This is a genomic window from Pseudomonas sp. RW3S2 (assembly GCF_014268955.1).
In the GTDB taxonomy this organism is placed as follows: domain Bacteria; phylum Pseudomonadota; class Gammaproteobacteria; order Pseudomonadales; family Pseudomonadaceae; genus Aquipseudomonas; species Aquipseudomonas wayambapalatensis.
Genome location: NZ_JABWRM010000016.1, coordinates 56,176 through 113,846, shown reverse-complemented (window position 1 = coordinate 113,846; position 57,671 = coordinate 56,176). Strand labels below are relative to the sequence as shown.

The 57,671-nt window shown below is 64.2% G+C and carries 46 protein-coding genes, 1 pseudogene and 1 riboswitch (2 of these 48 only partly in view); of the genes and pseudogenes, 20 read left to right on the top strand and 27 right to left on the bottom strand.

Features of this window, described 5'->3' with window-relative positions:
* Positions 1-828, bottom strand: the 5' portion of a protein-coding gene (locus HU748_RS21130) for a LysR substrate-binding domain-containing protein (protein ID WP_186721813.1). 75 nt of this gene lie to the left of the window's left edge; 828 of the gene's 903 nt are visible here — the first part of the coding sequence; its start codon is at positions 826-828; its stop codon lies off the left edge, out of view.
* Between the two features lie 346 nt (positions 829-1,174).
* On the opposite strand from HU748_RS21130, the gene HU748_RS21125 reads away from it, so the two are divergent.
* Both HU748_RS21125 and HU748_RS21120 read left to right on the top strand, forming a co-directional pair.
* On the top strand, positions 1,175-2,458 hold the full coding sequence (locus HU748_RS21125; protein WP_186721811.1) for a dicarboxylate/amino acid:cation symporter: 1,284 nt from the start codon (positions 1,175-1,177) through the stop codon (positions 2,456-2,458).
* Positions 2,459-2,471: 13 nt separating this feature from the next.
* On the top strand, positions 2,472-3,929 hold the full coding sequence (locus HU748_RS21120) for an amino acid racemase (protein WP_186721809.1): 1,458 nt from the start codon (positions 2,472-2,474) through the stop codon (positions 3,927-3,929).
* 43 nt (positions 3,930-3,972) lie between these two features.
* Here the strand turns inward: HU748_RS21120 and HU748_RS21115 are convergent, their stop codons facing one another.
* From HU748_RS21115 to HU748_RS21095, 5 genes are all read right to left on the bottom strand, one after another.
* On the bottom strand, positions 3,973-4,767 hold the full coding sequence (locus tag HU748_RS21115; protein ID WP_186721807.1) for a class II aldolase/adducin family protein: 795 nt from the start codon (positions 4,765-4,767) through the stop codon (positions 3,973-3,975).
* 145 nt (positions 4,768-4,912) lie between these two features.
* A complete protein-coding gene (locus HU748_RS21110) occupies positions 4,913-5,812 on the bottom strand; it encodes a LysR family transcriptional regulator (RefSeq protein WP_186665387.1) in 900 nt (299 codons plus the stop codon).
* 121 nt (positions 5,813-5,933) lie between these two features.
* Positions 5,934-6,833 (bottom strand): hydroxymethylglutaryl-CoA lyase, encoded by a 900-nt coding sequence (locus HU748_RS21105; protein WP_186665386.1) that lies wholly within the window; start codon positions 6,831-6,833, stop codon positions 5,934-5,936.
* Positions 6,834-6,853: 20 nt separating this feature from the next.
* On the bottom strand, positions 6,854-7,246 hold the full coding sequence (locus HU748_RS21100) for a MerR family DNA-binding transcriptional regulator (RefSeq protein WP_054893249.1): 393 nt from the start codon (positions 7,244-7,246) through the stop codon (positions 6,854-6,856).
* A 53-nt stretch (positions 7,247-7,299) separates the two neighbouring features.
* A complete protein-coding gene (locus HU748_RS21095; protein WP_186710415.1) occupies positions 7,300-8,184 on the bottom strand; it encodes a helix-turn-helix domain-containing protein in 885 nt (294 codons plus the stop codon).
* A gap of 165 nt (positions 8,185-8,349) precedes the next feature.
* Between HU748_RS21095 and pobA the strand changes: the two genes are divergently transcribed.
* The gene (gene pobA, locus HU748_RS21090) at positions 8,350-9,534 is read left to right on the top strand and encodes a 4-hydroxybenzoate 3-monooxygenase (RefSeq protein ID WP_186710417.1); all 1,185 of its coding nucleotides are present in this window, start codon (positions 8,350-8,352) and stop codon (positions 9,532-9,534) included.
* A 140-nt stretch (positions 9,535-9,674) separates the two neighbouring features.
* Here the strand turns inward: pobA and HU748_RS21085 are convergent, their stop codons facing one another.
* Positions 9,675-10,322 (bottom strand): ankyrin repeat domain-containing protein, encoded by a 648-nt coding sequence (locus HU748_RS21085; protein WP_186665380.1) that lies wholly within the window; start codon positions 10,320-10,322, stop codon positions 9,675-9,677.
* Between the two features lie 163 nt (positions 10,323-10,485).
* Here HU748_RS21085 and HU748_RS21080 point away from each other — a divergent pair, with 163 nt between their 5' ends.
* The 5 genes from HU748_RS21080 to HU748_RS21060 all read left to right on the top strand — a co-directional run bounded on the left by HU748_RS21080 (position 10,486) and on the right by HU748_RS21060 (position 18,273).
* On the top strand, positions 10,486-11,367 hold the full coding sequence (locus HU748_RS21080; RefSeq protein ID WP_186710419.1) for a LysR substrate-binding domain-containing protein: 882 nt from the start codon (positions 10,486-10,488) through the stop codon (positions 11,365-11,367).
* Between the two features lie 45 nt (positions 11,368-11,412).
* Positions 11,413-11,611: riboswitch (cobalamin riboswitch) on the top strand.
* A 98-nt stretch (positions 11,612-11,709) separates the two neighbouring features.
* The gene (gene cobW, locus HU748_RS21075) at positions 11,710-12,777 is read left to right on the top strand and encodes a cobalamin biosynthesis protein CobW (protein WP_054893920.1); all 1,068 of its coding nucleotides are present in this window, start codon (positions 11,710-11,712) and stop codon (positions 12,775-12,777) included.
* 3 nt (positions 12,778-12,780) lie between these two features.
* The gene (gene cobN / locus HU748_RS21070; protein WP_186721805.1) at positions 12,781-16,530 is read left to right on the top strand and encodes a cobaltochelatase subunit CobN; all 3,750 of its coding nucleotides are present in this window, start codon (positions 12,781-12,783) and stop codon (positions 16,528-16,530) included.
* A gap of 1 nt (position 16,531) precedes the next feature.
* A complete protein-coding gene (locus HU748_RS21065) occupies positions 16,532-17,530 on the top strand; it encodes an AAA family ATPase (RefSeq protein ID WP_186721803.1) in 999 nt (332 codons plus the stop codon).
* A gap of 53 nt (positions 17,531-17,583) precedes the next feature.
* Entirely contained in the window at positions 17,584-18,273 is a 690-nt protein-coding gene (locus HU748_RS21060) for a VWA domain-containing protein (RefSeq protein ID WP_238343431.1), read from the top strand.
* Between the two features lie 27 nt (positions 18,274-18,300).
* On the opposite strand, the pseudogene HU748_RS21055 reads toward HU748_RS21060, so the two are convergent.
* Positions 18,301-18,644 (bottom strand): annotated as a pseudogene (locus tag HU748_RS21055) (transposase); the annotation flags it as partial.
* Between the two features lie 367 nt (positions 18,645-19,011).
* On the opposite strand from HU748_RS21055, the gene HU748_RS21050 reads away from it, so the two are divergent.
* On the top strand, positions 19,012-20,010 hold the full coding sequence (locus HU748_RS21050; RefSeq protein ID WP_186721801.1) for an alpha/beta hydrolase: 999 nt from the start codon (positions 19,012-19,014) through the stop codon (positions 20,008-20,010).
* Between the two features lie 359 nt (positions 20,011-20,369).
* On the opposite strand, the gene HU748_RS21045 is transcribed toward HU748_RS21050, so the two are convergent.
* Positions 20,370-20,639: a hypothetical protein gene (locus tag HU748_RS21045; protein ID WP_054893924.1), complete on the bottom strand. Its 270-nt coding sequence runs from the start codon at positions 20,637-20,639 to the stop codon at positions 20,370-20,372.
* 333 nt (positions 20,640-20,972) lie between these two features.
* On the opposite strand from HU748_RS21045, the gene HU748_RS21040 reads away from it, so the two are divergent.
* Positions 20,973-22,298 (top strand): sigma-54 dependent transcriptional regulator, encoded by a 1,326-nt coding sequence (locus HU748_RS21040; RefSeq protein ID WP_186721799.1) that lies wholly within the window; start codon positions 20,973-20,975, stop codon positions 22,296-22,298.
* Positions 22,299-22,384: 86 nt separating this feature from the next.
* On the opposite strand, the gene HU748_RS21035 is transcribed toward HU748_RS21040, so the two are convergent.
* From HU748_RS21035 to HU748_RS20990, 10 genes are all read right to left on the bottom strand, one after another.
* Positions 22,385-24,589 carry a sulfatase-like hydrolase/transferase gene (locus HU748_RS21035; RefSeq protein ID WP_186721797.1) on the bottom strand — a complete coding sequence of 735 codons (2,205 nt, stop codon included), beginning with the start codon at positions 24,587-24,589 and terminating at the stop codon, positions 22,385-22,387.
* Positions 24,590-24,725: 136 nt separating this feature from the next.
* The gene (locus tag HU748_RS21030) at positions 24,726-26,003 is read right to left on the bottom strand and encodes an autotransporter domain-containing protein (RefSeq protein WP_186665368.1); all 1,278 of its coding nucleotides are present in this window, start codon (positions 26,001-26,003) and stop codon (positions 24,726-24,728) included.
* 46 nt (positions 26,004-26,049) lie between these two features.
* Positions 26,050-26,796, bottom strand: a complete 747-nt coding sequence (locus HU748_RS21025; protein WP_186665366.1) for a hypothetical protein — start codon at positions 26,794-26,796, stop codon at positions 26,050-26,052.
* Positions 26,797-26,831: 35 nt separating this feature from the next.
* Positions 26,832-27,512 (bottom strand): C39 family peptidase, encoded by a 681-nt coding sequence (locus tag HU748_RS21020; RefSeq protein WP_186721796.1) that lies wholly within the window; start codon positions 27,510-27,512, stop codon positions 26,832-26,834.
* Between the two features lie 60 nt (positions 27,513-27,572).
* On the bottom strand, positions 27,573-28,538 hold the full coding sequence (locus HU748_RS21015) for a heme utilization protein (RefSeq protein WP_186721795.1): 966 nt from the start codon (positions 28,536-28,538) through the stop codon (positions 27,573-27,575).
* A 51-nt stretch (positions 28,539-28,589) separates the two neighbouring features.
* Positions 28,590-29,171 carry an adhesin gene (locus HU748_RS21010; protein WP_186721794.1) on the bottom strand — a complete coding sequence of 194 codons (582 nt, stop codon included), beginning with the start codon at positions 29,169-29,171 and terminating at the stop codon, positions 28,590-28,592.
* A gap of 2 nt (positions 29,172-29,173) precedes the next feature.
* Entirely contained in the window at positions 29,174-29,626 is a 453-nt protein-coding gene (locus HU748_RS21005) for a hypothetical protein (protein ID WP_186721793.1), read from the bottom strand.
* 331 nt (positions 29,627-29,957) lie between these two features.
* A complete protein-coding gene (locus tag HU748_RS21000) occupies positions 29,958-30,479 on the bottom strand; it encodes an AAA family ATPase (RefSeq protein ID WP_186665360.1) in 522 nt (173 codons plus the stop codon).
* Positions 30,476-31,042, bottom strand: coding sequence for a nicotinamide riboside transporter PnuC (gene pnuC / locus HU748_RS20995; RefSeq protein ID WP_186665359.1), 567 nt, complete (start codon positions 31,040-31,042; stop codon positions 30,476-30,478). Before pnuC ends, HU748_RS21000 begins: the two co-directional genes overlap by 4 nt.
* 97 nt (positions 31,043-31,139) lie before the next feature.
* Positions 31,140-32,774, bottom strand: coding sequence for a methyl-accepting chemotaxis protein (locus HU748_RS20990; RefSeq protein WP_186721792.1), 1,635 nt, complete (start codon positions 32,772-32,774; stop codon positions 31,140-31,142).
* Positions 32,775-33,083: 309 nt separating this feature from the next.
* On the opposite strand from HU748_RS20990, the gene HU748_RS20985 reads away from it, so the two are divergent.
* The gene (locus HU748_RS20985) at positions 33,084-33,914 is read left to right on the top strand and encodes an undecaprenyl-diphosphate phosphatase (protein ID WP_186665357.1); all 831 of its coding nucleotides are present in this window, start codon (positions 33,084-33,086) and stop codon (positions 33,912-33,914) included.
* Positions 33,914-34,348: a DUF1294 domain-containing protein gene (locus HU748_RS20980; protein ID WP_186665356.1), complete on the top strand. Its 435-nt coding sequence runs from the start codon at positions 33,914-33,916 to the stop codon at positions 34,346-34,348. Before HU748_RS20985 ends, HU748_RS20980 begins: the two co-directional genes overlap by 1 nt.
* 18 nt (positions 34,349-34,366) lie before the next feature.
* Here the strand turns inward: HU748_RS20980 and HU748_RS20975 are convergent, their stop codons facing one another.
* Both HU748_RS20975 and HU748_RS20970 read right to left on the bottom strand, forming a co-directional pair.
* Positions 34,367-34,729 carry an MmcQ/YjbR family DNA-binding protein gene (locus HU748_RS20975; protein WP_186665354.1) on the bottom strand — a complete coding sequence of 121 codons (363 nt, stop codon included), beginning with the start codon at positions 34,727-34,729 and terminating at the stop codon, positions 34,367-34,369.
* A complete protein-coding gene (locus HU748_RS20970) occupies positions 34,722-35,624 on the bottom strand; it encodes a LysR substrate-binding domain-containing protein (protein WP_186665353.1) in 903 nt (300 codons plus the stop codon). Before HU748_RS20970 ends, HU748_RS20975 begins: the two co-directional genes overlap by 8 nt.
* 133 nt (positions 35,625-35,757) lie before the next feature.
* On the opposite strand from HU748_RS20970, the gene HU748_RS20965 reads away from it, so the two are divergent.
* Positions 35,758-36,369, top strand: coding sequence for an FMN-dependent NADH-azoreductase (locus tag HU748_RS20965; RefSeq protein ID WP_186665352.1), 612 nt, complete (start codon positions 35,758-35,760; stop codon positions 36,367-36,369).
* Positions 36,370-36,499: 130 nt separating this feature from the next.
* Positions 36,500-37,555: a dienelactone hydrolase gene (locus HU748_RS20960; RefSeq protein ID WP_186721790.1), complete on the top strand. Its 1,056-nt coding sequence runs from the start codon at positions 36,500-36,502 to the stop codon at positions 37,553-37,555.
* Here HU748_RS20960 and HU748_RS20955 read toward each other — a convergent pair.
* A complete protein-coding gene (locus HU748_RS20955; protein WP_186721787.1) occupies positions 37,505-38,695 on the bottom strand; it encodes an MFS transporter in 1,191 nt (396 codons plus the stop codon). The two genes, HU748_RS20960 and HU748_RS20955, sit on opposite strands and share 51 nt — an antisense overlap.
* Positions 38,696-38,844: 149 nt before the next feature.
* Between HU748_RS20955 and HU748_RS20950 the strand changes: the two genes are divergently transcribed.
* The 3 genes from HU748_RS20950 to yiaY all read left to right on the top strand — a co-directional run bounded on the left by HU748_RS20950 (position 38,845) and on the right by yiaY (position 42,322).
* Positions 38,845-39,279, top strand: a complete 435-nt coding sequence (locus HU748_RS20950) for a PACE efflux transporter (protein ID WP_054893942.1) — start codon at positions 38,845-38,847, stop codon at positions 39,277-39,279.
* Positions 39,280-39,475: 196 nt separating this feature from the next.
* Complete coding sequence (ilvA, locus tag HU748_RS20945) at positions 39,476-41,038, top strand: threonine ammonia-lyase, biosynthetic (RefSeq protein WP_186721785.1); 1,563 nt, start codon at positions 39,476-39,478, stop codon at positions 41,036-41,038.
* A 135-nt stretch (positions 41,039-41,173) separates the two neighbouring features.
* A complete protein-coding gene (gene yiaY / locus HU748_RS20940; protein WP_186665348.1) occupies positions 41,174-42,322 on the top strand; it encodes an L-threonine dehydrogenase in 1,149 nt (382 codons plus the stop codon).
* Positions 42,323-42,382: 60 nt separating this feature from the next.
* Here yiaY and HU748_RS20935 read toward each other — a convergent pair whose 3' ends face one another.
* From HU748_RS20935 to HU748_RS20915, 5 genes are all read right to left on the bottom strand, one after another.
* Positions 42,383-43,309: an HvnC protein gene (locus HU748_RS20935; protein ID WP_186721783.1), complete on the bottom strand. Its 927-nt coding sequence runs from the start codon at positions 43,307-43,309 to the stop codon at positions 42,383-42,385.
* Positions 43,310-43,592: 283 nt separating this feature from the next.
* The gene (locus HU748_RS20930; protein ID WP_186721781.1) at positions 43,593-44,780 is read right to left on the bottom strand and encodes a hypothetical protein; all 1,188 of its coding nucleotides are present in this window, start codon (positions 44,778-44,780) and stop codon (positions 43,593-43,595) included.
* 91 nt (positions 44,781-44,871) lie between these two features.
* Positions 44,872-45,339: a VOC family protein gene (locus HU748_RS20925; protein ID WP_186665343.1), complete on the bottom strand. Its 468-nt coding sequence runs from the start codon at positions 45,337-45,339 to the stop codon at positions 44,872-44,874.
* A 100-nt stretch (positions 45,340-45,439) separates the two neighbouring features.
* Positions 45,440-47,059 carry an NADP-dependent glyceraldehyde-3-phosphate dehydrogenase gene (locus HU748_RS20920; protein ID WP_186721779.1) on the bottom strand — a complete coding sequence of 540 codons (1,620 nt, stop codon included), beginning with the start codon at positions 47,057-47,059 and terminating at the stop codon, positions 45,440-45,442.
* Between the two features lie 152 nt (positions 47,060-47,211).
* Positions 47,212-51,096, bottom strand: coding sequence for a leucine-rich repeat domain-containing protein (locus HU748_RS20915; RefSeq protein WP_186721777.1), 3,885 nt, complete (start codon positions 51,094-51,096; stop codon positions 47,212-47,214).
* Positions 51,097-51,392: 296 nt separating this feature from the next.
* Between HU748_RS20915 and HU748_RS20910 the strand changes: the two genes are divergently transcribed.
* The 3 genes from HU748_RS20910 to HU748_RS20900 all read left to right on the top strand — a co-directional run.
* Positions 51,393-55,478 (top strand): hypothetical protein, encoded by a 4,086-nt coding sequence (locus HU748_RS20910; protein WP_186721775.1) that lies wholly within the window; start codon positions 51,393-51,395, stop codon positions 55,476-55,478.
* The gene (locus HU748_RS20905; RefSeq protein WP_186665338.1) at positions 55,475-56,368 is read left to right on the top strand and encodes an Ig-like domain-containing protein; all 894 of its coding nucleotides are present in this window, start codon (positions 55,475-55,477) and stop codon (positions 56,366-56,368) included. Before HU748_RS20910 ends, HU748_RS20905 begins: the two co-directional genes overlap by 4 nt.
* Before the next feature lie 155 nt (positions 56,369-56,523).
* A protein-coding gene (locus HU748_RS20900; protein ID WP_186721773.1) for a hypothetical protein crosses the window boundary here: on the top strand, positions 56,524-57,671 show its 5' portion. 160 nt of this gene lie beyond the right edge of the window; the window shows 1,148 of its 1,308 coding nt (coding positions 1-1,148); it begins with the start codon at positions 56,524-56,526; the stop codon falls past the right edge of the window.

The following is a 57,671-nucleotide window of genomic DNA, read 5'->3' as shown; positions in this document are numbered from 1 at the left end:
CCAGATTTCCAGTTCCGCGCTCCACTCATCCCCGCCTGCGCGCACCAGCCGACCGCTGGCCAGTTCCTCCTCGACCGCCGACTCCGGCAGCCAGGCGATGCCATAACCTTCGCGGGCCATGCGCATCAGGTGCATGGCCATGTCGGCTTCGTAGAAGCGCTTGAGGTGAGGCTGCGCGTTGCCCTGCAGCAACACATCCACCACCCGCCCGAGAAACGAGGTGGTGGTGTAGGCGAGGTAGGGGGTGGGTTTGCCCGCCGCCCCCGGCAGGGCGAACAGCGGGCGGCCTTCGGCGTCGGGCGCCGACACCGGAAAGAAGGCATCGCTGCCCAGGCGCAGGCCGACGAACTTGTCAGGGTCGAGGATGATCGGTGCACGCGGGTGGCTGTAGCCGATCATCAGGTCGCAGCTGCCTTCGGCCAGGGCGATGACCGCCTCCTGCACGTTGGCGGCCAGCACCCGCGCGTTGAAGTAGCCGTAGCGGCGCTGGAAACCGGCGAACCAGGTGGGCAGGAAGGTCATCGACAGGGTGTGCCCGGCCACCACCTGAATCGAGCGCCCGGGCATGCGCTCGCCGCGGCGCAGCGCCGAGCGCAAGTCATGGAAGATCGACAGCGCGTCTCGGCCTTCGTCGCAGAAGGTCTTGCCGGCGGCGGTCAGTTGCACCGGATAGGTGCTGCGGTCGACCAGCTCGACGCCGACCCATTCCTCCAGCGAGCGAATGCGTCGCGACAGTGCGGACTGGGTGATGCAGCGGATCTCGGCCGCGCGGGAAAAGCTCTTGGTCTCGGCGATGGCCAGCAGGTCATCGATCCATTTGGTTTGCATGGTGGTGGGCCTGTGGGTGGCGCGCAGATTCTGCAGCCGGTTCCTGTGGGAGCGGCCTTGTGCCGCGATCGGGCGCGCAGCGGCCGCAAGCCAGGCAACCGAGATCTTTCTGATGTATCTCGGTGTCCGGTTTTACGGCCGCTACGCGCCCGATCGCGGGACAAGCCCGCTCCCACAGACACCGCGTTTACCAGTGGAGCAGCTTATCCCCGGTTTCCCTGGATTTCACCGCCATTCGACAACTATGCGAATTACGCATGAACCCATCGCGCATCCTCATCAACTGCCCCGGCCGTGCGTCGTAGCCTGTTGCTGTCCCTCCCGCATTCGACAGACAGAGGTCGAGATGAATAACAAGAAACTACCCCGTTACATCGCCGTGGCGATCCTGCTCGGCATCGTCGTCGGCTGGCTGTGCAACACCTACGCAGGCTCCGCTGACGCCGCCAAGCAGATTGCAGGTTACTTCAGCCTGGTCACCGACATCTTCCTGCGCATGATCAAGATGATCATCGCCCCGCTGGTTTTCGCCACCCTGGTCGCAGGGATCAGCAGCCTGGGCAATTCCGGTTCGGTGGGGCGCATCGGCCTGCGCTCGATGATCTGGTTCGTCAGTGCCTCGGTGTTCTCCCTGGCCCTGGGCATGCTGCTGGTCAATCTGTTCCAGCCTGGCGCCCACCTGAACCTGAGCGTGGAATCAGGCCAGGCGGCAAGCGCGGTGGCGGTCAACGCCGGGGACTTCAGCCTCAAGACCTTCATCAGCCATGTGTTTCCGCGCAGCATCGCCGAAGCCATGGCCAACAACGAGATCCTGCAGATCGTGGTGTTCTCGCTGTTCTTCGGGCTGGCACTGGCGTTCGTCAAGCAACGCGGCAACACCCGCATCGGCGAGCTGGTGGACGAGCTTGCCAAGGTGATGTTCCGCATCACCGACTACGTGATGATGTTCGCTCCGGTCGGTGTCTTCGCCGCGCTGGCCGCCGCCGTCACCACCCAAGGCATTGGCCTGCTGTTCGACTACGGCACGCTGATCGGCCAGTTCTACCTGGGCATCCTGCTGCTCTGGCTGGTGCTGTTCGCGGTGGGCTACGGCTTCCTCGGGCGCCCGGTGTTCACCCTGGGCAATCTGATCCGCGAGCCGGTGCTGCTGGCGTTCTCCACCGCGAGCAGCGAATCGGCCTACCCCAAGACCATCGATGCGCTGGAGAAATTCGGTGCACCCAAGCGCGTGTCGAGCTTCGTCCTGCCGCTGGGCTACTCGTTCAACCTCGACGGCTCGATGATGTACCAGGCCTTCGCCATCCTGTTCATCGCCCAGGCCTACAACATCGAGCTGAGCTTCACCCAGCAAGTGCTGATCCTGTTGACCCTGATGGTCACCAGCAAGGGCATGGCCGGCGTGGCGCGGGCCTCGGTGGTGGTGGTCGCGGCCACGCTGCCGATGTTCCACCTGCCCGAGGCCGGGCTGTTGCTGATCCTGGCCATCGACCAGTTCCTCGACATGGGCCGTACCGCCACCAACGTGGTGGGCAACAGCATCGCCACGGCGGTGATCGCCGACCTCGAGCGGCGTCATGACGAGGCCCCTGCGCCCGTCGAAGCTGCGCTGAACCCTGCCACCCACGCCTGATCCGGACCGCTCCATGAAAAGCCCACGCAAGACCGCCAACGCGCGCACCCTCGGCATCATCGGTGGCCTCGGCTCGCTGGCCGGTGGCGACCTATTCCTCAAGCTGCTAAAGAGCCAGCCGCTGCTGGCCGAGCAGGGGCGCTACCACCTGCTGTTCGAGCAGCACCCGTTCAAGGACCTGGCGCTGCCGCTCAGTGCGGGCGCGAGCATGACCTCGCGCAAGCTCTATGTGTTCCAGGTCTGCCAGGGCTATGCCGACAGCGGTGCCGACGCCGTGCTGGTGCCGTGCTTCGCCAGCCATACCTTCATCGACGAACTGCGCGCCGAGCTGCAGATCGCCATCGTCGACCTGATGGCCGCGCTCAAGGCCCATGTGGCGCAGATCGCCCCGCCGGGTGCGCGCCTGGGCGTGCTGGCCTCGGACTATGTGCGCGCTTCGGGGTTGTTCGAGCGGCACTTTGCCGACGACTACGAGCTGATCCATCCCTCGCCGGTGCAGCAGGCGGCGTTGATGGAGGCGGTGTACGGGCCTGCAGGCATCAAGGCCGGACATCTGGATGGGGTGGCGCTGGAGCTGTTGCACCAGGTTTGCCTGGAACTCGAAGGCCAGGGCGCGACGCTGTTGCTGCCGGGCATGACCGAGCTGTCGTTGCTGGCGCCGGAGCTGATGCGCCGTGGCATTCACTGCGTCGATGCCAACCAGGTGTATGCCGACTTCGCCAGCGCCACCGACTCGGTGCTGAGCCGTGCGCCGTTCAAGCTGGGGATCGTCGGTGGCGTGGGGCCGGCGGCGACCGTGGACTTCATGGGCAAGGTGGTGAAGAACACCCCGGCCGGGCGTGACCAGGACCATATCAGGATGGTGGTCGAGCAGAACCCGCAGATTCCCGATCGCACCGCCAACCTGCTGCGCCAGGAGGCCGACCCGACCGTGGCGATGTACTCGACCTGCCGCCGCCTGGAAGAGGAGGGCGCCGATGCCATCGCGATTCCCTGCAATACCGCGCATGCCTATGTCGAGCGGATCCAGGAGCATCTGGCGGTGCCGATCGTCAACATGCTGAGCGAGACCATCGATTTCATTTTGCACCGCCATGGTCGCGAGGTGCGGGTGGGGCTGCTGGCGACCTCGGGCACGCTGCAAAGTGGTGTCTATCACGCGGCGGCCGAACGCGTCGGCCTGTCGTTGCTGGTGCCGGACGACGCGGCGCAGGCACGGGTGATGCGTGCGATCTATGGTGAGGAGGGCGTCAAGGCGGGGTTTACCGAGGGGCAGTGTCGGGACGACCTGCTGGCGGGCGCCGGGCAACTGGTCGCGCAGGGCGCGCGGGTGTTGATTCTGGGCTGTACCGAATTGCCGCTGATCCTGGCCCAGGCCGATGGCTTCCCCATCGACGGGGTGCAGGTGGCACTGGTCGATCCGACCGATGTGCTGGCGCGCCGCTGCGTGGGGTTGGCGCGGGAGCGCTGAGGGAGCGCAACGTACATACCCGCTCCCTCAGCAGGTGCGGGCTTCAGCCCTGGTAATCGCGCCCCTCGCGATCCAGTTGCCGGATCAACGCATCCCAATGCCGCTGGATCCCCTCGCCAAGCCCGTCGGAAAAGCGCTTCGACTGTTCATGCACCTTGGCAATCGCCGCTGGGGAGGCGTACTGCAATTGGTCATTGCCACCGGCCTGGGCGGCGATCTGGATGTTGCAGGCGCGCTCCAGGCCGTGCAGCTCGCGAAAGGCATGTTCGACACTGATGCCGCCGGTGAGCAAGCCGTGATTGCGCAGGATCAGGATATTGCTTTGCCCCAGGTTGGCCACCAGACGCTGCTGTTCATCCAGGTCCAGCGCGACGCCCTCGTAGTCGTGATACACCACGCGGCTGTAATAGGCCAACGCATGCTGGGAGACCGGCAGCAGGCCGTCACGCTGGGCAGACACCGCCGCACCATCGCGGGTGTGGGTGTGCAGTACGGCCTTGAGGTCGGGACGGGCGCGGTGGATGGCGCTGTGGATGACGTAGCCGGCCTGGTTGATGCCCAGGCCCAGCGGGTCGTCGATGATCGTGCCGTCGACATCCACCTTGACCAGGTTGGACGCGGTGATTTCGTCGAACAGCAGGCCGAAGGCGTTGATCAGGAAGTGCTCGTCCGGGCCGGGAACCCGTGCCGAGAAGTGCGTGTAGATGTGGTCGGTCCAGCGGAACAGGGCTGCCAGGCGATAGGCGGCGGCGAGCTTGACCCGCACCTTCCATTCCTCGGCGCTGACTCGTAGGCGCACGGCCTCCTGGCTGGGAGGTACGACGGACAGTGAACTCATGCGGTGCTCCAGTGCAAGGCAGTACGGTGTGAACAGGACCGTAGGCGTCTGGCGCAACGCTGTAAAAGTCTTTTTGGTTCTATGCTAATTATTCGTTTTAAGAATTATCTTTTTTGTTTTTATGCAAGGTGATCATTTAACCAGGTCAACTCGCTGCGTTGTTCAGCCGGGTGCCCGCCACGGCGCCGAACAGCTCCACCGGCTCCTGCAGGTTGCCCAGGTAGCGTGGATGGAACAGCCACAGGTCGACCTGCGGCTTGAAATCGCTGACGTTGACGATATCCAGCAGGTCTCGATGGCGACTGGCAAGCAACAGCGGTTCGGGCACCAGGCCCAGGCCCTGGCCGTTGGCGACCAGCCCCAGTTGCAACTCGGTGCCGAAGGTTTCGAGGTTGATCGACAGTGACAACCCCTGTTCGCTCAATGCGCGCTGCAGCCCGGCGCGAAAGCCGCAACCATCGGGGTTGAGCACCCAGCCGCGGGTATAGCAGTCGCGCAACTTGTAGCTGCGCTTGCCGGCGCTGCCCTTGGCCGCGACCACGCGCAACGGCATGCGCGTGATGGAATGGCTGGCGATGCCTTCGGGGAAGATCTTGCCCGGTGGGAAGAGCGCCGCAGCGGCATCCAGCTCGCCGTTTTCCATGCGCGCGATCAGGCTGCTGCCCCAGCCGCTGGTGACCTGGGTGCGCAGCTCGGGGTAGGCCTGGCGGATCTGCGCCAGGGCCTCGAGCAGCACGACATCGCCCAGTGTCTGCGGCACGCCCAGGCGCAGAGTGCCGGACGGTGCGCCATCGTTGGCCACCAGTTCGCGCAGGGCGTCGATTTCACGCAGGATGGCCTTGCACTGCTCGTACACGCGCAGGCCCATGGGTGTGGGCTTGAGTGGCTTGGTGTTGCGGTCTAGCAAGGTGGCGCCGAGGTCTTCCTCGAAGTTCTGCACGCGCCGGGTGATGGCCGGTTGGGTCAGTTGCAGCGCTTCGGCGGCAAGGTTGGTCGACTGGCAACGGATGACGGCCACGAAGGCGTCCATGTCATCGATTTTCATATTCGGCGCTCACATATTGCGACTGGAGGACATACCCGCAGAGCATAATCCCGCTGGCCGGAAATGTCACAGTTCGATGAGCGAGGGAAACAGGGCGGCGCTCGCCGCCCCTGGGCGTGCGTCAGCGGGCGCTGCGTGCCCGTGCTACCCGCGAGCCGTTGGCACGCCCCAGCACGTCGCTGATGCGTTGGCCGGCGGCGACCAGCTTGTCCAGGTCGATACCGGTCTCGATACCCAGCCCCTGCAGCAGGTACAGCACATCTTCGGTGGCGATGTTGCCGGTGGCGCCCTTGGCGTAGGGGCAGCCGCCGAGCCCGGCCACCGAGCTGTCGAACACGCTGATGCCTTCGAGCAGGCTGGCATAGACATTGGCCAGGGCCTGGCCGTAGGTGTCGTGGAAGTGGCCGGCAAGCTGCTCGCGCGGCACCTGCGCCGAGACCACCTCGAACAGGCGTCGGGTATCGCCGGCGGTGCCGGTGCCGATGGTGTCGCCCAACGACACCTCGTAGCAGCCCATGTCGTGCAGGGCGCGGGCGACCGGGGCGACCTGCTCGGCGCTGACCTTGCCTTCATAGGGGCAGCCGAGCACGCAGGATACATAGCCGCGCACCTGGATACCGTGCTCGCGGGCGGCGTCCATGATCGGTTCGAAGCGCTGCAGGCTCTCGCTGATCGAGCAGTTGATGTTGCGCTGGGAGAACGCCTCGGACGCCGCGGCGAACACCGCCACCTCCTTGACCCCGGCTGCCAGTGCATCCTCGAAACCGCGCAGGTTCGGCGCCAGGGCCGCGTAGGTCACCCCGGCACGCTGACGGATACCGGCGAACACCTCGGCCGATCCAGCCATTTGCGGCACCCACTTGGGCGAGACGAAACTGCCCACCTCGATATAGGAGAGCCCGGCGTCGGTGAGGTCGTCCACCAGCCGCACCTTGTCGGCGACGCTGATGGGTTGGGCTTCGTTCTGCAGGCCGTCGCGCGGGCCGACTTCGACCAGGCGCACGTGTGCGGGCAATGACATGGCGGGGTTCCTGTGGCGAATCAACGGTTATTGTTCAGGGTGGCGGCCAGGGCCTGCTCGCAGCGCTCCTGGGCGGTGTCCAGCTCCAGGTGCATCTGCTGGATATCGAGCATCTGCTGCTCCAGTTGCGCGCGGCGTTCGGCGATCTTGGCCAGCATGCTGGTGAGCTGCTTGAGGTTGCCGCCGCTAGGGTCGTACAGCTCGATCAGCTCGCGACATTCGGCCAGCGAGAAGCCGATGCGCTTGCCGCGCAGGATCAGCTTGAGGGTCACCTTGTCACGCGCCGAATAGATGCGCTCCAGGCCGCGACGCTCGGGGCTCAGCAGACCCTGCTCCTCGTAGAAGCGGATGGCGCGGGTGGTGATGTCCAGCTCGCGGGACAGGTCGGAGATGCTGTAGGTCTGGCTGCTCATGCTCGGGCTCGGGGGTGGAATGTGAGTAAGCTAAAGGCAGGTTGACGTATACGTCAAGGTGATTGCGCAGTACCGCTGCGTCGATAGGCATTGGGCGTTTGGCCGCTGAGGCGTTTGAAGAAGCGTGCGAAGTAGGTGGGATCGCTGAAACCCAGGCTGTCGGACAACTGGCCGATGCTCATGCGCGTGTAGGTCAGGTTGCGCCGCGCTTCGAGCAGCAGGCGCTGGTGGATCACCTGCAGCGCGGTCTGCCCGCTCAGCGCGCGGCACAGCTGGTTGAGCTGCAGGCTGGTGATGCCCAGGCGAGCAGCAAACTCATCGACCGACAGGTGCTGGCGGTAATGCGCTTCGACCAGGCGCAGGTAGTGCCCGAGCAAGTGGCGGTCGCGCTCGTCGCGGTTGCGCGGTGCCTGGCCCAGTTGTTGGCGGCGGCTGATCCACACCATCAGGGCGGTCACCAGCGCCTGCAGCATGGCGGCGCGAGCGGGTGCGCTGCCCTGGTATTCCTGCTGCAAGGTGTCGATCAGCCCGCGCAGGCGCGTGCGGTCGCGGCCCAGCGGGTAGCATGCCGCCGATGCCAGCACCGCCAGGGGTGCACCCAGGCGCTGCTCGAGGTCGGCCACCAGCGCCGTACCGAAGGTCAGTACATGGCCCTGGATGTCGGCGCTGAAGCGAAAGCCATGCACCGTCAGCGGTGGCACCACCTGGATCGCTGCCTCGTGGATCTCGCTGTGTCGGCCTTCGATTTCCACCAGCGCGTGCCCGCGCTGCACGTAGAGCAACTGGAACAGTTCGGCGTGCTGGTGCGGCTTGATCTCCCAGTGGTGCAGGCGGCTGCGTGCCGGGATCGATTCGCAGTGCAGCAGATCGCTGCCGGGCCAGGCGTGGTTTTCACCATAGAGCTGGAACAGCGGTACGCCGGGAAGGGAGGATTTCATGGTCGGGACACCTGTGCGCTGATCGCACGGAATTTTGAAAAGTGCAGATTTTTCATCGGATATGACACCTTTTCAGCTTTTTGCGCCAGTAAAAATGCAGGGGCTAACCCGAATAACGTATGCCGGCTGCCGCCAGTACGGCATCGACAAGGCGAGACAACAACAATGAAAACCCAGGTTGCAATCATTGGCGCCGGCCCTTCTGGCCTGCTGCTTGGTCAACTGCTGCACAAGGCGGGCATCGACACGCTCATTCTCGAACGCCAGACCCCTGAGTACGTGCTTGGCCGGATCCGCGCCGGCGTGCTGGAGCAGGGCACCGTCGACCTGCTGCGCGAGGCCGGGGTATCGGCGCGCATGGACCGTGAAGGGCTGGTGCACGAAGGCGTCGAACTGCTGGTGGCAGGGCGTCGCCAGCGCCTGGACCTCAAGGCTCTGACCGGTGGCAAGACGGTGATGGTGTACGGCCAGACCGAAGTCACCCGCGACCTCATGCAGGCCCGCGAGCAGAGCGGGGCGCCGATCGTGTATGGCGCGAGCAACGTGCAGCCGCACGGGCTCAAGGATGAACGGCCCTACGTGACCTACGAGAAGGACGGCCAGTTGCACCGCGTCGAGTGCGATTACATCGCTGGCTGCGACGGTTTTCATGGCGTTTCGCGCCAGAGCATTCCGCAGGGTGTGCTCAAGCAGTACGAGCGGGTCTATCCGTTTGGTTGGCTGGGCTTGCTGGCCGATACCCCGCCGGTCAACCACGAGCTGATCTATGCGCATCATGACCGTGGTTTCGTATTGTGCAGCCAGCGCTCCACCACCCGCAGCCGGTACTACCTGCAGGTGCCGCTGGACGAGCGGGTGGAGAACTGGCCCGATGCGCGTTTCTGGGACGAACTCAAGGCTCGTCTGCCCGAGGACGTCGCGGCGCGCCTGGTCACCGGCCCTGCGCTGGAAAAGAGCATCGCGCCGCTGCGCAGCCTGGTGGTCGAGCCGATGCAGTACGGGCACCTGTTCCTGGTGGGGGATGCGGCGCATATCGTGCCACCGACCGGGGCCAAGGGCCTGAACCTGGCAGCCTCGGACGTCAACTACCTGTATCGCATCCTGGTCAAGGTCTACCGCGAAGGTCGCAGCGACCTGCTGGAGCGCTACTCACCGCTGGCGCTGCGGCGGGTGTGGAAGGGCGAGCGTTTCAGTTGGTTCATGACCCAACTGCTGCATGATTTTGGCGAACACAAGGATGCCTGGGACCAGAAGATGCAGGAGGCGGACCGCGAGTACTTCCTGTCGTCCGATGCCGGCCTGGTGAACATTGCCGAGAATTATGTGGGTTTGCCGTACGAGGAAGTGTAGGAACAACTATCTCGCTCAAAATCTAAAGGCCCGCCCAATCCCCTTGTGGGGGCGGCGGTTCGGCGCCCCGACTTGTCCCGCGAACACGGGCGTAGCCCGTGCCATCCACCGCAGCGTACTTGGCACGGGCCAGCGGTTCATCACCGCTCCAGCAACGCCACCATCTCTGCATACCCGCGCGTGCGCGCATGCTCCAGCGCCGTCACGCCATCCTTGTCGGCAATCGCCGGGTCCGCGCCGGCCGCCAGCAGCCGTCGCACAATGTCCACATGGCGCGGACCGCCGTCGCCAAGGATCACCGCCTCGAGCAAGGCGGTCCAGTGCAGCCGGTTGAGGTGGTTCACGTCCACGCCAGCATCGATCAGCATCTGCACCGTTTCCACATGGCCACGCTCCGCCGCCGGAATCAGCGCCGTGCCGCCGTAGCGGTTGGTGCTGGCGAGGTCGGCGCCGTGCGCCAGGGTCAGGCGCAGGATCTCGTTCAGGCCGCGAGCGCCGGCATACAGGTAGGGGCTGTCGTGGATGTTGTCCTTGGCGTTCACATCGGCGCCGGCCTCGATCAGCACCTTGGCCGCGTCGATGTGGTTGCCGTGGGTCGCGGCCAGCAGAGGTGTGCGCCCTTGGCCATCGCGGCTGTCGAGCGCCACCGGTTCCTTGAGCAGGCGACGGATGGCAGGTGCATCGCCGCGCTGGGCGGCATAAAGCAGGCGGGTATCCATGGACGTGGTCTCGGCGTGGGCGGCAAGGCAGGTGAAGGCCAGCAGGCAGGCAGCGAGGGTGTGGCGCATGCGTAGGGCTCCTGAGGCAAAGCCTCATCCTAGGGAAAAAGTTGCAGGCAACTGAAACGAATTATCTGGATGAGCTGTAGTGGATTTCCGAATACATCAACGTTGCCCGCCTCGAAGGGCCATGCTAGAAGTCAGCGTCATCATTTGAAAACCGAATACCCTCATGTCCATCAGCGTAAAACCGAATAGGGCTCTGTTCGATCTCGACCTGTTGCGCGCTATCGTCGTGGTCGCCGATTGCGGCAGCTTCACCACGGCTGCAGCCCGTCTGCATTCGACCCAGTCGACCATCAGCCAGAAGGTACGACGCCTCGAGGAGATGGTCGGCCATCGCCTGCTGGTGCGTGGCAACCGCGACGTGCTGCCCACCGACGCCGGGCAGACGCTGCTCGGCTATGCCAGGCACATGCTGGCGCTGAACGACCAGATGCTCGAGGCCCTGGCCGGGGCCATGGTTGGCGTCACCGTGCGCCTTGGCGTGCCCGAAGATTTCGTCGGCGGGCGAACCACCAATGCGTTGTCGGCGTTCAGCCGCCTGCACCCGCAGGTCAAGCTGGAAGTCACCAGCGGCCTGTGCCGCGACCTGAGCCAGGCCTACGACAATGGTGAACTCGATCTGGTGCTGCTCAAGCAGCGGCGCAACAGCCGCGAGGGGGTGTCCTGCTGGCCCGAGCGCCTGCAATGGATCGACAGCGTGCGCATGCCGGCCTTCGAGCTTGACCCGGTGCCCTTGGTCACCTTTCCACCGCGCGGGCTGTACCGCGAAGACATGATCCATGCCATCGAAGGCATGGGCCGGCGCTGGCGCATCAGCTTCACCAGCTCCAGCCTTTCCGGTATCCAGGCCGCGGTGGCCGATGGCATGGGCGTGAGCTTGCTGCCGCCGCGCGCGGCCACCGCCGAGCACCGAGTACTGGGGGCGGCGCAAGGTTTGCCGGAGGTGGACAGCTACGAGATCGTCATCGTCCACCGGCCAACGGCCGATGTGATGGTCAAGGCCCTGGCGCAGGTGCTGACCGAGCTGCTGGCCGGGGGTGGCATCTGAAGGCTCCGATCAGCGTCAGACGGTTGACCACCTGCGCACCACTGCGTAGCCTTGCCGCTTCGAGGTTCTCCGGCGCTGCCGGAGCTAAGACGGGAACGCGGTACAAGCCGCGGCTGCCCCCGCAACTGTAAGCACTGAACAGGGTCGACACAGCCACTGCGCCCGCGCGCGGGAAGGCGTCGTCCTGACGGCTGGAGGTCGTGCAGTGCAAGCCAGGAGACCTGCCTCGCAACGTATTCGACTTTCAACCGGGCGGGGTGATCCGGTGGCGAGCGAGCCCGGCCGGTCGGTCGAGGCTTTCGTCCCGCATGCCCGCACCATTGCTGCCAAGGGCATCGCCACATGAAAACACTGGCCAAACTTCCCGTCACCATCGTCACCGGCTTCCTCGGCTCGGGCAAGACCACCTTGCTGCGCCACATGCTCGACAACGCCCAGGGGCGACGCATCGCGGTCATCGTCAACGAGTTTGGCGAGCTGGGTATCGACGGCGAAATCCTCAAGCAGTGCAGCATCGGCTGCACCGAGGAAGAGGCCAACGGCCGCGTCTATGAGCTGGCCAACGGCTGCCTGTGCTGCACCGTGCAGGAAGAGTTCTTCCCGGTGATGCGTGAGCTGGTCGCTCGCCGTGGCGACCTGGACCACATTCTCATCGAGACCAGCGGCCTGGCCCTGCCCAAACCGCTGGTGCAAGCCTTCCAGTGGCCGGAAATCCGCAATGCCTGCACCGTCGATGCGGTAATCACCGTCGTCGACAGCCCAGCCGTGGCCGCCGGCACCTTCGCCGCCTACCCGGACCAGGTTGACGCGCAGCGCAAGCTCGACCCCAACCTGGACCACGAATCCCCGCTGCATGAGCTGTTCGCCGACCAACTGGCCAGTGCCGACCTGGTGGTGCTGAACAAGGCTGACCTGATTGACGCCGAGGGCCTGGCCAAGGTCCGCGCCGAAGTCGCCGAGGAGCTGCCGCCGGCCGTCAAGGTGATCGAGGCCAGCAGCGGTCGCCTGCCGCTGGATGTATTGCTGGGCGTGGGTGCCGAGTCCGAAGTGCACATCGATGGTCGTCGCACCCACCACGATTCGCACCACGACGGCGACGATCATGACGATCACGATCATGACGCCTTCGACTCCATCTCCATCGACCTGCCTGAAGCGGACGAAAGCCTGCTGCTCGATGCCCTGACGCAACTGGTCACCGAGTTCGGCATCCTGCGCGCCAAAGGCTTTGCCGCGATCCCCGGCAAGCCGATGCGCCTGTTGATCCAAGGTGTGGGCACGCGCTTCGACAAGCACTTCGACCGCGCCTGGCGCAGCGACGAGCCGCGCATCACCCGCCTGGTGCTGATCGGCCAGGACCTTGACGCGGCACAGTTGGAAGCGCGCCTGCGCCAGGCCCTGGGCGCCTGATCTATGCACCTGCTGCGGACCCAGCCCGGCGGCTTCGTGCCGGACGACAGCATTGCCGACCTCGGCCAGACACCCGCCGAGCTGGTGATTCTCTGCAGCGGTGACTCTCACCTGGCACTGCTCGCCGAAACCGCCGAGCAGTTGCCGGACGATTTCCCCAGCCTGCGCCTGGCCAACCCCATGCAGGTGCAGAACCACGCCTCCGTCGACCTGTACATCGATGAGGTGTTGCGCCATGCCAAGGTGATCCTGGTATCGCTGCACGGCGGTGTCGGCTACTGGCGCTATGGCGTCGAGCAGTTGGTCGAACTCGCCGCGCGTGGCGTGCACTTGATCCTGGTGCCCGGCGATGACCGCCCCGACCCGGAGCTGACACAGTTGGGCACGGTGCCGGCCGAACAGGCCGAGCGGCTCTGGCACTACCTGCGCCAGGGCGGCAAGGCCAATGCCGTCAACCTGTTCAACTGCCTGGCCAGCCAGTGGCTGGGGCGCGACTATGCCTGGGACGAACCCCAGCCGCTGCCGCGCACCACGGTCTACCACCCCGGCAAGCCCAGTGCAGGGCTTGAAGACTGGTTCCCCGAGTGGCACCCGGAGCATCCGGTGGCGCCGATCCTGTTCTACCGCTCGCACCTGCAGGCCGCCAACACCGGGTTCATCGATGTGTTTTGCCAGCGCTTGCAGGCCGCCGGGCTGAACCCGTTGCCGATCGCAGTCGCCAGCCTCAAGGAGGCGGCCTGTCTCGAACAGGTAGAGGCCTGGCTCGACGAGGTCGGCGCCGAAGTGGTCATCAACACCACAGGCTTTGCCTTGTCCAGCCCCGAGCGGCCCAACCTGCGTCCGCTGCGCCGCGACGTGCCGGTGTTGCAGGCGATCTGCGCCCAGGACAACCAGCCCGGCTGGGAAGCCAGCGAGCAGGGCTTGGGTGCGCGCGACCTGGCCATGCACATCGCCTTGCCGGAGCTGGACGGGCGCATCATCACCCGACCGGTCAGCTTCAAGGACCTGGCCTGGCGCAGCGAGCGCAGCCAGTCCGATGTGGTCTGCTACAAGGCCCACCCCGAACGCATGGATTTCGTCGCCGAGCTGGCACGGCGCTGGGTCGAGCTGGCGCGACTGCCCAATGCCCAGAAGCGCGTGGCGCTGGTGCTGGCCAACTATCCGACCCGCGACGGGCGTATCGGCAATGGCGTGGGGCTCGACACGCCTGGCGCCGCGCTGAACATCCTGCATGCCCTGCAGGCCGAGGGTTATCCGGTTGCTGGCTTGCCGCAGACGGGCACGGCGCTGATTCACGAACTGCTCGGCGGCGTGACCAACGACCTGGATCACCTCGACCAGCGCCCCTGTGCCCAGAGCCTGTCTCTGGACGACTACCTCGCGGCCTTCGCCTGCCTGCCCGAGGCCAACCAGCGTGCGGTGCGCGAACGCTGGGGCGCACCTGAACAAGACCCGATGTTCCGCAGTGGCCGGATGATGATCGCCGGTCTGCGCTACGGCCTGACCTTTGTCGGTATCCAGCCGGCCCGGGGCTACCAGGTAGACCCGAGCGCGGTGTATCACGACCCGGACCTGGTGCCGCCGCATGGCTACCTGGCGTTCTATTTCTGGTTGCGCAACGGCTTTGCCGCCGATGCGCTGATCCATGTCGGCAAGCACGGCAATCTGGAGTGGCTGCCCGGCAAGGGCGTCGGGCTGTCCGCCGAGTGCTGGCCGGATGCGCTGCTCGGCCCGCTGCCGAACATCTACCCGTTCATCGTCAACGACCCCGGTGAGGGCGCCCAGGCCAAGCGCCGCACCCAGGCGGTGATCATCGACCACCTGATGCCGCCACTGACCCGCGCCGAAACCTACGGGCCGCTGCGGCATCTGGAGCAGCTGGCCGACGAATACTACGAGGCGCAACTGCTCGACCCGCGCCGCGCCCGCGAGCTGCAGCGTGACATTCTCGAACTGGTCAAGGCCAACCATATCGACCGTGACCTGCAGCTCGAAGGGCAACTGGACGATGCCGCTGTCTGGCTGCCACGCCTGGACACCTACTTGTGCGACTTGAAAGAGTCGCAGATTCGCGATGGCTTGCATGTCTTTGGCCAGTCGCCGCAAGGGCGCCTGCGCAGTGATACGCTGCTGGCGCTGCTGCGGGTCGATCGTGGTGACGGCCGTGGCGGCAATGCCAGCCTGCTGCGCGCACTGGCGCGGGCGCTGGCGTTGGGGTTCGATCCGCTGGATTGCGACCTCGGGCAAGCCTGGGAAGGGCCGCGACCTGTGCTGCTGCAGGCACTCGACCAGGCGGCGTGGCGCACCTGTGGCGACACGCGCGAGCGCCTGGAAGCGCTTGCCCTGGCCTTGATCGAAGGCCGTGAAACGGCACCGGACAGCGCGCAGTGGCAGGGCGTGCACGCGGTGCTGCAGGCGTTGAGGGAGGAGGTCGCGCCGCACCTGGATGCCTGCGGGGCCGCCGAGATCGAGGGCCTGCTGGCCGCGCTGGCCGGGCGCTTCGTGCCGGCGGGCCCCAGCGGGGCACCAAGCCGGGGACGCCTGGACGTACTGCCCACCGGGCGCAACTTCTATACCGTGGATGTGCGCAACCTGCCCACCACCACCGCCTGGCGCCTGGGCTTTGCCTCTGCCAGTCTGATCCTCGAGCGTCACCTGCAGGAGCATGGCGATCACCTGCGCCAGCTCGGGCTGTCGGTCTGGGGCACGGCGACCATGCGCACTGGCGGTGACGATATCGCCCAGGCCATGGCGCTGATGGGGGTCAGGCCGGTATGGGCCACCGGCAGCCAACGGGTCGATGACTTCGAAATCCTGCCCCTGAGCCTGCTCGATCGCCCGCGGGTAGATGTCACCTTGCGCGTGTCGGGTTTCTTCCGCGATGCCTTCGGCAACCTGATTCGCCTGTTCGATGCGGCGGTTCAGGCCGTGGCGGCGCTGGACGAGCCGGACGACCTCAACCCGCTGGCGGCCCGCGTGCGTGCCGAGCGCCAGGCGCTGCTGGCGCAGGGTGTCGATGCCGAGCAGGCCGGGCGCCAGGCTGGCTGGCGGGTATTCGGCGCCAAGCCGGGTGCCTATGGTGCGGGTGTGCAGAACGCCATCGACGGACGCCTCTGGCAGGGGCGCGCCGACTTGGCCGAGGTCTACCTCAACCATGGCGGCTACGCCTACGGTGCCGCCGATGAAGGCACGCCGGCACGGGCCCAGTTCGCCCAGCGCCTGGGGCAGGTCCAGGCGGTGTTGCAGAACCAGGACAACCACGAGCACGACCTGCTCGACTCCAACGACTACTACCAGTTCCAGGGCGGCATGCTCGCGGCTGCCGAAACCCTGGCAGGCGCCACGGTCGCCAGCTACCACGGCGACCACAGCCAGGTCGACCGCCCGCGTATTCGCACCCTCAAGGAAGAGCTGAACCGGGTGATCCGTGCGCGTGCGCTGAACCCGAAATGGATCGACGGGGTCAAGCGTCACGGCTATAAAGGTGCCTTCGAGCTGGCGGCGACGGTCGACAACCTGTTCGCCTTCGATGCCACCACTCACCTGATCGACGATCACCATTACCAGTCGCTGGCCGATGCCTACGTGCTTGACCCGGCGACTCGAGCATTCATGCGCGAGCATAACCCGCACGCCTTGCACGATCTGACCGAGCGCTTGCTGGAAGCCCAGCAGCGCGGTCTGTGGCAGGCGCCGGGCGATTACCGCGAGGCCCTCGAGCAGCAGTTGCTCGACGGCGAGGAAGAGGCCTGAAATGACCGAACCCCTGCAGTTTCCCCTGGCCGCCGTGGTCGGTGCGCAAGACCTCAAGCTGGCCCTGTGCCTGACCGCCATCGACCCGAAGATCGGCGGTGTGCTGATCGAGGGGCCGCGTGGAATGGCCAAGAGCACCTTGGCCCGGGGCCTGGCCGACCTGCTCGGCGCGGGCCCTTTCGTGACCTTGCCGCTGGGCGCGACCGAAGAGCGGCTGGTCGGTACTCTGGATCTGGACGCTGCGCTGGGGCAGGGCAAGGCACGCTTCTCGGCGGGCGTGCTGGCCCAGGCGGATGGCGGGGTGCTCTATGTGGATGAGGTCAACCTGCTGCCCGACCCGCTGGTGGACCTGCTGCTGGATGTGGCGGCCAGCGGCACCAACCGTGTCGAGCGCGACGGCATCTCGCACCGTCACCCCGCGCGTTTCGTGCTGATCGGCACCATGAATCCGGAAGAGGGCGAACTGCGTCCGCAGTTGCTCGACCGTTTCGGCTTGAACATCGCCCTCGAAGGCACGCCTGAGCCGCACGACCGTCAGCAGATCATCCGTCGCCGTCTGGCATTCGACAGTGACCCCGAGGCGTTCTGCGCGCAATGGGCAGTGGCCCAGGCGCAGTTGCGCGAACGCTGCCAGCAAGCGCGTGAGCGCCTGCCCGCCATTGCCCTGGACGACCAGGCGCTGGCCTGGATCACCGAGCGTTGCTTCGCTGCGGGTGTCGATGGCCTGCGTGCCGACCTGGTCTGGCTGCGTGCGGCACGCGCCCATGCCGCCTGGCGCGGTGCTGCGGCCATCGGCGAGGAAGATGTCGAGGCTGTGGCCGAATTTGCCCTGCGCCATCGCCGTCGCAGCGCAGAGCCGCCCGCTGGCTCGAACACGCCACCTCAGGGCGGCCAGCAGTCGCAAGACCCGAGTGGGCAAGGTGACTGGGGGGCAATGGAGGCACAACCGGTGAGCGCAGGTGCCCGGCGTGAGGTGCCGAACTGGGCAAAAAAGCCCTGAGCATCCGCGCACGAAGTGGTTCAGCGGCGGATGCCAGGCCCCGTGCCGGAAAACTGACAGGTGCCAGCCGTGGACGCCCCCGTGCAGCCGCTGGAGGTCGGGTCGCCTGGCTGCCGACCCTGCTCAAGGGGCGGCCGCGCCGTGTCGAGGACCTGTGCTGGCAGCAACGCCGTGGACAGCCGCCGGAACTGTGGTTGGTGATCGTCGATGCGTCGGCGTCAACCCGCCGCCACCAATCCCTTGCGCAAGCGAAGGGGCTGCTCGAGACCTTCTTCGACCAGGCCTACCGCCAGCGTGCGCGCCTGGCGTTGCTGACCGCCAGCGGCAACACGCCACAGTGGCAGCGTCATGGCCTGAAGGCCTCGGCTGCGCTTCAGCCCTGGCTGCGTGCGCTCGGGGCGGGGGGCGGCACGCCGTTGCTCGCGGCCCTGGAAGAGGCGCGCCAGTGGTTGCTGCGCCGTGGCAAAGCGCACCCCGGGGAGGTCCAACGCTGCCTGGTGCTGACCGACGGGCGCCTGCAACGCTGGAAGCCTGTGCAGCCGATGCCCTGTGCCTGCGTGCTGGTCGATATCGAGACGGCGCCGGTGCGCCTGGGGCGGGCAAGGCAACTCGCTGCGCAACTGCAGGCGGATTACCAGCATATCGATCAGTCAAGGAAACTCCGAACAAGCTGCTCATCAGCCGGAAATGGGTGGTTTAGGGATACCGAAAAGCCTGACTTTCAGCCGCTGATCAATGGATAACCAAGGCAAAGCCTTGGTTATCCGCCCTCACGGGCGCACCTCTCCCGCAGCAGACAATAATTGCCGGCGCACCCTCCACCGATTCGACAGAGCAAACAGCGTGGTCAGTTGCGCCGTGTTCTTGGCCAACCCACGGAAGCGGGTTTTCACATAACCGAACTGGCGCTAGATCACGCGAAAGGGGGCTCGACTTTCGCCCGCGTCTGCGCTTTGACTTTCTCGATCTGACGTTCGGCCGTGCAGAGCAGGCTGCGTCCGCTCAAGTGCTTGTAGGTGCTGCGTCGCGCAGCGATCTGCCAGATCACTTGCCGTCTGTCGTGCTCAGGCCGATTATCTACGCCGGTATAACCCGCATCGGCACAGACAACGTTTCGGAAAAGCTCATCTGACTCATGGGATGGAGGGCTTGTAGAGGGCAGTTGGACGGAGGGCCATTTCAGCACAGGTCAGGCGGCCTGTGCTGACTTGATCGGAGAATCCCTGACGGTGTCCGGCCCGAAACTGGCGCTGTTGAGTCGCGCTGTGCTGCGTGGCTACTTCTTGCCTGATGCTGAGCAAATCCCCGCTACCTGCTTTCTCGGGGGAGGGGGCAATGGGCTATGTTATAGTCGAGCTGTCGGTCACTTTCGACCACAGCACGCCGGATGCCGGAAGTTCGTGGCGGCGTGGCTTGGAGGCGTTGCATTCCATTCCAGCACTGCCGATCCGCGATGAGGTCCCCCTAGAGAAACCGCTTCCATGAACAACAATCCAGCCAACGGCGTCCGGATTCCGGCTCGCGATATTCCCTTTCCTGAAAGCATCAGCACTGAGGCCCAGGCTACGCTGCGCCGCATGGTTAATGCTGATGGCGTACCGCTGAATGCATTGCAATCCCCCCCACATCTGGACGATATCGACGGCTGGATTCGCCTGAAAGCGAGCGTTGATGCGCAGTACGGCTCCGCTATGACGCTACTTGCTGGTCCGTTGCTCGCCAGCGTGGAAACCGAACAGATTGACGGAGCCACGGTGCACATCGCTACGCCGACAAACTTGGTTGCCGACGACGCGGTCTTTGTCGATCTGCATGGAGGAGGCCTAGTCTTTGGCGGAGGCACCGCATGCCGCGTTGGCGCGCAAATGCAGGCCGACCAGTTAGGTCTGCGCTGCTGGGGTATCGACTACCGCACGCCACCGGAGCACCCCTATCCGGCCGCATTGGACGACTGCCTGACGGTGTACCGTCGGCTGCTTCAACAGTATCCTGCGCAAAGTATCGTCATCGGCGGGCGTTCGGCAGGAGGCAATCTGGCAGCCGCAATGGTGCTGCGTGCGCGCGACGAAGGTCTGCCACTGCCCGCAGCGCTGGTACTGCTATCGCCGCAAGCGGATCTGACCGAGTCGGGCGACAGCTTCACGCTGAATCAGCTCATCGACGTGCAACTGCCCGGTTCGCTAATGTCCAACAACCTACTGTATGCCGCTGGAGCTGACCTGGCCGATCCTTTGTTGTCGCCGCTGTTCGGTGATTTCTCCCGGGGTTTCGTGCGAACCTTTATACAGAGCGGCACGCGCGATCTGTTTCTGTCGAACGCCGTACGCCTGCATCGGGCGCTGCACCGCGTCGGCGTTCCCTGCGAGTTGCATATCTTTGAAGGCATGCCCCACGGCGGTTTCATGGGCGCACCAGAGGACTGGGAACTGCGCTCGGAGATGGGCCGATTTGTCCGCTCCTGTTTGCCTAGCGCAAGTTGAGCCGGAAGGACACCATTGCTCGATCGATTCTGCAGCCGCTTGGTTTCGGTCTTTTCCGCGCAGACGCTCGCGACATTCTGAGTGCTCGTTGATAGGCTGCTGAAGTAGTACGTATTGTTCGTGGTTCAACGGCCGTTCATGAGTCCAACACAGTCCCGGGAGGGGTTCTGCGCCGTTAAGGACTCTCCGATCAAGTCAGCACAGGTCAGGCGGCCTGTACTGACTTGATCGGGGAATCCTTGAACGTCGTTAGATAAAGTGGGCGCGCGACAATAACTCGCACAAACTGAAAGTTGCCGAAGCAGCAGGGGGAAAGTTGCACAAGTGCGCGACAAGACGCGCACCTGTGCGTCGGCAAGTTATGCCTTGGGCATGGACCAGGGTTGCAGGTCATAGCCTTTTTCGAACAGCTCGGCGCGGACTTCCTCGATCAGGCTCGCCCATTGTGCAGGGTCCGAATAGATGCGCGAGGATACCTGCTTGCTGCCGATACGGGTGCTGGTCCGGTCGATCACTGCCAGGCTCAGCTCACCAGTACCGTTGGGTGCATCCCAGGCAACGCACTGGAAGGGTTCGAAGGCGTGGTCGGCAATCAGCAGTGCTTCGTTGACACGGAGCGGGGCATTCATGGTTCGGTCTCTCTTGTGGTCCCAAACAGCAAATGTGTGTCCGCGCCGGGTAAAGAAATGAACGATTGCAGCGCGGGGTTATTGGTACTGATGCTCCGGGTCGTGGGTGAAGTCACATGGCAGTCGAAAATTTTTTTATAACGGAAAAAGTGATCCGTTGTATGTGCCGCCTGTGACGCCGGTTATGGGTAAAAATTCCGAAGTCGCTTTGCGTGACGGCATTTGGCAGACAAACGGTAGTGGGCACCGTCAGGTTCGTTGCTACTGTTAATTCGGGCGCCGCAACTTACTGTTTCTAATTAAAAAACTGAAAATTGGCGCCAAGGATAGGTCATGCTTGAACCTGCATCCCAACGCCGTCTGCTGATTGTCGATCCCTGCGATGATTGCCACCGTCTACTGCCGGGCCTGCGGGGCGCCGGTTGGGAGGTGCGCAGTTGTACCCTGGGCGCTGCGCTCGAGCATCCATGTGACGTCGGCCTGTTGCGATTGCAGGCCTCGCACCTGCGTCACCAGGATGCCGTCAAGGACTTGATCAAGCGCAGCAATACCGAATGGATCGCCGTGCTCAGCGCCGAAGAGTTGCGCATGCAGAACGTCGGCGATTTCGTCTGTGAGTGGTTCTTCGACTTCCACACCCTGCCATTCGACGTTTCCCGGGTGCAGGTCACCCTCGGGCGTGCGTTCGGCATGGCGCGCTTGCGTGGCAAGGGGGCGGTGCGGGTCGATGAGCCCGAGCACGAACTGCTGGGCGAGAGCCGTCCCATCCGCGAGTTGCGCAAGCTGCTCGGTAAGCTGGCGCCTACAGAGTCGCCCGTGCTGATCCGTGGCGAGAGCGGCACCGGCAAGGAGTTGGTGGCGCGCACGCTGCATCGTCAGTCGCAGCGCCATGACAAGCCGTTCATCGCCATCAATTGCGGGGCTATTCCCGAGCATCTGATCCAGTCCGAGCTGTTCGGCCACGAGAAAGGCGCCTTTACCGGGGCGCATCAACGCAAGGTCGGGCGTATCGAGGCGGCGCACGGCGGTACGCTGTTCCTCGACGAGATTGGCGACCTGCCTCTGGAGTTGCAGGCCAATCTGTTGCGTTTTCTGCAGGAGAAGCACATAGAGCGCGTTGGCGGCAGTCAGCCGATTCCGGTGGATGCGCGGGTGCTGGCAGCGACGCACGTGGATCTGGAGCAGGCGATCGAGCGTGGCAGGTTCCGTGAAGACCTGTATTACCGGCTCAATGTCCTGCAGGTGGTGACCGCGCCTCTGCGTGACCGGCACGGTGACCTGTCGATGCTGGCCAACCATTTCTCGCATTTCTACAGCCTGGAAACGGGGCGACGGCCACGCTCGTTCAGCGACAATGCCCTGGCGGCCATGGGGCGGCACGACTGGCCGGGCAACGTACGTGAACTGGCCAACCGCGTACGTCGCGGCTTGGTGCTGGCCGAGGGGCGACAGATCGAGACGCAGGATCTGGGGTTACAGGTGCTGGAGGAGGCCGAGGCGCCGCTGGGGACGCTGGAAGACTACAAGCACCGCGCAGAACGCCAGGCGTTGTGCGATGTGCTCAACCGCCACAGTGACAACATGAGCATCGCGGCGAAGGTGCTGGGGGTTTCCCGACCCACCTTCTACCGCTTGCTGCACAAGCATCAGATCCGCTGAATCCCGTAGGAGCGGCGGTTCGGCGCTCCGACTTGCCCGCGAAAAAGACACCGCGATGTCTGGCACGGATCACGCGTGCTTTTGATTCAACTCGACTGGGCGATGTGGCCGTCGTCCTGGATTTCCTCGATCACATCCTCTTCACCCGGCAGGGCGGTGATCACGCTGAAATCGCTGACCTCCACCTCACCCCCACCATAACCGAGCAGGTGGAAGGAGAAGGCCTTGCGCTCGATGGGGTTGTCGAAGCCGAACTCCAGCTCCATCGGCTGGTCGGCCGTGACCAGTATCTCCTCGGGCAATCCCAGCGGTACATCCTGCTCCTGCTGTTTGGCCTTGAGCTGGATGTGCGCCCGGTGGGCCGGGTCGAGCGAGCGTACCTTGACCCGCACCCGGGTGTGCGAGCCTTCGGGCATCTCCAGGTACTGGGCGCCGATCAGGTTGTCGGCCCAGTCGTCACGAATGCGCTTGTGCAGAGGAATGGCCGATGGCCCACCGAACTGGTAGCGCAGGTTCAGCGGGGTTTGCAGCAACGACTGGTCGAGCACGCCAGCGAGCGCGGTGATCTGGCGCCCCAGTGGCGCTTCGCCGCGGCCGAGGAAGTGCGCCTGGTCGGCGATGAATCCCTCGCTGGCATAGCGTCGGCAGCGCTGCTGGAAATCGCATTCGCTGAAGGTGCCTCGGCCATCGTGGTAACGCAGCATGCCGTTGGTGAAGGAGATCATTTCCCGGCCGCTGTCGTAGTCGCGATACAGCGAGCGGCCGGCCAGGGCGGCGGGGATCGGCAGGGCGAAATAGTCGAGCAGCGAAGTGGCCAGGTCGACATGGCCGTAGGTGCCGTGCTTGATCTTCGGCAACTTTGCCTGTTCGGGCGCAAGGGTGAGGTTGAAGCCCCAGGAAGAGGCCAGGCGCACACCGTCGATGCCGTGGGACTCGTCCGAAGTGATGACCACCAGTGTGTCCTTGAGTACGCCCTGGCGCTCCAGGGTATCGAGGAACTCGCCCAGGGCGTCGTCCAGGTAGGCGACCGCCGCCTGTTTGGCGCTGTCGTAGCGTTGCAGGTAAGCGTCCGGTGCGGAGTAGGGCTGGTGGGTGCCGACGGTGAGCAGGGTCAGCATCCACGGCTGGCGCTGTTTGCGCAGCTCACCGACATAGCCCAGCGCGCCTTCGAAGAAGGCCTTGTCGTCCTTGCCCCAGGGGAACTCGAGGTAGTTGTCGTTGCGGAACCACTCCAGGCCGTGCACCGAGTCGAAGCCGATGTGCGGCATGATCCGGTCCTTGGCCATGAAGCGCAGGCCGGCGCCTTGCAGGTAGTGGGTGCTGAAGCCGGCCTGGCGCAGTTGTGCGGGCAGGCAGGCCTGGTTGCGCAGGTCCTGGGTGAGCAGCTCGACACCCTTGGGCGTGCCGTTGGCGAGCTTGTCGTAGTCACCGCAGAGCATGGCGTACAGGCCGCGAATGGTCTGGTGGGTGTGCAGGACGTAATCGGGGGTGTTCATGCCGCGTTCGGCCCAGCGGCTGAGGTTGGGCATCAGGTCGTCATCGAAACGACTGTGCAGGGCTTGCCGGTTGGCGCGCAGATAGGCGCCGGGAATCCCCTCCAGGGTGATGACCAGCAGGTTGCGTGCACTGCCCGGGGCTTCGAGCAGCTTGCGTCCGTCGAGGTCGGTCTGGGTCAGGCCGGTGCTGGGCAGCGGTGCTACCGTCAGGTCATGGCCCAGCCAGGCCTGCGCCTTGAGTTGCAGGTCGCTGGTGCCCGCCGAGAGCAGTTGATGGGACAGGTTGTACTGGCGCCATTGATCGGCATCGGAGGGTATCAGGTGCTCGCTGCCCCAGTGCGCGGCAAGCAGCACCGCTGGTGCGGCCCAGGCCGAGCGTGGCAGCGCCGGGGCGGGTTGGCCGCGCTGGAGCCAGCGGGCCAGCAGCCAGGCCGACAGGCCGACACCGAGGGTCCAGGGCAGCCAGGGGTGGGCAAGGGCGCCGCCGGTGGAGTTTTCCATGAACTGTGGGTCGAACAGGTAGCCCAGGTCGCTGCTGTTCGGCAGACGCCCGACCGCACTGACCAGCTCGGCCGAAGCCACCAGCAGCCCGCCCCAGGCCAGCAGCACCGGCAGTGCCAGCCACCAGGGGCTGCGCTGCAACAGCAGTACCAGCAGGATGCCGATCGCCAGGTCCGACAGGTACCCCAGTGGATCGGACCAGCCCAGCAGTGCGCGGGCGGCCAGGGGGATCACCACGACCAGCACTGCCAGGGTGGCGAGCCGAGCACGGGGATGGCCAAGCATGTTCTTCACGAAACGTCCTTCCTTGCCATGAAACAGTCACAAAAATGTGCTGCATCATAACAGGCCCCTCACAGGAAGGCCGGAAGCGACAAGGTTGGTTACCAATTGAAGCGCAGGGGCGCAAGGCGCCCCTGGAGTGGACAGATCAGAAGTAGTACGGGAATTTCAGGCTGAAGGTGAAGTCCGGTGCATCGTCGGTCAGGCCGATCGACAGGTTCGGCACGATGGTCAGGTTGTCGGTGGCCGCGAGGGTCATGCCGACGTTGAAGTAGGCGGCGTTGGCATCGCTGCTCTTGACGTCGGCCCAGCTGTCGCCGGTTTCCGCAGACTTGATCCGCGAGCGCCGGGCGATCAGGTCCGAAACCGAGAACGACATCGACATCTTCTCGTTGAGGGCGAAGGCCACCCCCGCACCGATCTGGAAGCTGTCGCCGATCTTCACCTTGCCCGGTACTTTCTGGTTGATCGTCGAGCTGACGTCGCTGAACGAATCCTCGAAGGTGTGGGTGTAAGACAGGCTGCCGAACAGCACTGCCGGGTCGAAGGTCTTGACCAGCGAGATACCGGGCGTGATCGACCAGACACCGTTGCCGGTAGGCAGGTCTTCGGGGTAGCTCAGGCTGTCGTTCTCGGTGTCGCGCAGCAGCTTGATGCCGAACGGGTCCTTGCCGGTCGGTGCCTTGACCCGCACGCTGAACACCGCATCCGGGGTGTTCTCCGACTCGTCGAGGAACTTGTAGGCCACGCCGAAGTTGACGTCGCCAAGGGTCGGGTCGCGGGTGATGGTGCGCTCGGAAATGCCCTGGGCGTTGCCGCCGACCCCCCCGGACTGGTAGGTCGACTCGCGGTAGATGATCGGCACGTTGACGTCGAACTGCCAACGGTTGTCGAGGTTGTAGCGGGCAGTAAGGTCGAGCGTCCAGTTGTCGGCCTTGATCCGGTCCAGGTTGATGTTGCCCAGGAAGATCGAGTCCAGTGCCAGGAAGCCGTTGAGGATGAGCTGGCGGGTGTCGTAGCGGGCATAGGTGATGCCGGTCTCGACACTGAACTTGCCGCCACCGAAGAAGCCGCTGGCCTCATCGTAGAGGTTGGACACGCTCTGCGCCGGTTCCGAATCATCCTTGAGTGACTCGCCATAGGATGAGCCGCCGCCGGCGGCGGCCACGGCCTGATTGTTGCGCGGCTCGGAAGCCGGCGAGCGGGTCAGGCGTTTGGGAGGTGGGGCTGCGGGCTGTTCCTCGACCTGGCGAACGCGTTGTTCGAGCACCATCAGCGCCTGCTGCTGCGCTTCGTAGCGCTGCTTGAGCGCAGCCAGTTCGGCTTTCAGCGCGTCTACCTGGGGATCGCTGGCTGCGTAGAGCAGTGATGATGGTACCAAGGTCCCCAGGCAGACAACTGCCCCCAATGACAACGATCGATGCATAAGTTAGCCGTCCCTTCCAACTACGATGATTGAGACGAAGCGTAGATCAATATCCTGAAACACGTAGGCCCTTGAGTTGATCAAGATTGCAGTTCAGCGCGCCTGCCGAAGGAAGGTTGTCGCGCAGCACCACATTGAGCTGTGTCAGGTTGCTGACCGCGTTGCTGCCGCCCAGCAAAGTGGTGGCTTGTAGCAGACCACCTTCGGCCAGGCGCTGCATGCTTTGCCCTTGATTGTTGTTGGCCTGGATGGCCATCTGGATCCCGTTGCCACTGTTCGAGACGCTGAGCGTACCGGCGTTGTTGCTGGTGCTGAGGGTGCTGCCTGCGGCCAGGACCTGGCCTTGCGGCACACCGGCATCACCGATCTGGCCCGCCTCGCGAACATTGATGGCGACATCGTTATAGGCGCTGTTGTTGTCGCCGGCCGCGCGCACCGACTGGGTCACGCCCTGGGTGGTGTTGACCAGGCCTGCACCGCCGTTGACCAGGCCATTGCCGCGGCCAGGGGCGTTGCCCGAGCCGTTCTCGCCGGTCATCGACACGTAGAACTGCGGTTTGATCACGTTCTGCTGCACCTGCAGGGTGGTTGTGGCGCCGATGCGATCACCGGCGGCGTTCTGCCAGGTGCTGCTCATGACGATGCCGAAACTGATGATTCGCCCCGGCATCACATACTTCCCACGCAGTTGGGCAAGCTCCTGGTCCTTGACCTCGATGGGCTTGAACACCTGCGCGTGGGCGGGGAGGCTGGCAGCCAGGCATGCTGCGACCAGCCAGGTGGTAGTCTTCATCGCTGCTCCCCGGGACTTCGTGCCCCTTGTAATCGTCAGAAGAAATCGCTCTGGATGAAACCGAACTCCATCAGTTGCGCGTCTTCCACCGGGTAGAAACCGTCGACGCGGTTCTTCGCGGTCAGAGGTGCCGGCGGATCGAGCAGGGCGTTGGCCTTGTCGTAGCCGGGGCCGATGACGGCGAAGATGATGCCGTTCCAGCCTTTGAGGAAATCGTCGAATTTGTAGCGTTTGTGGCCCAGGACAGGGTCGCCGATATAGACCCAGCCCTTGTCGATGCGCTGGAGCACCACGAAGTGCTTGTAGCCACGGATGTCCATCAGCACGATCACCGGAATGCTCACCTTTTCCAGGGTGTCGGGTTCGACCCGATAGCCCCGGGCGCGCATGCCGATGCTTTCGACGTAGCGCTTCATGTCGAGCATGGAGAAGCCCTGGACCTTGACGGTGTCCTGGTCGGATTGGGCGAGCATGCCTTCGATGACCTGGTGTTCGTCCACGTCGAGCCAGTAGGCCTGCTTGAGGACGGTCGCCAGGGCGGCGGCGCCGCAGCTGAAATCGGTCTTCTGTTGCACCAGGTCGGCGAAGCGCCGCTCACGCAGGCTCTGCACTGGCTTGTAGACGAGAGTACCGCCTGGCAAGGCGGCGATCGGCATCTGTGCCGCTTCTACGAGACCGGCAAGGAACATGAGTGTGGCAAGCAGGACAATGCGCATGACCTTCTCCACCGGGTAGAGACAGGGAAAGGGGCCCCGAAGGGCCCCGATCGGCTGCTGTTACATGCAGGCTTTGCAACCTGCGGCGATGGACAGCGAGTTGGTCTGCTGGTTGCCGCTGCCGGCCGAGACGTTGGCGCCGACGTTGCCCGACACGCCATTGAGCGAGTTGCTCAGGTTGGCGTTGTTGGTCACAGGGTTGCGCCAGCCGGTGGGGGTCAGGACCTGATAGGAGGCAACGCCGGCCAGGCCGAAGGTGCCTTCTTCGTGGAACTTCAGCGGGTCCTTGTCGACATGGGTGTTGCCATAGCGATCGCGGCTGCTTTCGTCTTCGACGTAGCCGTAGCCATTGCCTTGGTAGTGGCCGTAGGCAGCGAAGGTGGAGGTGAGGGTTTCCTTGCTGTAGGTACGGTCGGCCTTGTTGGTGACGTTCAGGCCGCCGACGTTCTGGTTGGCTGCACCGGTGGCGGCAGCGACACGGCCACCCGACACGGCGATGGCCATGTTGTTTTTCTGTTGGTTGAAGTCCCCGGCGGTCACGTTGATGCCGATGTTGCCGGAGCTGCCGTTGGCCGAACCGGTGAGGTTGGCGTTGTTGGAGGTCGAGTAGTTCTTGACGGTGTTGCCACTGTTGGTCTGAGTGGCTTGGGCCATGGCCACGGCACTGCCGAAGATGAAGTTCTCATCGGCGGTGGCGATCGCGGCAACGTTGTCCTGCTGGTTGCCGTCGCCGGCTGCGACGTTGGCGCCCAGGTTGCCTTGGGAACCGTTGGCCGAGTTGTCCATGCGGGCATCGTTGCGGGTGCCTTGGTTCAGCACACGGTTGCCGGAGTTGTTCTGGGTGTCCAGAACGGTGGCGGCAGAGCCGGCGTTCACCAGCAGGGACAGCAGCAGGCTTTCGTTGTTGTTGTGGCCATTGTTGTGGCCGCCGTGGTTGTCGTTTCCACGGCCGCCGGCTTGTGCAGCAACTGCCATGACCGCAGCGAGGGCGAATACCAGAGGCTTGAGTGCCATTTTCGGTTTCATGGTGTTTCTCCGCTTATATTTTCGTTGTTAAGTGTTGTGTTGCTGATCGGGTCAATCCGCGACCCGGACGCTCAGGGTGTTGGCCATTCGGTTGCCTACCCCGGCGCTCTGATTCAACTGGATCACGCCACGGCTGCCGGTGAAGGCCTGGTCACTGGTAGTGACCTGGCGACTGCCGGGTGTGTGATCAGTTGCGTCGGAGCTGTTGGCCAGCGAGACGTTCTGCTGGCTGAGAATGCTGTCGTCGATGCTCTGCGGTATTGCGCTGATGCTGATGCGCACCGCGTTGGCCTGTTGCGTGGCGGCGCCCGCCGATTGGTTGATGCCCAGCATGCCGTTGCCGTTGCTGAAGGCATTGCCATTGATGCTGGCGTGGGCGTCGAGCGCGCTGTTGGCGCGAAAGTCGCTGCGTTGGCGGATCTGCGTGCTGGCCTGGCCTTCGGTGCCGATGGCGATGGCTTTCACGTTGGCCTGTTGCAGCGCGTCACCTGCGGCCTGGTTGATGTTGAGGTTGCCCTGGTAGGCGCGGCCACTGGCGTCGAGGGTGGCGTTGTCCACCACCGGGGAGCCTGCGAATGCGCTGGCGCTGCAGCCCAGGGCCAGGCACAGCAGAGAGAGGTTGAGGGTCTGCATGATCATTGGCCCCGGGTCAGGATCTGCAGCGGCGCCATGCCGCGCTGAACGTTCTGGTTGACCGTGCTGGAGATGCTGTTGGCGCCGGACGCCCCGGCACCGGAGCCGCCGGGCATGCCGGGCAATTGCGACTGGGCGGTGCCCATGCCTCGCAGGTTCCCGGAGTTGTCAGGTTGGAAGATGCGGCTGACGGTCGAGCCGCTGGCGACGCTGGCGAAGTCGCCATCGGTCAGTTCGTTGTTGGTCTGGGCCTGGATGCGTGCCGACTCATTGGTGTTGGCGGTGGTCGGGTAGGGGTCTGGCGTGCCGGTTCGGCGATCAGCCTGACGCGGCTGGACATCGCGATTGAGGACGATCACCCCGTTGCCGCCAGCGAGGACCGGCGGCGCAATCGATGTGGCGGCAAGGCAAGCCAGAACGAGCAGTGCAGGCAGTGTGTTGTGCTGGTTCCCCACGGCGGTGCTCCCTTTCTGTGCGCTGGCCCTTGAGCGTTGCCAGAACAGAGAGCGAAAGCCGTGCCGGTTTTGCTTTTTGCTGATTTATCAGTGGGTTGTGCGAGGACGGTGGCAGTGCCGGTTTTCTGCTGTATCAGCGCTGATACAAGGTGCCGGGTCGTCGCCCGTCAAGGGCCGAAGCACGGGCGATCTGGCGGGGTGCGCAGGGGGTGTATCAGCGCTGTGACAGTTCCTCCGAAAGTGTGGGGAAGGCCCCAGCAATAGGGGTTTGATGGCGATGGGGTGTATCAGTGAGTTAACAGTCCGGCCATGCTGAGGGGCCGGGCTGGGCTTACCCCAGGAGCTCGGCCACCGCCGCCAGCGCGTCATCCCGGCGCTGCTGCCAGTCCCCGTCAATGACCCGCAGTGGCTGGCGATGCTGTTGTAGCCAGTGCAGGCTGTCATCGAAGAACGCCTGGCGCTCCTCAAGCCGCGGCTGGCAGCGCTGGCCATCGCCGATCCATTCCACGCCCTCGGGACTGAGCAGCAGGTGGAGGTCGTAGTGCCTGGCCAGCAGCGCCTGTTCCAGCCACGCGGGGCAGTCGCCGAACAGCACGCGACTCCACAACATGTTGCTCAGCAGGTGGGTATCGAGGATCAGCAGCGAAGGCGAGGCTGCCCGCGCCTGGTCTTCCCAGGCCAATTGCCCGCGGGCGATGGCCGGGATATCGGCATAGCAGGTATCGCGCTGCTCGGTGTCGATGAAATGGCGTACGTATTCGCCGACGGTGATGCCACCGAAACGGTGCTGGATTTCGCCACTGAGCCAGCTCTTGCCACTGGATTCAGGGCCGCACAGGACCAGGACCTTCATGCGCCGGCCAGCGCCGGATCGCGCCGCCACTCCAGCCAGCCGCGCACGGCAATAAGGGTGAACAGGGCGTACAACGCGGCGGTCAGGTACAAACCCTTGTACAGGAACAGTCCAACGAAGATCACATCGACCACGAACCACAACGCCCAGCATTGCAGGCGTTTCTGTGCCATCCACACCTGCGCGACCAGGCTGAAACCGGTCAGCGCGGCATCCAGCCAGGGTTGGGCGGCGTCGGTCCAGTGGGCCATGGCCGCACCCAGGGCGACACTGGCCAGCAGCCCCAGGCCCAGGCCGCGCAGCGTCGTGGCGGTGTCCAGGCGCGATACCTGGCGCGCGTCCTCGACCCGGTCCGGGCGCGTCCATTGCCACCAGCCATAGAGGTTGAGCACGGCATAGACCACTTGCAGGAGCATGTCCGAATACAGCTTCACGTCGTAGAAGATCCAGCTGTAGAGCAGCACCATCACCAGGCCGATCGGCCAGCACCAGATGTTCTGCCTGACCGTGAGCCAGACGGCGATGACGCCGAGCGCGGCGGCGAAGAGTTCGAGGCCGGACATCGGCGATCCTTCGGAAGGGAAAGGGCGCGATTGTAGCTTGAGGGTCGAGGAAGGTGAATCGCTGTGAAACGGGGCGCCGTAGCGCCCCTTCTTTTGCTCAGACTCTGAATTGACGCAGCAGCTGCTCGAGCTCCTCGCTCAGGCGGGCCAGGGCAACACCGGCATCGCTGGATTGGCGCGCCGCCTCGGCGGTCTGTTGCGAAAGGCCCGCGGTGTCGAGCACATTGCGGTTGATTTCCTCGACCACATGGGACTGCTGCAGGGTGGCGCTGGCGATCGAGGTGTTCAGCGCCGCCAGGGTGTGCAGCGCCTGTTCGATGGCCGCAAGGCTGGTGCCGGCTTCGCGGGCTTGTTCGACGGTCTGGCGCGAGGCTTCGCTGCTGGTGTCGATGGCCCGGACCGCCGCATCCGACTGGCCCTGCAGGTGCTCGATCATGGTCTGGATCTCGGCAGTGGACTGCGCCGTGCGCTGGGCCAGCAGGCGGACCTCATCGGCGACCACGGCAAAGCCGCGGCCCTGTTCGCCCGCACGCGCAGCCTCGATGGCGGCGTTGAGGGCCAGCAGGTTGGTCTGCTCGGCGATCGAGCGAATCACTTCCAGTACGCCACCAATCTTGGTGCTGTGCCCGGCCAGGTCGCGGATCACCCCCTGGGCCTGGTCGATGGTCGCCGACAGCCGGTCGATCTGCTGCAGGCTGCCGTGGATAGCCTGCAGGCCCTGACCGACCTGCTGCTGCGCTGCGCGCATTTCCACGGCCGCCTGCTCGGCATTCTTCGCCACATCCTGCACCGCGTAGGTGACCTCGTTGACCGCCGTGGCCACCTGGTCCATCTGCAGCGATTGCTGGGCACTGCGCTGCTGGGCGCTGCCGGCGTTGTCGCCGACGTGCCCGGCAGACTGGGCCAGGGCATGGGCTGTGCCCTGCAACTGGCCGACCACGCCCTGCAGCTTGCCGTTGAAGCGGTTGAAGTACTCGCCCAGGTGGGTGATTTCGTCGCGTCCGTGGGTGTCCAGGCGGCGGGTCAGGTCGCTCTCGCCACTGGCGATGTTGCCCATGGCCTGCACCGCCTCGTGCAGCGGACGGGCAATGCTGCGGGCGATCAGCCACACCACCAGCCCCATCACCAGGGCAATGAACAGCCCGACCAGCGAGGCCTCGCGGACCTGGCGAGCGAATTCGTCCTGTACGTCGTCGACATACACCCCCGAGCCGATGATCCAGCCCCAGGGCTTGAACAGCTCTATATAGGAGGTCTTGGCCACCGGCTCGCTGGCGCCGGGCTTGGGCCAGCGGTAGTTGACCGGGCCCGCGCCCTGGGCCTTGGCCAGGGTCACCATCTCGTTGAACACGGCAAAGCCGTCAGGGTCGCGGATCGCCGACAGGTCCTGGCCATCGAGCTTGGCGTTGACCGGGTGCATGATCATCTTCGGTTGCAGGTCGTTGATCCAGAAATAGTCATCCTTGTCGTAGCGCAGGCTGCGCACCACCTGCAGCGCCTGCTGCTGGGCGCTTTGCCGGTCGAGGCTGCCAGCGGCCTCCAGCCCCTGGTAGTAGGCGAGCACGCCCACGGCAGTCTCGACCACATGCTGGGTCTTCTGCGCCTTGGCCTGGTACAGGTCACCATGGATCTGGCGCAGCATCAGCAGCCCCAGGACCAACAGCATGGCGACGGCCACGAGCAGGATCAGCCACAGACGACGGCTGATCGACATCGATCTCAAGGTCTTCATCAAAAGGTCACTCCATGTCTTGTTCTTTTTATATGAGCAGCATCCAACCATGACCGGATGCCTGCAACCCAGTCGACCAACGGCTAAGTGCCGGGCTCGACAATCCATGTTGCATCCCGCGCAAGCCTTCGCGCAGGGCCTCTGATAGGATTTCGGCCGCGCAAGATGAAACCTTTAGCCGCGGCGCACTTTTTCGCTGGTGTTGGGACTAACGAACGCTGTAAAACACGCGTCGCTGCGCGTGCGGTGAATACTTGTAATCGAAAAGAACTAGGGTGCTGCCAGGAGCAGTGTCCATTGGGGGAGTTGATGGATTTTTGGAGTGCCTTCCAGGCAATCATCCTGGGTATCGTCGAGGGCTTGACCGAGTTCCTGCCGATTTCCAGCACCGGCCACCAGATCATCGTGGCCGACCTGATCGATTTTGGCGGCGAGCGCGCAATGGCGTTCAACATCATCATTCAGCTGGGCGCGATCCTGGCGGTGGTGTGGGAGTTTCGCAGCAAGATCTTCGAAGTGGTGTTCGGCCTGTCGAGCCAGCCCAAGGCCCGGCGTTTCACCGCCAACCTGCTGATCGCCTTCATGCCGGCGGTTGTGCTTGGCGTACTGTTCGCCGACCTGATCCATGAGTACCTGTTCAATCCGATCACCGTGGCCGTGGCCTTGGTGGTGGGCGGCTTCATCATGCTCTGGGCCGAGCGCCGCGATCACCGTATCGAGGTCGACCATGTCGACGACATGCGCTGGACCCACGCCCTGAAGGTCGGCCTGGTGCAGTGCCTGGCGATGATCCCGGGGACCTCGCGCTCGGGCTCGACCATCATCGGCGGCTTGCTGTTCGGCCTGTCACGCAAGGCCGCGACCGAGTTCTCGTTCTTCCTGGCGATGCCGACCATGGTCGGCGCCGCGGTGTATTCGGGCTACAAGTACCGTGACCTGTTCCAGCCGGCCGACCTGCCGGTATTCGCCATCGGCTTCGTGGTGTCGTTCATCTTCGCCATGATCGCCGTGCGTGCATTGCTCAAGTTCATCGCCAACCACAGCTACGCGGTCTTTGCCTGGTACCGCATTGCCTTTGGCCTGCTGATCCTGGCGACCTGGCAGTTCGGCTGGGTTGACTGGGCCACGGCGCACGGCTGATGGCACGCGGGCAAAGTGCCGGGCGGCGCGACGCTGGCCAGGCAGGCGAGGGCGTGCGCAACCTGCGCCTGAAATTGCTGGTGCTGCTGGTCTTGTGCCTGCTACCGGGCCTGGGGGTGGCGCAGATGGCCTGGAGCGGCCAGTCCTGGCTGCCCCTGGCGCTGTATCCGGCGGCCAGCCTGATCTGCCTGTTGTTGTACTGGCAGGACAAGCGGCAGGCCCGCACCCAGGCCTGGCGCACGCCAGAGAAAATCCTCCACGCCAGCGAGTTGCTCGGTGGTTGGCCGGGGGCCTTGCTGGCGCAGCAATTGTTCCGGCACAAGACCCGAAAGCTGTCGTACCAGATGGTGTTCTGGGCAATCGTCGCGTTGCACCAGGTGTTCTGGCTGGATCGCCTGGTGCTGGGTGGGCGCTGGCTGGGATTGATGGGCTGAGCGAGCGCCGCGCAATCCTCAATCGGCCAACAAGCCCACCTGCAAGCGCTTGGGCAAGCGTCGCACCACCAGTTGGTGCGAACGCTGCAGAAGATCGGTCAACTCTTCCCGGCCCATGGGGTAGGGAGGCAGCATGCTGATCCAGCGCGCCCTCGCCAGATAAGGCGCCGGCCGTACGCCGGGACGGTCGCAATAACCGAGAAACAGCTCGTCGGCGACCTTGAACATCAAGCCTGCTCCCGGCAGGTCAAGCACGGCGAACATCTTGTTACCGGCCACCGAGAACACCCGGATTGCGCCCCATTTGTAATCCTCCCGCGCGCCGGGCAGGCTCAGGCAGAACGCTGCCACCTGCTCGGGGCTCATGGGTCGCTCAGACATAGCGCTCTCCACAGGCCTCGAACGAGGCCGCCAGGTGATCGATCCATACCCGCACTGCAGGCAGTACGCCGCGCCGGTGCGGATACACCGCTTGCAGATAACCCCCAGGCAGCGACCACTCCGGCAGCAGGTGCACCAGTTCGCCGCGCGCCAGTTCTTCCTCGCAATAGTTGCTTGGCAGGGCGGTAAAGCCCAGGCCTGCGCAGGCCGAGGCCTTGCGCACCACGAAGTCATCGATGTTCAGGCGTGGCTCCAGGGCGATCTCCTGCTCCTGGCCGCCGGGCCCGATGAGGCGAAAATGCACCAGGCGATCGGCATCCGCGGCCCCCAGGACGGGCAGCCCCACCAGCTGCGACGGGTGCTCGAGCCCGTCGGCGAATCCAGGGGCTGCCACCAGGTACATCTGCGCCTGGCGCAGGCGGCGGGTGGCCAGGGCCGGGTCCTCGTCGCCCAGGTCGCGCACCCGCAGCGCCACATCGATACCTTCGGAGATCAGGTCGACACGGCGATTGAGCAGCACCATCTCCAGTTGCACCAGCGGGTACTGGGCGAGAAAGCGGCTGATGATGTCTGGCAGGAAGGCATGGGCCAGGGCTACCGGGGCAGACACCCGCAGGCGTCCACGCGGCTCGCTGGTCATGCTGGCGACGGCTTCGTCGGCCATCTCGGCCTCCAGCAGCATGGCCTGGCAGTGGTGCAGGTAGCGTTCGCCGACGGCGGTCAGCTTCAGTTGCCGGGTGGTGCGCTGCAGCAGGCGTGTGCCCAAGCGTTCCTCGAGTTCTGCGATACGCCGCGACAGGCGCGACTTGGGGATGCCCAACTGGCGACCGGCGGCAGCGAAGCCACCGGCCTCGACCACTCGGGCGAAGTAGAAGAGGTCGTTGAAGTCTTGCATACGGATATCTCACTGTTCCATCAGTGGAACAAACTAATGCATTTTTGCCGACTAATCAGTTATTCATCGCCTCTGTAGGATTATCTCCATCGTGATCGCCCACAGCCGCGGTCTTCATTTACAGGAGAGTCCCATGAAACTGTTGCACATCGATTCGAGCATCCTGGGCGACAATTCCGCCTCCCGCCAGTTGAGCCGCGAAGTGGTCGATGCCTGGAAGGCTGCCGATCCGAGCGTCGAAGTCATCTACCGTGACCTGGCCGCCGATGCCATCAGCCACTTCTCGGCCGCGACTCTGGTTGCTGCCGGCACCGCCGAAGAAGCCCGTGACGCCGCCCTGGCCCACGAAGCCCGCCTGAGTGCAGAAACCTTGGCCGAATTCCTCGCTGCCGACGCGGTGGTCATCGGTGCACCGATGTACAACTTCACCGTGCCGACCCAGCTCAAGGCCTGGATCGATCGCGTTGCCGTCGCCGGCAAGACCTTCCGCTACACTGAAGCTGGCCCGGAAGGCCTGTGCGGTGACAAGAAGGTGGTGCTGGTGTCCACTGCCGGTGGCCTGCACCAAGGTCAGCCGACCGGTGTCGGTCATGAAGATTTCCTCAAGGTGTTCCTGGGCTTCATCGGCATCACCGACCTGGAAATCGTCCGCGCCCACGGCCTGGCGTATGGTCCGGAGCACCGCAGCAAGGCCATCGACGCTGCCCAGGCGCAGATTGCCAACGAGCTGTTCGCCGCAGCCTGATAGAAACCCCGAAAAAGCCGGCTGTCGCCTTGCGCGACAGCCGGCTTTTTCATGGATGTTTCATCTGTCGTCCATCGCGTAGCTTCTATGCTTATGCTACCCGTCCGCCTCGAGGGGAGAGACGCTCGCGATGAAAACCCGTGCTCTGTTGACGTTGCTCCTGCTTGGCGGCCTGCTGGCCCGTGCCGAGGCTTCACCCTGGGTGGCCGGCCTGCATCGTCTCACGCTTGCCGATCCGGTGGACGCACAGCCCATGCAGGCCTTGGTGTTCTATCCCAGCAGCAGCCCGGCGCGGCCTACGCGCATCGAAGGCTACACCCTGCGGGTGGCCGAAGAGGCGCCGGTCGCCATGGGCCAGTTCCCGCTGCTGGTGGTCTCCCATGGCAATACCGGCACCCCGTTGGCGTTGCACGACCTGGCAACCTCACTGGCCCGCCAGGGCTTCGTGGTGGTGGCCGTCACCCACCCGGGCGACAACCTTCGTGACCACAGTCGGCTGGGCAAGCTCAGCAACCTCTATGGCCGGCCCTTGCAGGTCAGCGCCGCGATCACCGCTGCACGTGCAGATCACCTGCTCAGCCCTTACCTCAACCAGGGCAAGGTTGGCGTGATCGGCTACTCGGCAGGCGGGGAGACCGCGTTGATCCTGTCGGGCGCCCAGCCAGACCTTGAACGGCTGCGCAACTATTGCCTGGAACGGCCGATGGATGCCGATGCCTGCAAGACCCACGGCGTGCTGATCGCCGACCGCAGCGAGTTGACCCCGCAGTCCGACCCGCGTGTCGGCGCGGTGATGCTGATGGCACCGTTGAGCCTGATGTTTGGCCGCCATGCCCTGGCCGGTGTGCATGTGCCCGCACTGATCTACAGCGGCGACCAGGACCAGCTGCTGGCTGTCGACCGCAACGCCAGCGCCCTGGCGCGCAAGTTGCCGGTCACGCCCGACTACCGGCTGTTGTCCGGTGCTGGGCATTTCGTGTTCATGGCCCCCTGCGACGACGAACAGCGCCAGCGCATGGCGGTGCTGTGCAAGGATGCCGACGGCATCGACCGGCGCCAGGTGCACCGGGGCCTGCAGAGCGAGACGGCGGCGTTCTTCAGCCAGGCCCTGGGTGCCCCGGAGCCCGCCGAGCGCTCAGCCGCGGCCGGCGCGGCGGGCCAGCAGCAGGATCAGGCCCACCCCTGATAGCGCCAGCAGCGCCGCCACGCAGAAGATCGACGCATAACCCAGATGCACGGCTACCGCGCCCATCACCGGGCCGGCCAGGCCCAATGCCAGGTCGAAGAACACCGCGTAGGCCCCAAGCCCCGCGCCCCGACTGGCGCTGGGGACCTGCCTGATCGCCTCCACGCCCAGCGCCGGGTACACCAGTGACAGGCCAAAGCCGGTGAGCCCCGCTCCAACCAACGCCCATCCCGGTGCCGGTGCCAGCCAGAGCAGGGTCAGCCCCAGCACTTCGGTGGCCATGCACGTGATCGCCACGTTGTAGCCGCCGAAGCGGTTGACCGCGTTGACGAACAGCAGCCGCGAGACGATGAAGCACAGGCCGAAGGCGCTCAGGCACCAGGCCGCGCCGACCCAGCCTTGCTCCAGGTAGTAGAGGGTGACGAAGGTGGTCAGGGTGCCGTAGCCGATCGACGCCAGTGTCAGCCCCATGCCGCAGGGCGCAACGCGGCCGAAGGCCGACCAGAAAGGCAGGCGTTCACCGCGCACCACCACCACGTCCGGGCGGCCGCGCAGCACCCACAGGGCCAGCAGCGCCATCACCAGCAAGGCCGGGCCGAGGGCAGTGAAGCTCAGTTGGCCGACCATCACCACCCCGGCGGGCGCACCGATGGCGATGGCGCCATAGGATGCAATACCGTTCCATGAGATCACCCGGGCGGTGTGCTCGGCACCGACCTGGCCGATACCCCAGCTCAACGTGGCGACACCGATCAGGCCTTGGGCGACCCCCAGCAGCACACGCCCGGCCAGCAGTAATCCCAGGCTCAACGAGGGCAGGGCGAGGGACCAGGCCGACAGCAGGGTCAGCACGCCGCAACCGGCAATGCCGTACAGCCCATAGCGAATCGCCTGCTTGCCACCCAGGCTGTCGGCCACGCGACCGGCGAAGGGCCTGCTGAGCAAGGTGGCGAGGTACTGCAAGCCGATGGTCAGGCCGGCGATCACGGCACCCATGCCCAACTGGTCGTGTACATGGCCGGGCAGCACCGCGATGGGCAGGCCGATGCACAGGAAGGCGATGAAGGTGTAGAACACGATCGAAAGGATCTGCAGTGTCAGGGCGGTGGAGCTGACGGGCGTAGGGGCTGGGGCGGTCATGGCTGTGTTCGCGGGCGGCGGTGCAGCAATCATGGCTGGCTCGAGGGGTAAAAGAAAGCAGCCTAACGATTTTTCCACACGATTCCTGTGCTTGAACCGGTGCCTGAACCGGCGTACCGTCTCCTTCCGTTTCCGCCAAGGAGTGCTCCATGCAAGGCAAGGCCCGCAAGGTCGTCCAGGCCATTCTCTACGAAGTCATCGCCGTGGCGTGCGTGGCGCCTGCGCTGTCGCTGATGTTCGACGCCGGCATGGCCCATTCGACGATACTTTCGATCCTGATGTCGGGCATCGCCATGAGCTGGAACATGGGCTACAACTGGGCCTTCGAACGCTGGGAAGCACGCCAGGCGCAGCGTACCCGCACCTGGTTCCGACGCCTGCTGCACGCCCTGGGTTTCGAGGGCGGCCTGGTGTTGATCCTGCTGCCGTTGGTGGCATTCTGGCTGGATATCAGCCTGTGGAGCGCGTTGCTCACCAACCTGGCGCTGTTCGTATTCTTCTTCGTCTATGCCTTCGTCTTCCAGTGGGGCTTTGACAAGGTCTTCGACGTGCCGCTGTCGGCACAGCAACAGGCGCGTTGCTGAAAGTTGACTTCCTACGGTTTGGCGGGATAAGTTCCTACACCATGAATACCTACTCGCCTGTGCGCACCTTCGGCCTGATTATTATTACCGCCATTATCGGATTGGCGGGCTAGCGCGCACTGGCACCGAAACCCGCCCTGGAGGCGGGTTTTTTCTTCTCGACTCCTGGGCATCTGCAAACCCCCAGGAGTCATCGATGAGCAATCTGAGCGTCAGCCCCCGTTCCCCCGTCACGCCCCAGCAACTGCTGTCGGAGCAGGTGCGGCGCATTCTTGCAGCGCCCGTGTACGACCTGGCCATCGAAACCCCGCTGCAGGCCGCCCCGGCGCTGTCGAGCAGCCTCGGCAACCAGGTATTGCTCAAGCGCGAAGACCTGCAGCCGACCTTCTCGTTCAAGATCCGCGGTGCCTATACCCGGCTGTCGCGCCTGTCCCAGGTCCAGCGCGAGCGTGGCGTGATCACCGCTTCCGCCGGCAACCATGCCCAGGGCGTGGCGCTGGCTGCTTCGCACCTGGGCATGACGGCGACCATCGTCATGCCGACCACCACCCCTGAGCTGAAGATCGCCGGTGTGCGTTCACGCGGCGGCCACGTGGTGCTGCATGGCGAAAGCTTCCCCCATGCCTTGGCCCATGCGCTGCAACTGGCCGACCGCCAGGGAGCGACCTTCGTCCCGCCGTTCGACGATCCGGACGTGATCGCCGGGCAGGGCACCGTGGCCATGGAGATCCTGCGCCAACACCCGGGCGCCCTGGATGCGATCTTCGTCCCGGTCGGTGGCGGTGGCCTGATCGCGGGTATCGCGGCCTACGTGAAGTACCTGCGTCCGCAGGTCAAGGTGATTGGTGTCGAGCCCGAGGATTCCAACTGCCTGCAGGCCGCCCTGGCCGCTGGCGAGCGAGTGGTACTGGCGCAGGTCGGCACCTTCGCCGACGGCGTGGCGGTGGCCCAGGTCGGTGCCCATTGCTTCGAGTTGTGCCGGCATTTCGTCGATGAAGTGATCACCGTCAGCAGCGATGAGTTGTGCGCAGCGATCAAGGATATCTACGACGATACCCGCTCGATCACCGAACCTTCCGGTGCGCTGGCCGTGGCCGGGATCAAGAAGTACGTGGCGCGTGATGGCGTTCGTGGGCAGACCCTGGTCGCCATCGACTCCGGGGCCAACATCAATTTCGACCGCCTGCGCCATGTGGCCGAGCGTGCCGAGCTCGGCGAGCAGCGTGAGGCGGTGATCGCGGTCACCATCCCCGAGCGGCCGGGGAGTTTTCGCGCGTTCTGCCAGGCCCTGGGCAAGCGTCAGGTAACCGAGTTCAACTACCGCTACCACCCGGGCAAGGAAGCCCGGCTGTTCGTCGGCGTACAGACCCATCCACAGCACGACCCGCGCGAGGGCCTGCTGGACAGCTTGCGTGCACAGGGCTACGAGGTACTCGACCTGACTGATAACGAACTGGCCAAGCTGCATGTGCGCCACACCGTCGGCGGCCATGCAGCGCCAGGCGCCGACGAGCGGGTGCTGCGTTTCGAGTTTCCTGAGCGCCCAGGCGCGTTGCTGGGCTTTCTAGAGCGTCTGGGCCAGAACTGGAACATCAGCCTGTTCCACTACCGCAACCATGGCGCTGCCGAGGCCCGGGTGTTCGCTGCGCTGGAGGTGCCGGCCGACGAACAGGCCCTCATGCCCCAGGCGCTGCAGGCCATGGGCTATCGCTACTGGGACGAGACGGACAATCCGGCGTATCGGCTGTTTCTGGGCTGAGCGAGTGCCGCTCATCGCGGATTGCCTGCGATGTCGACCGTTCAGTCACGGCGGCTTGTCCTGGATCAACATGCGTGCGGCAGTTCGGGCAGATCCTCGAAGGTAGACAGACAACAACCTGAGAGGATCTCGGCCATGAGCAGCACCTTCTTCATTCCACCCGTCAACATCATGGGCCTCGATTGCCTGGACGAAGCCATGGCGGCGATTGCCGGCTACGGCTTGCGCAAGGCGTTGATCGTGACTGACGAAGGCCTGTCCAGGGCCGGGGTCGCCCAGCGCATCGCCGGGTTGCTGGCCGAGCGTGATATCGACTCGACGATCTTCGACGGTGCCAAGCCCAACCCGAGCATTGCCAACGTCGAGGCGGGCCTGGCGCTGTTGCAGCGCGAACGCTGCGATTGCGTGATCTCGCTCGGTGGTGGCTCGCCCCATGACTGCGCCAAGGGTATCGCCCTGTGCGCCACCAACGGCGGGCATATTCGCGACTATGAAGGCGTGGACCGTTCGGCCAAGCCGCAACTGCCGCTGATCGCCATCAACACCACGGCCGGCACGGCCAGCGAGATGACCCGTTTCTGCATCATCACCGACGAATCGCGCCACGTGAAAATGGCCATCGTCGACCGTAATGTCACGCCGATCCTGTCGGTCAACGACCCGGCACTGATGGTCGGCATGCCAAAGGGCCTGACCGCCGCCACCGGTATGGACGCGCTGACCCACGCCATCGAGGCCTATGTTTCCACGGCCGCCAACCCGATCACCGACGCCTGTGCACTCAAGGCCATCACCTTGATCAACGACAACCTGCGCCAGGCGGTTGCCGACGGCCAGGACTTGCAAGCCCGGGAGAACATGGCGTACGCCCAGTTCCTCGCCGGCATGGCCTTCAACAATGCCTCGCTGGGTTATGTGCATGCCATGGCGCATCAGCTCGGTGGCTACTACGACCTGCCGCATGGGGTCTGCAACGCGGTGTTGTTGCCGCATGTGCAGCGCTTCAATGCCCAGGTCAGCGCCGCGCGCCTGCGCGATGTGGCCAAGGCCATGGGTGTGAAGGTGTGCGGGCTGACGGCAGAGCAGGGCGCGGGAGCGGCGATCTCGGCGATCGAGCATCTGGCCGTGGCGGTAGGGATCCCGGCGGGCCTGGCAGAGCTGGGGGCCAAGCGTGAGGATGTGCCGGTATTGGCGGCCAATGCGTTGAAGGACGCCTGCGGGCTGACCAACCCGCGTAGTGCCAGCCAGGCCGAGATCGAGGCGATTTTCGAGGCGGCGTTCTGACGCGAGACTTTTGGCAAAGCACTGTTGCGCGGTCTGGCAGGAGTGCTTTGCCATCTGTGGTTATTGAGTTTGTTGACGAAGACCTTGCTCATCAGGATTGTAGTGAGCCACAAGCCCGCGGGTTGTCGAATAGGAAAGACTGACGACAGGTAAATACTGGCCGTACTTTTGGTAGTAACGCTGTTGGTCATGGTTGGCTTTATTCAGCGCATCCATATTCCCCGCCTGGTAAAAGAATGCCAGCAGGGGCAGTGTTGCTGAATTGATGTTGTGCCACGGCTCCAGAATCAGCTCGTTCCATTCATTCCATTGCCCTTCCTTGGCGAGCAATGAACGTGCACGAATACTCTGGTAGAAACGATCGGCAGAGGTAGTAATACCCGCGCTTACATTCCAGCCACAAATACGGTTGGTCTTACCCATCTGATCGTAATGACGCTTCCAATCTTCTGCAGTGTTGATGCCTTGCTCATTGCAGGGTTTGCTTGCCGGATAACCGGCGTACTCAGAGCAGGCTGGCATCCTGTTATCAGTCGCTGCATCACGGGGGAACGTACATTTCACGTGAATTTGCGCCTTCCCTGCAGGTCGTTCCATGACCGGATAGAGTATGAAGCCGTTGCGGAACTTAAACGTGCTGTAGATAGGGGAATCCTGTCGAAGCCAGGATGCCGAAACACCTTGCCTGGAAATCGAGCGGGGACTTGGCTCCCATGGATCGAAGGACTGGTAACTCTGAGTCACGCGTATCAATACACCACTGCAAAGAAAGGCAGGGCGTTGCGATGACCCACAATCGATTCGGCTATCTCGAAACCACCGATCAATTTTTTGCAGTGCATTTTCCGCGTTCGTGTCCAGCACCTTCAAAGTCTCTTGGGTTATTGACGGGCTGGAAGAGCGCGTGGGCATGGGTGGGGAAAGTTCAGGAGTTTTCGCGCAGGCAGCAATCATGACGGCAAGGGTAAACGGAAGAAAAGTTCTCATGGCGGCGTTTCTCTAAGCGCTGGATGAAACCGCACTATAGATCCATGAAAATAGCCAGGGTACTGGCATTTTTATCAGTTGCTGGAAAGGTTCGGGTAGTTTCAAGCGTTCGGCAGGGGAGCGTTTTTTATAGGTGTTATTGGCTGTTTCTGTAAGCGTTAAGCTCATACAGGGCCCTTGCTCGTCCCTTATCGCCCTGTAGACCCTCGGCTCTGCAGGAAAAGTTCTGTAGGCGTAGCGGTGCCTCCTTCAACGAAGGATGCCTCTACTTCTTGTACAAAACCTAACGCTCACGCATGAAGAACCCCGCCACATACTTGCGAAAGGTTTCCGGGCTCTTGAAGTCTGCGTAGCGCTTGAAATTATCCGTATCGGGCTCCGGCCCGAGCGGTTTTTCCAGCAGTGACACCGACAGCACGCGGTCCTGGTCGGAGGTCAGCACCAGCTCGTCCATCACCTCGCCACCGATCACCGGGCGGCGCATCAGCACTTTCACCCCCTTGCTCGCCATCCAGTCGATCAGCGAGACCAAGGCTTTCAGCGGCTCGCGTTCCTCGTCGCGGTATACCGGGAACAAGTGCACACGTGACAGCACCGGTACGCTGGCGACATGGATCAGTTCGTAGTAATGACTACCGGCAGTGGTGGGCGAGTACAGCGCCAGGGCCAACAGCGGGCCGCCGGTCTTGCTGCCGCCCCAGAGCAGGTGATGGCCCTGGAAGTCGAAGCCGTCCTCGCTGCGGGCGTTGAACAGCTTGCGGCCCTTGATCTGCTCGACGCAGTCCAGCAACAGGCCATGGCGACGGTGGTTGCCGAATACGGTGGATTCACGCAGGCGCGCCTTGAGCATCATCATGTGCTTCATGTCCAGGCGCGTTTCCAGGTAGTTGCTGGCCGGAACTCGCTCGAGCAGCGGATAGCGGCCAGCGACACCGCGCAGTTCGGCGAACTGTGCGGTGAGGTCTTTTTTCAGGTGCGTGGCGTAGACGTTCAGGCCGCTGGCCTCGATCCAGGTCAGCAACAGTGACAGCAGCCGCTGTTGCTCACGGCGCTCCGCGGTTTCACCGCCTGCTCCATTACCTGCGCTGGCGTGACGGAAGTCGCCGAGCAGACGCAGCGGCGTGTCGGGTGGCAGCCAGGCTGCAGGCGGCGGCACATCCTCGCTGCGCTCGATGGCTTCGCGCTCGTCCTTGGTGAAGGGGCAGCCGGGGGCATGCTCGGGGGTGTCGGGGTTGTTGCGCAGGAACAAGGTGCCGGTGTTGCCGTTGAGGCTGACATTGAGCACCGGCAGGACATCCTTGCGGCAGTCGCAGGCCAGCCATTGGTTGGCGCTGCGTACCTTCATCAGCCACTGGTTGGCTTGCAGCAAGCGCGGGCCAACCAGCGTGGCACTGGCAAAACCGGCCAGCAGTTCTTCTTCGGCCGGTGTGAGGGTGCGCACCTGCGCGCCGTTCTTTTCGATGATTCGCATTCAATAGCAGCTCCGAGCTACAAGCCTCAAGCTTCAAGCAAAGCCGCGGCGCTTTCAACTTCAAGCGCACGGCCTGCGACTCGTCGCCCGTTCAGTTGCCGCCGAACAGCTTGGCCGCGCGGGCGCGGATCTCTTCGGGGCTCAGGTCTTCCTTGTGGGTGGACACGAACCAGAGGTTGCCGAACGGGTCTTTCAAGGTACCGCTGCGATCGCCGTAGAACTGGTCCTGTACTTCTCGCAGTGGCGTGGCGCCGGCAGCGACGGCCTGGGCATAGACCTTGTCGCAGTCCTCGACATACAGGTGCAAGCCGATGGCCGCCCCTGGCAGCGACTGGCTGGCGGTGAGGCCACCGTCCATGTCGCAGGGATCGGCGAGCATCAGCGAGGAGTCGCCGATTTTCAGCTCGGCATGACCGACGCGGCCGTCGGGACCGTCGAGGCGAAACATCTCGACGGCGCCGAAGGCTTGTTTATAGAAGGCAATGGCCTTGGCGGCATCCTTGATACCCAGATAGGGCGTGATGCTGTGCTGGCCTTCGGGGATGGGTTTGGCTGGCATTGCGGATACCTCCGTTGGAAGGTGGTCATTCGTCGAAACTGTATATTTGTACAGTTTCGACGAATGCGCAAATGCCGTTTTCCGATTAAGCGCCCGCTGGCTAGAAGATGTAGTCGGTGGTCAGGAAGCTGGACTGGCGATTGCGGATGATCTCGCTGATCAGCGTCTTGTTGGCCTCCTGGAACTTGGTGGCCACCAGGGTACGGATCGAGAATACCCGCAACGCGTCATGCACCGATAACGTACCTTCTGCGCTGTTCTTGCGGCCGTTGAACGGGTAGGTGTCCGGGCCGCGCTGGCACTGGGCGTTGAGGTTGATGCGCCCGACCTGGTTGGCGAAGGTATCGACAAGCGCACCGACGGTCTGCGGATCGTTGCCGAACAGGCTCAGCTGCTGGCCGTAGTCGGAGTCGAGCACATAGTCGATCACCGTCTGCAGGTCGCGGTAGGGCACCACCGGCACCAGCGGGCCGAACTGCTCTTCGTGATAGACGCGCATCGACGGTGCCACCGGGTACAGCAGGGCGGGGTAGAAGAACGATCCCCGGCTCTGGCCGCCGCCCGGATTGATGACCTTGGCGCCGTGGGCCTGCGCATCGGCGACCAGGCCGTCGAGGTAGTCGACCTTGCCCGGCTCGGGCAGCGGCGTCAGTGCAACGCCGGGTTCCCAGGGCATGCCAGGCTTGAGCGCAGCAAGCTTGCGCTGGAATTTCTCGAGGAACGGCTCGACCACATCCTCGTGCACGAACAGGATCTTCAATGCCGTGCAACGCTGGCCGTTGAACGACAGGGCGCCGGTCAAGGCTTCGTCGACGGCATTGTCCAGGTCCACCTCTGGCAGCACGATCCCCGGGTTCTTGGCGTCCAGGCCCAGCGCCGCACGCAGGCGGTGGGGGCGCGGGTGGAGCTTTTTCAGGTCGCTGGCGGCCTTGTGCGTGCCGATGAAGGCGAACACATCGACCTTGCCGCTGGCCATCAGGGCGCTGACCGTCTCGCGGCCACGGCCATAGATGACGTTGATCACCCCCGGCGGGAAGCTGTCGCGGAAGGCTTCGAGCAGCGGGCGGATCAGCAGCACGCCGAACTTGGCCGGCTTGAACACCACCGTGTTGCCCATGATCAGCGCCGGGATCAGCGTGGTGAAGGTTTCGTTGAGCGGGTAGTTGTATGGCCCCATGCACAGCGCCACCCCCAGTGGTGCGCGGCGGATCTGGCCGAGGGTGCCCTGTTCCAGCTCGAAGCGGCTGGAGCGGCGGTCCAGGTCCTTGAGGGCGTTGATGGTATCGACGATGTAGTCGCAGGTGCGGTCGAACTCCTTTTCCGAGTCCTTGAGGTTCTTGCCGATCTCCCACATCAGCAGCTTGACCACCGCCGTGCGCTGTTCGCGCATGCGCGCCAGGAAGGCTTCGACATGCTCGATACGCTCGGCAACACGCATGTTCGGCCACGCGCCGCGACCCTTGTCGTAGGCCTGCACCGCGGCATCGAGGGCGGTGAGGGCGGTGTCGGCATCGAGCAGCGGTGCGCTGCCGAGGATGACCTGGCGTTCTTCATCGCCTTGCTTGAGCCACACCGGGCTGCGCACGGTGGCCAGCGGCCCGTCCCAACGCCTGAGCTGCCCGCCCACCAGGTAGTCGCGTTGCTCCAGCGGCTCGCCCAGGCGCCAGGCCTCGGGGATGTCTTCTTGGGTGGGAAACAGCGAATCGAGCAGACGGTCCATGGGTACTGCACCTCACTTTTTAGCTGATCAGGTGAAACGCTTCAGCCGAGCATGCACCTGCTGTCGGAAATATTCCAGTCTGGTTCAAGCGCGAGGGTTCGCCATCGACAACCCACCGGCGCCTGGCAGGCGCCGACGGGTGGCCATGGGGTTTACTCTTCCGGTGACGGCGGCTCCGGCGATTCGGCAAGCTCGGCTTCGGGCGCCGGTGGGAAAGGCAGTTCCAGCAGGTGCTCGGCACCTGCGGCAACGGCTTGCTCGCCCAGGACCGGGTCTTGATCCATCAGGTAAAGGCGCCGCCAGATTTCTGCGAGGTTTGCCTCGGGGGCGGCATTGAACTGCTCGTCCTCGATCAGCGGCCTCAGGTCCCTGCGGTACTGAAGGGGCAGGCGCTCCCAGACGGCGGTGTCCTCTTCGCTGGCCATGGACAGCAAGGCTTCGTATTCATGGTCGGCGACCATCAGGTCTACGCCGAAACGCACATAGTAGGCATTGATCTGCGCAATCATGCCGTCGCCCATGTGCTGGCTTTCCAGGCGCATCACCTGAGCGAGTGGACGCGGCAGAGGTTGTGGCTGTGGCAGTTCGGTGAAGCGGTTTTCCGACAGGTTGACGATGTTCGGGTTGCGCATGTTCACCAGCCCAGCGGGCATTTCGGTCAGTTCGCAATTCCCGAGCATCAGTGAGTCCAGGTGGGGCAAGGCTTCCAGGTTGGGGCTTGCCTGCAGCGGGTTGTTGGTGAGGTCCAGGGTCCTGAGGTTGACCATCTCGTTGAGCCTTTGCTGTGCCTGCTCGTTCCAGGTCAGGTTGTTTTCCTCCAGGTCCAGCAAGCGTAGGGTTTGCGGGTTGCTCAGTTGCGGAATGTGTTGCAGCGAGCACGTTTCCAGGGTCAGCCCCTGCAGGTTGGGCAAGCGTTCCAGCAACGAAGCGGGCAGGGTGTCGATGTGCGGGTTGCGGGCCAGGTCGAGGATCCCGACATGTGGGAAGTGGTGGGGCAGCTCTAGGCTGGCGAGGTCGTCGTTGGTGAGATCGAGGTCGGCCAGTTCCATCGAGAACAGCCGGTCTTCGCCCAGCGATTGTCGACTCATGCCGCGCCAGCTGTTCAGCAGTCGCGGTACGGCCCGGGTCCGTGCAGGTGAGCCTGCGGCCCAGGCAGCGAAGTTGGACGTTACTGATTGATACTGTGCGTTCAGGGCTGCCACGGCCTGATCCGGGCTTGCTCCTTGCTCACGACTCGAGGCAAAGAAGGCATTGATGCCGTCATTGTTCATCGTGGGGTAGACCTGTTGCACCTGGCGGTAAAGCGCTCGGTCGATCGGTGCGGGAGGTGGCGGGGGGACGACCGCCGGCTCAGGCTCGCCGCCTGGTGCAGGGTTCGGATCCATTGGCGCTCCACCACGCAGGCCCTGTTGGCGCAACCAGGCGAAGTCGCCGAATGGGCGCAACTGTCTGGCCCAGGCTTGGCGGTCGGTGTCGACCAGGGCTGTCAGGCGCGCTCGCAGGCTGTCGCTGGCTCCGGCCTCAAGCTCCATCGCTGCGCGTTCACTGGCCGACAGTACCTTCGCCGCCGCCTGGCACAGATCGGCAGTGGCGGGGGCGAGAACGGGACGCTCGCCCAGATAGGGCGCGTAACCTTGCGCAGACTTGATGATGACCCGCAAGCGAGTCGCGTAGCGGCTGCCAGCCGCGGCCAGGGTACGCCCCTGGAGATCCTCCGCGCGCAGCTCGATGCGCACATCCTGTGGCCAGCCCTTCAGCGCCGTCATGGCCTTGAGCGCCAGGCGTTCGCTGTGGGCGCTGGCCAGCTCGGGCAGGTTCAGGCCTTCCAGGCCTCGGGCAACCGGCAGCTCATCCTCGAGGCCCCGCGCAAGGTTGGCCAGGCGTGCGGGAAGGTCTTGTCCGGTGCTCCAGGCCGCCTGCTCGGTCGTGGTCATCGAACCGAGCAGGCGCCTGCACAATGGCGCACTCAGTCCCGGGTAGTCCTGCTGCATCCGTGTTTCGTCGGCATGGGCTGGCACGCTGGCCTCGTAGCCTTCGGCGAACAGCCTGTCACGCTCGGCGCCGCTGGCTGTCGGATAGGTTTGCGCGATCTGCCGTTGCAGGCGCAGGCGTACCAAGGTGTCGGCCAGCAGCGGTGGGGTCTTGGCATGGGTCAGGTGTACCTGGCGCAGTTGTGCTTCGTCCACGCCGCTGATGCGCGCAGCCAGCTCCAGCTGTGCCGGGGTGAAGGTTTCAAGACGGCTGTCCAGCCGCCTCACCAGTGTCGCCAGTGGCCAGTCGCGGGGTTGTTCGTGCTCGGCGCGCCAGGCCGTTTCGTCATTGTGCTCCAGCAGGGGCTGGTAGGCGTCAGGGTCGTCAGGATGAACCAGCCGCCAACGCTGCAGCTGTGCGTCGAAGCGTCGTCGATACCAGTGGCCGTCCATCTGCAAGGAGTCCGGCGTGGCGTCGGAGGCCGGGATACGGTAGGGCGCCAGGTCGGGGCGCCAGAGGCGTTGGCTGCCATCGGCCCGGGTGATCGGGTCGAGGCTCTCGAGCAGCGGTGTGCGGGTGAGCGTGCGCACCACCTGGCCACCGACATGCAGCCCGGCGATTACCGCCAGGTTCAGGCCTACCACTTTCAGATGCTGGAACGCCTCGTCGCGATCACCGACCTCCCAGGCCTCGTAGCCTTCGTAGACCTCATGCAACAATTGGCAGGCGGTCACGGCGATCATCAGCACGCCGATGGCCGGTATGAAGAAGCCGAGGGTCATCAGGGCATTCAACCCAAGGCTCTCCCACATCTGCAGGCGCTTCTTGCGCGCCCGCTCGTCGGCCTGGGCCGTGGGCACGGCGAGCAACAGTGCCTCGGCCTTGAGCCAGGCGAGATGGTCGCTGTACAGGAACTCGAACAGCGGCCCTTCGATGTCGTGCCGCTCCAGGTGCAGATCGGCTCCCTCAGGCAGTGTCCAGGCTTGATCGTAGCTTGCGTGCGCATCGCTGCTGAGGTTTTGCCGTGCCCGATCGAGGAACTGCAGCCGATCTTCGCTGGCGATGAGCGCCAGGCACCGTCTGCGAAAGGTGGGGTCGCAAAGATCGGTCTGCAATTGCGCGACCAACGCCTGCTCACTGCTGAAGGCGCGGACGGCGGCTTCCTGCCCCGGGAGATACAGCAGTCGACCGGCTTCACCCGCATCGACCAGCAGGGCCTCGTGCAACGTCACGCCGAACACTTGCAATTGCTGGCAAGGCAGGGCCGATCTGTCGTCGAGCAACTGCTGGATGCAATCCCGTGCGTTGCCGCCGATCCGATGCTGCAGTCGCGCCAGGTCGGCTGCCAGTTGCAGGTTGCTTTGGTAAAGCCTGATCGCGGCGGGGCGGACATCGGGCGCGCTGAACCTGGCTTCCAGGTGCGCTTGGTAGCGCTGGCCCAGGTCGAGGTCGCGGCAGGTGCTGGCAAAGGCCTCGGGAGTAAGCGGCAGCGGTTTGATCTTGAAGGCTTTGGATGCCAGGGAGTAGGGCACCTGGGTTTCGCTGTCGCCAAGGGTCGTGCTACCGGTCACGGTAATGTCGGTGATTTCGCTGTCGCCCTCGAGGGCCAGCGCGCTCTTGATGTTGAAGCTGACATCGTCGGCAAAGTTGTGCAGTGCTGCCTGGAGCAGGCTGCGTCGTTCGTAGGTGCTTACGTAGACCTGATGGGTGAACAGATCATGGACCTGGATCAGCTCCGAGGTACGCAGCGGGGTCTCGAACCCGTGCTCGGCCTTCAGGCGCTCGGCGAGCAGTGGCTCGGCGAACGCGTCGATCTGCTGCAGGCCCCTGAGCGCCCTGGCCAGGCTTTGCTGGGCCGTGGCCAACTGTGTCTGGCTGGCCAGTACGGCTTCGCGCAGGTCGGGCAAGGCGTTTTCGAACCAGGCGGCGTGCTGCCCTGGCAGGCCCTGCTGAGGCAGTGCACTGGCACGCAAGGTTTGCCATTGCTCTTCTGCAAGTCTCGATGCCCAGGTGGGCAAGCGCTGGGTGATCAGGTTCTGGTGGGTGGAGGGGAGAGTTGAAGGCATGGCTGTCGCTCCTGTTGTGGAACGCAACAGCAGGCGCCATCGATGGATGGGGGGGGTGGTAAATAGATGGGGCCTGATTATGAAGTTTGAAGGTTTCCAGGAAACCAGAGGCGATTCAGGAGCGTGCGGTGGCTCGGTGAGGGTAAAACCTGAGCCTGGCGCAAGGCGAACGCTGGCCGTTCTGGCCAGGTTTGATGGGCGCTGTCACCTGGTATTTCTGTCAGTTGTGCGATGTGGGCAACTGCTTTTCAATCAGCGGACCAAACATGCCGGGTCCAAGGGATTGGGAGACAGCCATGCCGAATGACGCGCAGCTCAATGAGCCAGACGACGAGGGCGGCGTCGTGCTGACCCTCGATGAGATGATCAAGGCCTTTAACCAGCAACTGGCGACGCAGGAGATGAGCATGTTCTCCGTGGGCGGTGCCGGCCTGGCGGCGCTGGAGCGGATCTACATCCCGGGGCAGATCACCTCGGTGAAAACCCTAGGTGTCCAGGTCGGCGTCAACTACAACATGGCGCACACGAATGCCCGTGGGTTGTTGATCATCATCCAGCGCTACTCGAACATGCGCGTTGGTGACTGGATCGAGGTGTTCTGGGGGGATGACACTCTGCCTGTAGCGTCCGACAGGCTTCAAACCCAAGAGCAGGTTGATCAGCTTTTTCCGATGTACGTGCCCTCGGAGAAAGTGAAGGAGGGGGTGTTCGACCTGTGGTGCAAGGTCACCCGTGCCGGGGGCGGTAATGAAGATAAGTCCACGCCGCTGAGCGTGCTGAGCCGCCTCATTTTCCCCGGCGGAACCGACCCCGAGCCGGAAAAGCCAGGCCATCAGCACCTGGTACCGCCGAAAGCCAAAGTCCCGCCCTCTGGCGTCATCGGTGAGGACGAAGCGAAAGCCGGTGTCGAGGTGGAGATCGAGGTGTACCCGAACATGCGTGAGTACGACCAGATCCGCCTGAGTTGGGGCGGGGAGTTCGTACTCCACGATGTGCAGCCGGCAGAGGTGGGGAAACCCGTGGTGATTACTGTGCCGGAAGCGACCATTCGGGCCGCAGGCGACAGTGATGCCCTGGTCCTGACCTACCGGGTGACCGACGAGGTGAACAACCCGTCCAGCGACTGGTCTGAGCGCAGCACGCTGAAGACGGAAGTCGGTGTCGGGCTGCTGCCGGCACCTTACATCTTCAACCCTGACCCTGGCGCCGATCCTGAAGATGTCATCGACTTGGACGCGTTGGGTGATGCTGACCTGGAAATCGAAGTGGACACGCCGAGAACGGACTTCGAGGTGGACGACGTGATCACCGTCACCTGGCTAGGTAGCTCCACGCACGGCGAAACCCTTGAAGTCACCCCACCGTCTCAGACTGTAAGTCGGGTTGGACGCACGCTGGTGTTCAGCATTCCCAATGACAAGCTGTTCGCCCTGGGCGGCGGGCGTGGCGTTGCATCATTCGTCAACACTCGTGGCACTGACGATACCCCCTCCAAGCGTGCGTTCGTCAGTATTACTGGTGTTATCCCCGTCCTGGCCAAACCTGACCTGCTCGAGGCTACCGGGGGTAGTTTGGACCCCACCCTGGTGGAGGCCACCGTCCAGGTGCCTGCGCAGGTGAACCTCGTGCGGGGGGACAGAGTGACGTTGACGTGGCTGGGGACGCGTGCCAACGGTACGCCGCTGCTGCACACGGAAATCAAGACTGTCAGTACCTCCCAGGCGGGCAAGGCCTTGGCGTTCCATGTACAAGGCGCTGCCAACCTGGCCCCGCTGGACGGCGGCAGCCTCGCCCTGAGCTACCAGCTCAAGCGGCGTGATCTGGACACGCCGCTGGATTCCGCGCATGAAGTGCTGCAGGTGGGTGACGCGCGTGCGGCATTGCCCGCGCCCTCGACGCGCCCACTTGTTCCCGGCGGCAAACTGGACCCAGACGCTTACCCACGGGGTATCGAGGTCATCGTACAGCCCTACACGAACATGACGCAGGACCAGGACATGTACCTGGAGTGGACGTCCACCGTGGGGCAGCCGTACTACGACGATGTGCCGGTCACCCCGGGGCAGGAGACCATCTTCGAGGTCAGCCCCGCCCAACTGCGGGCGAATGATGGCGGCGCGGTGCTGGTGGGGTATCGGATCACCGAGGCTGGACAACCGGACCGCTATTCCGAGTACCTGGAGTTGCAGGTAGGTGCTGGCGAGAAGGTTGATTTGCTCGCGCCGGAGGTCGTGGAGGCCCAGGACGGCATTCTCAACCCTGGCGTTGTCACCGGCGGTGCGACGGTGCGGGTGCCGGCCAGCGCCGATCTCAAGGCGGGCGATGAGGTAGAGGTCTTCTGGGACGGCGACAAGCCGGGTGGGGTGACCTCGGTGTCCGACTTCGTGCTGGCGGATGGTGGTTTCCTGGACCTGCCCATCGACTATGCCTTCGTCATCGCCAATGCCGATGGAAACGTCAATGTCCGCTATGCGGTCTATCGATTGAGTGGCGCAAAGGACAAGTCGCTGGTTCTGTCGATCCGCGTGCAAAGCGCCGCCTTGCCACTGCCGACCGTTCTCGAGTCCATAGAGGGTAATATCAACCCGGACGACGTGGTCAGTGGTGCGACGGTGGTCGTCGAGGCGGTGGCGCAATTGCGTGAGCGTGATGTGGTGACGGTCGAGATCGTCAGCCCGGCGCCAGGCGGCAGCACGACGATTCCGGTCCCTGTGCCGACCGGTGGTAACAATCAGGCATTGCGCGTACCGGTGCCCTATGCCGTGATCAACGCCAGCAGTGGAGCGACTATCGCCCTTGAATACAGAATCGATCGCGCCGCTGGCGGCCCGCCGGAGAGTTCACCGTCCAATACCTACTCCGTGAGCCGGGTGATCGGTGCGGGGCCCATCCGTATCTTCGGTGCCCGTTATGGCGCCAGTTCCTGCCTCGCTTCGGGCTCACCACGGATTATTAGTGCCTACAACTCGACTACCAACCAGCCTATGCTCGTGGAATGGCAATACGCTGGCGATGTGGCCTGGACGGCAGGTTACACCTGGCTCGACCGCCAACCCCAGCGGCCCCTGCGGGTGCGCAGCACCACCGATGCGGTGTGGCTCAACCCGGCCAATGTCGTCGGCAACGGTAAAGAGGCACTGGGCAATGATCAGGCAGCCTTTGCGGTGATGCTCGACAACCCCACCCCTGGCCTGTTCAGCCTCTATGGCTGGGGGAGCGCGGCCTATGGCGCCAATTTGCCTCCGACACTTATCACCTATGATGATGTGGTCGAGGTCAGTGGTACCCGTAGCGCTTACGCAGCACGTCTGCAGAGCGGCTCCGTGGCCTGCTGGGGCGATACCGCCGAAGGCGGGACCCTGCGACCTGAAGACATAGGACAGCCATTCCTCGAGGTTCTCAGCAACAGCACGGTGTTCGTTGGCCGCCTCCAGGTAACGCCGGGAAGCAACAACGGCCGACTGACTGCGTGGGGCACTGCCGCCAATGGCGCAACGGTGCCGCCGGACATCCTCGCGCTAACTGATATCACGGCGGTGTTCGGCGCTAGCTATGCCTTCGCTGCACAACGGGCGAATGGGCGATTGGTCGCCTGGGGCGATGTACAGCGTGGGGGTACCCTACCTGCAGATATCGCTGCGCTGAGCGACATCCAGATTGTCAAGGGCAACTGGGGGGCCTTTGGCGCCCGGCGGGCCAACAAGCGCCTGGTGGCCTGGGGTAGCGTCACCTATGGCGGAACGATACCGGCGCCTATTGCGGCACGTAACGACATCGAAACCCTGGAAGGCGCCACGGGTCAAGCCTTCAGCGCCCTGACCACCGCTGGGCAAGTAGTGGCCTGGGGGGCGACCAGCCATGGCGGAACAGTCCCTGCAGAAATCGCCGCGCTCAGCGATATCGTCGAGGTCACCGGCACCCTTCATGCGTTCTGCGCACGGCGTCGCAACGGCCATGTGGTGGCGTGGGGCAATACCGCCTATGGCGGTACGGTGCCTGCGCCCATCGCGCAACTGTCAGATATCGTTCAAGTGACGGGCAGCGCCTGGAGTTTCGCCGCCTTGCGCCGCAACGGCACGGTGGTGGCCTGGGGCAGTGCAGGCTCTGGTGGCGATACAAGTGCCGTGGTTGCGCAGTTGACCCATGTGCAGGCGGTGTATGCCAACACTCACGGTTTCACCGCACTGACCACTGACGGGCGTGTGGTCACCTGGGGCAATGGCCCAGGTGGTGGTGACAGCTCGGCAGCGCAACCGGTCATTGCTGGGCGACTGCTGGCGGGCCGCCCTGACCCGAGTGCGGTCAACGCCGCAGTCAACGAGCGGAACGGGATGAGCCGCTTGGCGCTCGACAGCGCCAGTTTGTCGGAGAGCACACGATGAACGATATGACAGAAGCACAAGCAGCGCAGAATAGTCTTGCCGTACCCACCATGGCGAATGTGATCAATGGCAAGCTCGATCCAGCCCAGGTGCCGAGTAACGGTGCCCCGGTGGTCATGGCAGTGGGGGCGGAGCATGCCGGCAAGACCCTCACGCTGGTGCTGGCATTGGCCCAGGGGACTGAGCTTTTCACCCAGAACCTGCCCATCGGCTCTACGGGGCGCTCCATCACGCTGCGTATTCCCAAGGAGCACTTCACCAATAACCTGGCTGCTCAGGTGAAGGTGTTCTACCGGGTCAGTACGGTAGGGGATAGCCCCGTGCTGACGTTCCAGATCGACCAGGGGTTCGCGGGCGCTCATGAGTTGGACCTGACGGCACAGCGGTTCACGCCGGTGTACCTCGACGGTGAACTCAAGCTGCCTGGCCAGTTGCCGGTATTTTTGCGTTTCACCCGGATCGCTCCGGGGGCGACCAGCTACGCCAGCAGCGACGAGAGTGTGGCCACGGTGGATAACCAAGGGCAGGTCACGGCATTGCGCAACGGCCAGACCACCATCACCGCGCAATCACCTGGCGGGCCGCAGAGCTATGTGCTGACGGTCAAGGGCATTCGTGGCCTGGAGTTCCTCGCGCGTCAAGGCTCTACCTGGCAAAGCGCGGACACCCTGTGCAAGAGCGCGGGCATGCAGCTGCCGACCCAGGCGGACTTCACCAAGGTCCAGGGTGCATACGGCGTGCAGATGGCCGACCTGGGGCTGCCGAACTACCCCATCTGGGGGGCGGCACTGGATGGCGGCACGGCCTGGACCTACCACCCCTACACCCAGGTCCTGACCTCCGAGAGCACTGACGCCAACACCCTGCGTCAGGTCGCCGGGGTCGGTTGACCTGCGGTGTGCTGCTTCGCTGAGGGGCGGCGAACCCCACTCCCCACTTCTGTCAGGCGTTCCATCATGCGATCCCTGGGGTGGTGACCTATCGCCTGGAAGAGCAAGTGGTCAGTTGATCACTCGCTGAGCATGTCTGAGGTTTTCTTGTGAGAATGCCGTGGCTGTCACGTTGTTGTGTGCTGCTGGGCTGCCTGCTGGCCCCCGTTGCCTGGGCGCTGACCGGCCCAGAGCTGGCGGTCGCTCTCAACCAGTCTTACCAGAGCGGTGCGCTGCGCTGTGCAGGTAATCGGCCAGCGTATTTTTGCAGCGGTGTGCTGGTGCGACAGCAGCCTGCCAATGCGCCGCTGCCGTTCTGGACCCATGGCCCCGAAGCCATCGGTCAGGGTGCCGAGCGCTTCAGTTGGTTGCGACATGACGTGGGGGGAATGAGTGTCAGCGAGCCCAGTGGCTACATCTTCAGTAACCGTTTCGAGGCCATGGCGCAGGGCAAGGACTACAGCGTGCAAGGCGATGACGGCGGCACCCGGCCTGGCGAACTGCGGGTGGTCAACTGGGACACGTCGTTGCCCGAGCGCCTGGCCGTAGTGGCGGTGTACTACAACCGTGGCGACATCAACGGCCTACTGGCGGCCCAGCGGGACCAGCGCGCCTACCACGAGGCCGTTGGCGTGTGGTTGCCGGTACTGCGACTCGACCCCGCCCTGCCACAGAGCGCGGTGTTCGGTTTCGACTCGCGCGAGCAACTGTACCGCGGTTACCAGGTCGCCGACCGGCTGAACTTGCGCTACGCCGACACCGCCGCCAGTTGCTACGATGCGAGCCCCAGTTACAACTGCAATGGTGTGCTGATCCGCGCCACCGGTGCCTCCGCCGGCTTTCGTTCCTGGAACCCCACGCAGAACTCCATTTCACGAGATGGTGTTTCGTTCACCTATCTACGCGCCGATACCGGTGTCCAGCGCTTGGCCAGCAATGAGCCGGGTTTGATCTTCGATCGTCTGGATCAACCTGTCACGCATCCGGTCAGGTTGCGCTGCGCCTACCCGGCCAATGCCGGCACCAGCGGCATCCCGAACAGCTGTCGAGCCAGTTGCTTGTCGCAAGGTATTACCACGGTCGCGGCGTGGCGCGCGCGTTACGCTGGCAGCGCTGCGAACAGTTGCGCCTTCAGCATGGAGCCCACGCCCAATGCTGCGCAGTTCCAGTTGAACATCGACGTGCGCGCCAGCGCTGGTGCGCACAACGAAATCATCATTGGTGCCTGGCCGCAGAACATACCTCGGGAGTTGCCTATCGAGGC

Excerpts from the sequence above, each read along its gene's own strand:
- HU748_RS20915 (WP_186721777.1), bottom strand. The coding sequence starts at position 51,096 with ATGCCTTCAACTCTCCCCTCCACCCACCAGAACCTGATCACCCAGCGC.
- pnuC (WP_186665359.1), bottom strand. The coding sequence starts at position 31,042 with ATGTCCGGCCTCGAACTCTTCGCCGCCGCGCTCGGCGTCATCGCCGTC.
- pobA (WP_186710417.1), top strand. The coding sequence starts at position 8,350 with ATGAAAACCCAGGTTGCAATCATTGGCGCCGGCCCTTCTGGCCTGCTG.
- HU748_RS20985 (WP_186665357.1), top strand. The coding sequence starts at position 33,084 with ATGGATTTTTGGAGTGCCTTCCAGGCAATCATCCTGGGTATCGTCGAG.
- HU748_RS21030 (WP_186665368.1), bottom strand. The coding sequence starts at position 26,003 with ATGCATCGATCGTTGTCATTGGGGGCAGTTGTCTGCCTGGGGACCTTG.
- HU748_RS21115 (WP_186721807.1), bottom strand. The coding sequence starts at position 4,767 with ATGAGTTCACTGTCCGTCGTACCTCCCAGCCAGGAGGCCGTGCGCCTA.
- HU748_RS20925 (WP_186665343.1), bottom strand. The coding sequence starts at position 45,339 with ATGCCAGCCAAACCCATCCCCGAAGGCCAGCACAGCATCACGCCCTAT.
- HU748_RS20970 (WP_186665353.1), bottom strand. The coding sequence starts at position 35,624 with ATGCAAGACTTCAACGACCTCTTCTACTTCGCCCGAGTGGTCGAGGCC.
- HU748_RS21015 (WP_186721795.1), bottom strand. The coding sequence starts at position 28,538 with ATGAAACCGAAAATGGCACTCAAGCCTCTGGTATTCGCCCTCGCTGCG.
- HU748_RS21120 (WP_186721809.1), top strand. The coding sequence starts at position 2,472 with ATGAAAAGCCCACGCAAGACCGCCAACGCGCGCACCCTCGGCATCATC.
- HU748_RS20960 (WP_186721790.1), top strand. The coding sequence starts at position 36,500 with ATGAAAACCCGTGCTCTGTTGACGTTGCTCCTGCTTGGCGGCCTGCTG.
- HU748_RS21020 (WP_186721796.1), bottom strand. The coding sequence starts at position 27,512 with ATGCGCATTGTCCTGCTTGCCACACTCATGTTCCTTGCCGGTCTCGTA.
- ilvA (WP_186721785.1), top strand. The coding sequence starts at position 39,476 with ATGAGCAATCTGAGCGTCAGCCCCCGTTCCCCCGTCACGCCCCAGCAA.
- HU748_RS20975 (WP_186665354.1), bottom strand. The coding sequence starts at position 34,729 with ATGTCTGAGCGACCCATGAGCCCCGAGCAGGTGGCAGCGTTCTGCCTG.
- HU748_RS20910 (WP_186721775.1), top strand. The coding sequence starts at position 51,393 with ATGCCGAATGACGCGCAGCTCAATGAGCCAGACGACGAGGGCGGCGTC.
- HU748_RS21050 (WP_186721801.1), top strand. The coding sequence starts at position 19,012 with ATGAACAACAATCCAGCCAACGGCGTCCGGATTCCGGCTCGCGATATT.
- cobW (WP_054893920.1), top strand. The coding sequence starts at position 11,710 with ATGAAAACACTGGCCAAACTTCCCGTCACCATCGTCACCGGCTTCCTC.
- HU748_RS21010 (WP_186721794.1), bottom strand. The coding sequence starts at position 29,171 with ATGCAGACCCTCAACCTCTCTCTGCTGTGCCTGGCCCTGGGCTGCAGC.
- yiaY (WP_186665348.1), top strand. The coding sequence starts at position 41,174 with ATGAGCAGCACCTTCTTCATTCCACCCGTCAACATCATGGGCCTCGAT.
- HU748_RS21110 (WP_186665387.1), bottom strand. The coding sequence starts at position 5,812 with ATGAAAATCGATGACATGGACGCCTTCGTGGCCGTCATCCGTTGCCAG.
- HU748_RS21100 (WP_054893249.1), bottom strand. The coding sequence starts at position 7,246 with ATGAGCAGCCAGACCTACAGCATCTCCGACCTGTCCCGCGAGCTGGAC.
- HU748_RS20950 (WP_054893942.1), top strand. The coding sequence starts at position 38,845 with ATGCAAGGCAAGGCCCGCAAGGTCGTCCAGGCCATTCTCTACGAAGTC.
- HU748_RS21080 (WP_186710419.1), top strand. The coding sequence starts at position 10,486 with ATGTCCATCAGCGTAAAACCGAATAGGGCTCTGTTCGATCTCGACCTG.
- HU748_RS20930 (WP_186721781.1), bottom strand. The coding sequence starts at position 44,780 with ATGCGAATCATCGAAAAGAACGGCGCGCAGGTGCGCACCCTCACACCG.
- HU748_RS20955 (WP_186721787.1), bottom strand. The coding sequence starts at position 38,695 with ATGACCGCCCCAGCCCCTACGCCCGTCAGCTCCACCGCCCTGACACTG.
- HU748_RS21085 (WP_186665380.1), bottom strand. The coding sequence starts at position 10,322 with ATGCGCCACACCCTCGCTGCCTGCCTGCTGGCCTTCACCTGCCTTGCC.
- HU748_RS21065 (WP_186721803.1), top strand. The coding sequence starts at position 16,532 with ATGACCGAACCCCTGCAGTTTCCCCTGGCCGCCGTGGTCGGTGCGCAA.
- HU748_RS21105 (WP_186665386.1), bottom strand. The coding sequence starts at position 6,833 with ATGTCATTGCCCGCACACGTGCGCCTGGTCGAAGTCGGCCCGCGCGAC.
- HU748_RS21095 (WP_186710415.1), bottom strand. The coding sequence starts at position 8,184 with ATGAAATCCTCCCTTCCCGGCGTACCGCTGTTCCAGCTCTATGGTGAA.
- HU748_RS20905 (WP_186665338.1), top strand. The coding sequence starts at position 55,475 with ATGAACGATATGACAGAAGCACAAGCAGCGCAGAATAGTCTTGCCGTA.
- HU748_RS21000 (WP_186665360.1), bottom strand. The coding sequence starts at position 30,479 with ATGAAGGTCCTGGTCCTGTGCGGCCCTGAATCCAGTGGCAAGAGCTGG.
- HU748_RS20990 (WP_186721792.1), bottom strand. The coding sequence starts at position 32,774 with ATGAAGACCTTGAGATCGATGTCGATCAGCCGTCGTCTGTGGCTGATC.
- HU748_RS21040 (WP_186721799.1), top strand. The coding sequence starts at position 20,973 with ATGCTTGAACCTGCATCCCAACGCCGTCTGCTGATTGTCGATCCCTGC.
- HU748_RS20980 (WP_186665356.1), top strand. The coding sequence starts at position 33,914 with ATGGCACGCGGGCAAAGTGCCGGGCGGCGCGACGCTGGCCAGGCAGGC.
- cobN (WP_186721805.1), top strand. The coding sequence starts at position 12,781 with ATGCACCTGCTGCGGACCCAGCCCGGCGGCTTCGTGCCGGACGACAGC.
- HU748_RS20935 (WP_186721783.1), bottom strand. The coding sequence starts at position 43,309 with ATGAGAACTTTTCTTCCGTTTACCCTTGCCGTCATGATTGCTGCCTGC.
- HU748_RS20965 (WP_186665352.1), top strand. The coding sequence starts at position 35,758 with ATGAAACTGTTGCACATCGATTCGAGCATCCTGGGCGACAATTCCGCC.
- HU748_RS20920 (WP_186721779.1), bottom strand. The coding sequence starts at position 47,059 with ATGGACCGTCTGCTCGATTCGCTGTTTCCCACCCAAGAAGACATCCCC.
- HU748_RS21025 (WP_186665366.1), bottom strand. The coding sequence starts at position 26,796 with ATGAAGACTACCACCTGGCTGGTCGCAGCATGCCTGGCTGCCAGCCTC.
- HU748_RS21045 (WP_054893924.1), bottom strand. The coding sequence starts at position 20,639 with ATGAATGCCCCGCTCCGTGTCAACGAAGCACTGCTGATTGCCGACCAC.
- HU748_RS21125 (WP_186721811.1), top strand. The coding sequence starts at position 1,175 with ATGAATAACAAGAAACTACCCCGTTACATCGCCGTGGCGATCCTGCTC.